This window comes from Streptomyces sp. NPDC059917 (assembly GCF_042730635.1).
Classification (GTDB): domain Bacteria; phylum Actinomycetota; class Actinomycetes; order Streptomycetales; family Streptomycetaceae; genus Streptomyces.
Genome location: NZ_JBHWLC010000009.1, coordinates 91,427 through 148,924, shown reverse-complemented (window position 1 = coordinate 148,924; position 57,498 = coordinate 91,427). Strand labels below are relative to the sequence as shown.

The window sequence follows — 57,498 nt, the reverse complement described above, 5'->3', positions numbered from 1 at the left end:
AGGAGGCCTCGACGAACTCGCGGACGGTGGCGGCGACGCCGGTCGCCACGACGTAGTCGGTCGCCTCGTCCTGCTGGAGCATGCGCCACATCGCGTCGACGTACTCGGGCGCGTAGCCCCAGTCGCGCACGGCGTCCAGGTTGCCCAGGTAGAGGTGTTCCTGGAGGCCGGCCTTGATCCGGGCCACCGCGCGGGTGATCTTGCGGGTCACGAAGGTCTCGCCGCGGCGCGGGGACTCGTGGTTGAAGAGGATGCCGTTCACCGCGAACATGCCGTACGCCTCGCGGTAGTTCACCGTGGTCCAGTACGCGAAGACCTTGGCGGCGCCGTAGGGGCTGCGCGGGTGGAACGGGGTGCCCTCGTTCTGCGGCGGCGGAGTGGCGCCGAACATCTCCGAGGAGGAGGCCTGGTAGATCCGGGTGTCCACGCCGCTGGCCCGGATGGCCTCCAGCAGGCGCAGCGCGCCGAGGCCGGTCACGTCGCCGGTGTAGAGCGGGGCGTCGAAGGAGACGCGGACGTGGGACTGCGCGCCGAGGTTGTAGACCTCGTCGGGCCGTATGTCGCGCAGCAGGTTCACGAGGGCGACGCCGTCCGAGAGGTCGGCGTGGTGCAGGACGAAGGACCGGTTGGCGGTCTGCGGGTCCTGGTAGACGTGGTCGATGCGCTCGGTGTTGAAGCTGGACGACCGCCGCACGAGGCCGTGCACCGTGTAGCCCTTGGAGAGCAGGAGCTCGGCGAGGTACGAGCCGTCCTGTCCGGTGACGCCGGTGATCAGTGCGGTCTTGCCCATGTGGTTCCCCTGGTGGTCGTTGCGGTTCGGTACGGGTGGGCGCGGCCCACCCCACTGCGGCGGGGCGGCGCCCCGGAGTTCGGCCCGGACGGTCGGGCCCCGGGCGCGGCGGCGGGTGCGCCCGCGGGACTGCGGGCGCGGATCCGGGTCCGGCTGCGGCTCCCGGTCCGGCAGGAGCCGCCGGGGAACTGGATGCGTACCGTACACGGCACATCCGGAGCCCCTTGATCCGGATCGCCCCCGGGGCGGCCGGGGCCCTGGGCCGCGGCGCGTGCCCGCGGACTGGCATCATCGCCGGTATGACAAGTTCGCTGCCGCTCCTGCCCCCGCACGCCCGCGTCTTCGTCGCCGGCCACCGCGGCCTCGTCGGGTCCGCGGTCGCCCGACGGCTGACCGCCGACGGCCACGACGTGCTCACCCGGGGCCGTGCGGACCTCGACCTGCGGGACGCCGCCGCGACCGCCGCGTACCTGAGGGACGTCCGCCCGGACGCCGTCGTCCTCGCGGCCGCCAAGGTCGGCGGGATCATGGCCAACAGCACCTACCCGGTGCAGTTCCTGGAGGACAACCTCAAGATCCAGCTCAGCGTGATCGCCGGCGCGCACGACGCGGGAGTGGGCCGGCTGCTGTTCCTCGGCTCCTCCTGCATCTACCCGAAGCTGGCGCCGCAGCCGATCAGCGAGGACGCGCTGCTGACCGGCCCGCTGGAGCCGACCAACGAGGCGTACGCGCTGGCCAAGATCGCGGGCATCGTCCAGGTGCAGTCGTACCGCAAGCAGTACGGGGCCTCGTACATCTCGGCCATGCCGACGAACCTCTACGGCCCGGGCGACAACTTCGACCTGGAGTCCTCGCACGTCCTGCCCGCCCTGATCCGGCGCTTCCACGAGGCGGCCGCGGCGGGCAGGGACGAGGTCGCGCTCTGGGGTTCGGGCACGCCCCGCCGGGAGTTCCTGCACGTCGACGACCTCGCGGCGGCCTGCGCGGTGCTGCTGGAGTCCTACGACGGCGACGAGCCGGTCAACATCGGCTGCGGCGAGGACCTCACCATCAAGGAACTGGCCGAGACGGTCGCCGAGGTGACCGGCTTCCGGGGCCGACTCGCCTGGGACACGTCCAAGCCCGACGGGACCCCCCGCAAGCTGCTGGACGTGAACCGGCTGACGTCGCTGGGCTGGAAGCCCGGCATCGCACTGCGCGAGGGCATCACGTCCACCTACCGGTGGTGGCTGGACTCCCAGATCGGGAACTGAACGCATCCGTGGACCTCAGTACGCTCCGCGACCGTCGACGACGGCGCGGAACGTACGGGCCACGACGTCGACGTCGCTGGTGAAGGACCAGTTGTCGACGTACTGCAGATCCAGCTGAATCGTTTCGTCCCACGACAGGTCGGAGCGTCCGCTGATCTGCCACAGCCCGGTCATACCGGGGCGCACGGTGAGCCGGCGCAGTTCGACCTCGTCGTACCGGGCCACCTCGTCCGGCAGCGGCGGGCGCGGGCCGACCAACGACATGTCGCCCGTCAGCACGTTGAGGAGCTGGGGGAGCTCGTCGAGCGAGGTCCGGCGCAGCAGCCGGCCGACCCGGGTCACCCTCGGGTCGCGGCGCATCTTGAACATCAGGCCGTCGTTCTCGTTGGCCCCGGTGAGCTCCGCCTTCTTCGCGTCGGCGTCGACCACCATCGTGCGGAACTTCCACATCACGAAGGGGACGCCGTCGCGGCCGATCCGGCGCTGGCTGTAGAAGGCCGGGCCGCGGGAGCCGAAACGTATCGCCAGTGCGACCCCGAGGAAGAGCGGGGACAGCACCAGCAGTCCGAGCCCGGCTCCGACCCGGTCCAGTACGGACTTCAGTACGGGCTGGACGCCTCGGCTGACCGGCGGCGCGACCCGCAGCACGGCGAGCCCGCCCGCGGTCAGCGTCTCCAGCCGCTTGGCGGACACCTCCACCAGGCCGGGGAAGACGGCCAGTTCGAGGCCCGCGTCGTGCAGGGTCCAGGCGATCCGGCGCAGCCGCTCCCCCGCCATCCGGGCGCCGGGCGCGACGAGCACCAGGTCGGCGTGGTGGCTGCGGACCGCTTCCAGCACGGCCCCGGCGTCGCCGCCGGGCAGGTCGGGCAGCTCCGCCGCCAGCCGGGCCGCGACCGGAACGCCGCTGCCCAAGGAGCCCTGGCCGACCGGCACGACGCCGACGACCACGTACGGGTGGTCGGTGCGCGCGGCGAGGTGGGCGATGACGTCCTCGGCCGTGCCGGGCTCGCCGATGACGAGCACGCGGCTGACGGCCTGGGCCTCGCGACGGGCGCCGGAGAGATGCCGGTAGGTCAGCTTGTGACAGGCCACGGTGATGAGGAGGGCGGGCAACAGCGCGCCGAGCGCGGCCATCCGGGGGGTGCTCTCGTCCGTCACCACGCGGGCCACGGCCAGGACACCGATGAGAATCAGCCAGTCGTGCACGACGGGCAGGACGCCGCGCGATTCTCCCAGCAGTCGGGAGGCATAACGGCGGCGCAGCGCCTGCACGGCGACCCAGGCGACGGCCGCGCCGAGCGCGCAGAAGAGGGGTCGAGCCTGTTCGGCGGCCTCGAAGACCAGGCCGACGGGCACGGCCGCGCCGACGAGGTCCGCGGTCAGGGCCGCGGGCAGGTACCAGCGGGCTTTGTCACCGAGGCGTCGTGCGGGCGCAGCTGTCCCCTGCGCCGTTCCGGCCACTCTTTGCGCAGGAAAATGGACATGCCTCATGGGCCCCCCTGGCACGTGGACTATGACGATGGCGTATGCCCGTGGCTTCCCCTGGCCCCGAACATGCGTCGCACCGGGAAACACTACGACAAACACCCGTACGGTAAGTGCCGTTTACGTGAACGAGGCGTCTCGTTGCCCGTTCGTTAGCGGCCGGTACGACCGGTTCCGCATTTACGGCCCCTCCGACGCGCACACGTTGGTGAACAGTTCGTATAGCGGACTCGTCTCTTCGGACAACGAACCGTTTCTGGCCAACCTTTTGACGCGCCCCTGACATCCCACTCGGTTGATGGCACTCTTCGATCCGTTCTGCGCACCAGCCTGTTCTGCCCGGAGGCCCACCCAGCCTCCGGAACCCCCTTGCAGAAGGAGTCTGCGTTGAGTCCCACCCCCCACCGGCGTGCCACCGCGGCCGGCGCTCTCGTTGCCGCTGCTGCACTGCTGGCCGTAGGCATCCAGACCGGCACCGCTTCCGCCGACGCCACCGCGTCGCAGGCCCGCACCGCCGCTCAGCCCAACCCGGGCGCGGCCGCTTACAACCTGTCGGCTTCGGAGCGTGCGACGCTCCTGTCAGAGGCCAACTCGACCACCGCGCAGGCTGCCAAGGCCCTCGGCCTCGGCGACCAGGAGAAGCTGATCGTCCGCGACGTCGTCAAGGACGTGGACGGCACCACCCACACCACCTACGAGCGCACCTACGGCGGCCTGCCGGTGCTCGGCGGTGACCTGACCGTCCACGCCAAGGGCGGCGTCACCAAGAGCGTCACCAAGGCCACCAACGCCGAGATCAAGGTCGACACCACCGCGGCGGTCACCCCCGACGCGGCCGACAAGACCGCCTTCTCCGCCGCGTCCGCGGCGGGCGGCAAGGACGTCAAGGCCGCCAAGGGCGCGAAGAAGGTCGTCTGGGCAGCCGAAGGCGCCCCGGTCCTCGCCTACGAGACCGTGGTCGGCGGTGTCCAGCACGACGGCACCCCGAGCGAGCTGCACGTGGTCACCAACGCCAAGACCGGCGCCAAGATCACCGAGTGGCAGAAGATCGAGTCCGGCGTCGGCAACACCATGTACAGCGGCCAGGTCACCCTGGGCACGACGCAGTCGGGCAGCAACTACACGCTGAACGACGCGGGCCGCGGCAACCACAAGACGTACGACCTCAACGGTGGTTCGTCGGGCACCGGCACCCTCTTCTCCAACACCACCGACACCTGGGGCAACGGCGCGGCCTCCAACCGCGCGACCGCCGGTGCGGACGCGGCCTACGGCGCTCAGCTGACGTGGGACTACTACAAGAACGTGCACGGCCGCAACGGCCTGCGCAACGACGGCGTGGCCCCGTACAGCCGGGTCCACTACGGCAACGCGTACGTGAACGCGTTCTGGGACGACTCCTGCTTCTGCATGACGTACGGCGACGGTACGAGCAACACGCACCCGCTCACCTCGATCGACGTCGCGGCGCACGAGATGACCCACGGCCTCACCTCGGTCACCGGCAACATGACCTACAGCGGTGAGCCCGGCGGCCTGAACGAGGCGACCTCCGACATCATGGCGGCGGCCGTCGAGTTCAACGCCAACAACGCCAACGACGTCGGCGACTACCTCGTCGGCGAGAAGATCGACATCAACGGCGACGGCACCCCGCTGCGCTACATGGACAAGCCGAGCAAGGACGGCGGGTCCAAGGACTCGTGGTACTCCGGCCTCGGCAACCTCGACGTGCACTACTCGTCGGGCCCGGCCAACCACGTCTTCTACCTGATGTCCGAGGGCTCCGGCGCCAAGGTCATCAACGGGGTCAGCTACAACTCCCCGACCTCGGACAACCTCCCGGTCACCGCGATAGGCCGCGACGCCGCCGCGAAGATCTGGTTCCGAGCCCTGACGGTCGGCTACTTCAAGTCGAACACCAACTACGCGGCCGCCCGTACGGCGACCCTGCAGGCGGCGGCCGACCTGTACGGCGCCAGCTCGGCCACCTACAACAACGTGGCCAACGCCTGGGCCGGTATCGCCGTCGGAGCCCGCCCGCCGCAGAGCGGCGTCTCCGTCACCGCGATCCCGAACCAGACCACCCAGATCAACACCGCGGTGAACCTGCAGGTCCAGGCCACCAGCACCAACCCGGGCGCGCTGAGCTACGCGGCGACCGGCCTCCCGGCCGGCCTGTCGATCAACGCCTCGACCGGTCTGATCTCGGGCACGCCGACCACCGCCGGCACGTCCAACGTGACCGTCACGGTGACCGACTCCGCCTCGAAGACGGGTACGACGTCCTTCACCTGGACCGTCGGCACCTCGCAGCAGAACGTCTTCGAGAACACGGCCGACTACACGATCAACGACAACTCGACGGTCGAGTCGCCGATCACCGTGTCCCGCTCGGGCAACGCGCCCAGCACCCTCAAGGTCGACGTGAACATCGTCCACACCTACGTCGGTGACCTCAAGGTCGACCTGGTCGCCCCCGACGGCAGCGTGTACAACCTGCGCAACCGCACCGGCGGCAGCGCGGACAACATCGTCCAGCAGTTCACCGTGAACGCCTCCTCCGAGGTCGCCAACGGTGTCTGGAAGCTCCGGGTCGCCGACCTCGCGAGCCAGGACGTCGGCTACATCAACAGCTGGAAGCTCACCTTCTGATCCCTTCGGGGCCAGCAGTGAGCACCAACTGACATGACACGGGGCCGCCCGGGAGGAAACCTCCCCGGGCGGCCCTGTCCCATGTCCGGGGCCACGGCCGAACGGCCGCTCCGCTACGGGACCTGCTCCCCTCAGGTGCGGGACCTTCGGCGCCGGACTGGCGCGCCGGGCCGGTTCACACTGAACGGGAGCGAACCTACGGAACCGTAGGTTCGGGAGACCCGCACCGGCACGGACGGACGCACACATGCCCGCGACAGCACAGCAGCCCCTCGCCGACTCCCCCGAGCGCACCGGGTCCGACGACCACCCGTGGCTGATCCAGGGCGGCATGGGCGTCGGGGTCTCCGGCTGGCGGCTCGCCCGCGCGGTCGCCGTCACCGGTCAGCTGGGCGTCGTCTCCGGCACGGCCCTCGACGTGGTCCTGGCCCGCGTCCTGCAGACCGGCGACCCCGGCGGCCACGCGCGCCGCGCGCTCGCCGCCTTCCCGCTGCCCGAGCTCGCCCAGACCGTGCTCGACTGCTACTTCCGCGCGGAGGGCGACCTCGCGGACGGCGCCCCGATGCGCACCACCCCCCGGCTGCGCGCCACCGGCGGCAGCCAGGCCGAAATCCTCACCGTGCTCGGGAACTTCGTCGAGGTCTGGCTCGCCAAGGAGGGCCACGGCGGCCCCGTCGGCATCAACTACCTGGAGAAGATCCAGCTGGCCACCGCGCCCGCGATGTTCGGGGCGATCCTGGCGGGGGCCGACTACGTCTGCGTGGGCGCCGGGGTCCCCGGGCACATCCCCGCGCTGGCGACCCGCCTCGCCCGCTACGAGCCCGTCGTCTCCCGGATCCACGTCGAGGGCGACGAGGAACCGCTGGACCAGCTCTTCGACCCGCAGGCCCTGCTCGCCGGACACCTGCCGGGGCCGCTGCGCCGCCCGCGGGTGCTCGCCATCGTGTCGCTGCCGGTGCTGGCCACCTACCTCGCCCGGGACGCGGCCACCCGGCCCGACGGGTTCGTCATCGAGACCAGCACGGCCGGCGGCCACAGCGCCCCGCCGCGCGGTCCGATGACCCTGGACGCGTCCGGCGAGCCGGTCTACGGCCCGCGCGACCACCCCGACCTCGCCAAGATGGCCGCGCTCGGGCTGCCGTTCTGGCTGGCCGGCGGCCAGGCCTCGCCGGAGGCGCTGGCGGCCGCGCGGGCCCAGGGCGCGGCCGGGGTGCAGGTCGGCAGCGCCTTCGCCCTGTGCGAGGAGTCCGGCATGGCCCGCCACCTGCGCGAGGAGCTGCTGGAGCGGGCCCGCGGGGGCGAGCTGGTGGTCCGCAACGACCCGGACGCCTCGCCGACCGCCTTCCCCTTCAAGGTGGCGGAGCTGGCGGGCACGGTCTCCGAGCCGGAGGTCGCCGCCGCCCGGCGCCGGGTCTGCGACCTGGGTTTCCTGCGCACGCCGGTGCGCGGCCCGCGCGGGCTGGTGTACCGGTGCGCCGCGGAGCCGGTGGCGGCGTACGTCCGCAAGGGCGGCGAGGCGGCCGCCGCCGAGGGCAAGCAGTGCCTGTGCAACGGGCTGCTGGCCACGATCGGGCTGGCCCAGCGCCGCCCGGGCGGCCGGGTCGAACCGGCGCTGGTGACGATCGGCAAGGACCTCTCGTTCCTGCCGAAGGTGTCCCCGGACGCCTCCCCCTACGCGGCGGCGGACGTGGTGGCGTGGCTGGCGGGCGGCCTGGCGGCCGGGGCGGAGGCGGCGTAGCCGCACAGCCGAAAGGGCCCGGCCCCCCTGGTCATCGCCGGGGGGGGGCCGGGCCCTTCACGTGGTGCCGGGGTCAGCCGGAGTGGCCCAGGAAGCCGTCCTCGAAGAAGCCGAGGCCGTCGTCGTGGATCAGGTGGTCGTCGGAGTCGTCGTCCGCCTTGGCCGCGATCCGGTCGCCGCGGTAGCTCTGCGGGGCCTGCTGGGCGCGCCGCCCCTCGTCCTCACGAGGACCCTGCGCCTGGTCCGGACCCTGGTTCTCGTCCGGGCGCTGGTTCTCGTCCGGGGCCTGGTTCTGCTCCGGGCGCTGGTTCTCGTCCGGGCCCTGGTTCTGGTCCGGGGCCTGGTTCTCGTCCTGGCGCTGGCCCTCGTCCTGGCGCTGGTTCTCGTCCTGGCGCTGGCCCTCGTCCTGCCGCTGGTTCTCGTCCTGGCGCTGACCCTCGTCCTGGCGCTGGTTCAGGTCCGGATCCGTCTCGTCGCCGATGAACACGTCCTCGTCCGGGCCCGCCTGCTCCGGGCCGTCGTCCTCCATGCGGCTCTGCTCGTCGCGGGCGCCCTGCTCGTGCCGACCGTCGGCGTCGCCGTCACGGCGCTGGTGGTGACGGTCGTCATCGTCGTCCCAGCGCCCGTGGCCGCCGTGGTGGTCGTCATCGTCGTCGGCCGGCTTGAAGAGGACCGAGCGGACCTCCACACCGTTCACCGAGTCCCAGGGGTTGAGGACCCGCTCCGCCCGGCCGCCGCAGCTTCGGTCCTCGAACAGCAGCGCCAGCGAGCGCGTCTCGTTCTTCACCCGGGTCGCGGCGTCGTTCCAGTCGGTCCCCGTGAGCCGGTAGCAGGTGTCGTTCTCCGGCGGACGGATCGTCTCCCAGCCGTCCCCCTCGATCTTGTAGTGCAGCTCACCGAGCGAGTGGTGGTACCCGTCGTCGTTGGCGAGCGCCTGGCCCGCCGCCGGAACGACGAGGGCCAGCGCGCCGATGAACGTGGCCGCGGCGGTGGTGCGAAGACGCATGGGGAGTCCGTTTCTCGGGTTCCTCGGATACCGGGTCCGGTGGGCATCCGCGGGCAGCGTAGGAGCGGACGGGGTTGCCGAAACGATTCGCCATGCGCAGCGCGTTCGAAGGTTCACCCGGGCGGGGCCGGGCCGTTGGCCCGGACGCGCTCAAGGTCGTACGGGCGTACGGTCCCCAGCCGACTGTGCGACCACCGGCCCGGCGGCCGCCGGAGCACCGGCCGGGGCCGGGGTCCGCCCGGTGCCGCGCACCAGGGCGAAGACCAGCGCCGCCCCGACCAGGCCCATCGCCCCCGACACCAGGAACGTCTCCCGCAGCCCGCTCGCGAAGGCCGCGTCCACCAGGTGGTCCAGCGCCTGCCGGGCCTCCCCCGCCGGGGCCGCGCCGAGCAGCTGCCCGGCTCCGCCCGAGGCCAGCGCGTCGGCCATCGGGCGCGCGCCCCGCGCATCGCCCAGCCCGGAGACCAGCCCGGCGTGGAAGACCGCGCCGAGGACCGCGATGCCCAGGGCCGTGCCCAGCTGGCGCGCGGTGTTCAGCGCGCCGCCCGCCATGCCCGCCCGGGCCGGGGCCACCGCGCCCATCGCGGCCGCGGCCAGCGCCGGGGTCGCCATGCCCACGCCCACACCGGTCACCGCGAGCCCCGGGACCAGCGCGGACCAGCCGTCACCGGCGTCCAGCATCAGGGCCTGGAGCAGCGCGCCCACGCCGATCAGCAGCAGCCCGCCGCCGATGGTGAGCCGCGGCGAGAGCCCGTGCAGCAGCCGCCCGGCCACCGCGGCGACCAGGAACGCGGCCAGGCTGAGCGGCACCAGCACCAGACCGGCGCCGACGGGGCTCATGCCCTCGGCGCTCTGGAGCCACAGCGAGGTGTACATGAGGTAGGAGAAGGCCGCTCCGGAGAGCAGCAGTCCGGCGGCCATGACCGCGACGAAGACCGGGCTGCGGAAGAGCGAGAGGTCCAGCATCGGGTGGGCGGCGCGCAGTTCGACCACGACGAAGCCGACGAAGGAGAGGACGGCGAGCGCGAAGAGGCCGAGGGTGGTGGCGGAGGTCCAGCCGTTCTCGCCGACCCGGATCAGGGCGTAGGTGACGGCGGCGGCGCCGACGGTGAAGGTGACCATGCCGGGCAGGTCGATGCCCTTGGCGTGCGGGTTGCGGGACTCGACGACGGCCTTGAGGGTGACGAGGACGGCGAGGGCGCAGACCGGCAGGTTGATGAAGAAGATCCAGCGCCAGCCGAAGTGCTCGGTGAGCAGGCCGCCGATGATCGGACCGGCCGCGGCGGCGGCCCCGTTGACCGCGCCCCACACGCCGAAGGCGATCCCGCGGTCACGGCCCTGGTAGGCGGCGCTGAGCAGGGCCATGGTGGTGGCGAACATGGCGGCGCCGCCGATGCCCTGGACGGCGCGGAAGGCGATCAGGGTGCCCGGGCCGTCGGCGAGGCCGCAGGCGAGCGAGGCCGCGGCGAAGACGGCGAGGCCGCCGAGGTAGACCCGGCGGCGGCCGATCCGGTCGGCGAGCGAGCCCGCGCCGAGGAGCAGGGCGGCGAGGGCGAGCGCGTAGACGTCCATCACCCACTGGAGCCCGGCGAATCCGCTGTGCATGTCGGTGGCCATGTCGGGGAGGGCGACGGTCACGATCGTGACGTCGACCAGCAGCATGAACGCGCCGAGGCAGACCGCGGTCAACGGCAGCCACTTACGCATGGGGAGTCTCCTTGGGCAGTTCTGGGATCCGGGTCCGGGGGCTCCGGGTCCTGTCGGGCCGGGGCCGGAGTTCCGGCGGCCGGGGCTCTGGCACCCGGTGACCCCAAGGTTTCAGCCCGCTGCCGGATCACCCATCCAGGACCCCCGTTCTGCCGGATTTCCTTCACCCACCGCTCTGGGATGATGGAAACCATGAAGCCCGCGGAGCTGGACCGGCTCGACCACGCACTCATCCAGGCCCTGATGATCGACGGGCGGGCGCCCTTCAGCCGCCTCGCCGAGGTGCTGGAGGTCTCCGACCAGACGGTCGTCCGCCGCTACCGCCGGATGCGCACCACCGGGCTGGTGCGCGTGGTCGGGCTGCCGCTCGGCAGCCGGGTCGGGCTGCTGGAGTCCTGGCTGCGCGTGCAGTGCGCGCCGGACGCGGCCCTCGCGGTGGCGGGGGCGCTGGCGCGGCGCCCGGACATCGCGTGGGTGCAGCTCGCCTCGGGCGGGACCGAGATCCACTGCATGACCAAGGCCCGGAGCCGGCGGGAACGGGACGGGTTGCTGCTGGACAAGCTGCCGAGCACCCGGCGGGTGACGGGGATCAGCGCCCACACCATCCTGCGGACCTTCGTGGGCGGGCCGCTGGCCTGGTTCGGCATGGACGTGCTCGGTCCCGAGCAGGTGGCCGCGCTCGCGCAGCCGACCGCCGGGCAGCCCGCGTCGCGGGAGCGGTACGTCCTGGACGAGGCGGAGCTGGCGCTGCTGGCGGTGCTGGGCCAGGACGGCCGGGCCGGCTATCCGGAACTGGCCCGCGCCTCGGGCCTGTCCGAGTCGACGGCGCGCCGTCGGCTGGAGCGGCTGCGCGAGCTGGGCACGCTCTACTTCGACGTGGAGACGGTCCCGGGCGTGCTGGGGTACGAGGCGGAGGCCACCTTGCTGATCACGGCGGCGCCGGCCCGGCTGGCGGAGGTGGGCGCCGCGCTCGGCACCCACCCCGAGGTGCCCTTCGCGGCCGCGGTCACGGGGGCGGCGAACCTGCTGGCGGTGGTGGTCTGCCGGGACCGGGACGCGCTCTACACCTACCTGACCGAGCGGATCGGCGCGGTCGAGGGGGTGCGGCAGGTGGAGGTGATCCCGACCCTGCGCAACATCAAGCGGGCCGGGATGCTGGTCGAGGGCGGGCGGCTGGTGGATCCGCCGCCCGCCCCCTGACCCCGGTGCGGCCGGGTCAGCGCAGCACCACCCCGCCGCCCGCGCCGGCCGACGGGTCCACCGGGGCGGCGACCAGGCCGAGTTCGGCGGGGGTGGCCAGCAGCGGGTGGGCCGGCAGGATCCGCACGGTGTAGCCGAAGGGTCCCGTACGGTCCAGGGCGAGCGGGCCCTCGTACAGCCAGCGGCCCTCCAGGTCGGGTCCGGCGGCGGGCTTCAGCGGGAAGGTCCGCGCCCCGCCGATGACGTCCTGGGCGTCCACCCGTCCCGCGACGGCCTGCACCTCGACCTCGTCGGGGCCGAGCGCGTCGAGCGCGACCTGGACCCGCAGGGTGAGGGTCGCGCCCAGTTCGGCGGTGCCCCCCACCGGGCCCGGGCCCGCGGCCAGCGCCTCCACGTGCAACGCGGCGACCCGCGGCCAGGCCGCCCGCACCCGGCCCTTCCAGGCGGCGAGGTCCCGCGCCGCCTCCGGGGTCAGGGTGCGGTGGGCCAGCGCGGCCGGCGTGTACAGCCGCTCCACGTACTCGCGGACCATGCGCCCGGCGAGGACCTTCGGACCGAGCGAGACGAGGGTGCGCCGGACCATCTCGATCCACCGGACGGGCAGCGCGCCCCGCCCGGAGCGGTCGTAGAAGCGCGGGGCGACCCGGTTCTCGATCAGGTCGTAGAGGGCGTTGGCCTCGACGTCGTCGCGCCGGTCCTCGTCGGTGCCGTAGCCGTCGGCGGTGGGGATGGCCCAGCCGAAGTCCGGCTCGAACCACTCGTCCCACCAGCCGTCCAGGACCGAGAGGTTGAGGCAGCCGTTCAGCGCGGCCTTCATCCCACTGGTCCCGCAGGCCTCCAGCGGGCGCAGCGGGTTGTTCAGCCACACGTCGCAGCCGGGGTAGAGCTTTTGCGCCATGGCCATGCCGTAGTCGGGCAGGAACACGATGCGGTGGCGCACCCGCGGGTCGTCGGCGAAGCGCACCAGTTCCTGCACGAGCCGCTTGCCGCCGTCGTCGGCCGGGTGCGCCTTGCCCGCGACGACGATCTGCACGGGCCGCTCGGGGTCCAACAGCAGTCGGCGCAGCCGTTCCGGGTCGCGCAGCATGAGCGTGAGCCGCTTGTAGGAGGGCACCCGGCGCGCGAACCCGATGGTGAGCACGTCGGGGTCGAGGACGGAGTCCACCCAGCCCAGCTCGGCGTCCCCGGCCCCGCGCTGGCGCCACGAGGCGCGCAGCCGGTCGCGGACCTCCTGGACGAGCTGCTCGCGCAGCACCCGGCGCAGGTCCCACACGTCCTGGTCGGCGATGTCGGCGACTGCGTCCCAGCGCTGCGACCCACCGACGGACAGGGCGTCCTCGGTGCGCCCGGCGCCGATCTGGCGGGCGCCGAGGCGGACCACCTCGGGGGCGACCCAGGTCGGTGCGTGCACGCCGTTGGTGACGGAGACGATGGGGACGTCCGCGGGGTCGAATCCCGGCCACAGTCCCGCGAACATGCCGCGGCTGACGGCGCCGTGCAGGGTCGACACCCCGTTGGCGCGCTGGGCGAGCCGCAGCCCCATGACGGCCATGTTGAAGACGCCGGGGTCGCCGCCCGGGTAGCTCTCGGCGCCCAGTTCGAGGATCCGGTCCACGGGTACGCCGACCAGCTCGCCGCCGTCGGCGAAGTGCCGGGCGACCAGCCCGCGCTCGAAGCGGTCGATGCCCGCGGGGACCGGGGTGTGGGTGGTGAACACCGTTCCGGCCCGGACCGCCTCGACGGCCGCGTCGAAGGCCAGTCCCCCGCCCGCCAGTTCCCTTATGCGTTCGAGGCCGAGGAAGCCGGCGTGGCCCTCGTTGGTGTGGAACACCTCGGGCTCCGGGTGGCCGGTGAGCGCGCAGTACGTGCGCACGGCGCGGACGCCGCCGATGCCGAGCAGCATCTCCTGGAGCAGCCGGTGCTCGCTGCCGCCGCCGTAGAGGCGGTCGGTCACCTCGCGCGCGGCGGTGTCGTTGTCCTCGACGTCGGAGTCGAGGAGCAGCAGCGGCACCCGGCCGACCCGGACCTGCCAGACGTGCGCGTGCAGGCTGCGGCCGCCGGGCAGCGAGAGGGTGATCCGGGCGGGGAGGTCGTCGGGGCCGCGCAGGAGGGAGACGGGCAGTTCGTTGGGGTCGAGGACCGGGTAGTGCTCCTGCTGCCAGCCGTCGCGGGAGAGGGACTGGCGGAAGTACCCGTGGCGGTAGAGCAGGCCGACGCCGATGAGCGGGACGCCGAGGTCGCTGGCGGCCTTGAGGTGGTCGCCGGCGAGGATCCCGAGGCCGCCGGAGTACTGCGGCAGCGCGGCGGTGATGCCGAACTCGGGCGAGAAGTAGGCGATGGCGGCGGGCAGCTCGGCGCTGTTCTCCTGCCCCTGGTACCACCGCTCGCCGTGGACGTAGTCGTCGAGGTCGGCGGAGACGGCGTGGAGCCGGCGCAGGAACCTGCGGTCCCGCGCGAGTTCCTCCAGCCGGGCCGCGGCGACGTCCCCCAGCAGCCGGACGGGGTCACCTCCGGCGGCCAGCCAGCCCTCGGGGTCGACGGATTGGAAGAGTTCCCGGGTCTCCCCGTGCCACGACCAGCGCAGGTTGCGCGCGAGATCGGCGAGCGGCAGGAGGGGTTCCGGCAGGACAGGGCGCACGGTGAATCGACGGATAGCCTTCACGTGTCCACCTTCGCAGGGGCTTACGCATCGGAGCGGCCGCACCACGCTGTGCACCCGCGCATCACCCCGGGAAGGCTAGCGGCGCGCCCGCTCCTCGGCCATCCCGCCTCCACCGCGCGACAAGGCCCGGGCGCGGAAACCGATCTGACGGCGCCCCGGCCGCCGCGGCGCCCCGTCGTCCCTTGCGCTCGCCCTTACGTACGAGTAGTTAACCAAGCGCGCGGATTGGGCGGGCCGAGAGTGGGAAGGGCTCCCCGGGTACCGCGCACGGCACACGCCCCGCCCCACCTCCCGCCACCCGAGTGAACGCGGACAGGAGCGGCCATGCCCGCAGCCCAGCCGTCCACTGAGCGGCTAGAAACAGAGCGAACAGAGCGTGCACGACCAGCCGGAACGTCGTCGGCTGTCCCGTTGTCACCGAGCCCTGCGAACTGCCCCCAGGTGATCCCATCATGATCGGTCGCATTCCCGTGCTGGACGTCCGCCCCGCCGTCGACTGCGGCGCCAGACCCGCCAAGGCGGTCGTGGACGAGGTATTCGAAGTCTCCGCCACCGTGTTCCGCGAGGGACACGACGCGGTCGCGGCGCACGTGGTGCTGCGAGATCCGAGCGGGCGCCAGCGCCCACCCGTCCCGCTGTGCGAGCTGGCGCCCGGCACCGACCGGTGGGGCGCCCGGGTGTCCGCCGACGCGGAGGGGAGGTGGAGCTACGTCGTCGAGGCGTGGAGCGATCCGGTCGCGACCTGGCGCGCGCACGCCGCGATCAAGGTGCCGGCCGGGATCGACGCGGACCTGATGCTGCTGGAGGGCGCCGAGCTGTACGAGCGGGCCGCCGCCAAGGTCCCCAAGCGGGACGGGCGCGAGGCGGTGCTGGCCGCCGCCGACGCGATGCGCGACGGGGACCGCCCGGCCGGGGCCCGGTTGGCCGCGGCCCTGGCCCCCGAGGTCGACGCGGCGCTCGCCCGCAAGCCCTTCCGGGAGCTGGTGAGCGCCTCGAAGCCGATGGCCGTGCTGGTCGAGCGCAAGCGGGCCCTCTTCGGCGCCTGGTACGAGCTGTTCCCGCGCTCGGAGGGCGCGGTGCTGGAGCCCGGCGCGGCTCCGGTCAGCGGCACCTTCGCGACCGCGGCGGAGCGGTTGGCGGCCGTCGCCGCCATGGGCTTCGACGTGGTGTACCTGCCGCCGATCCACCCGATCGGGAGCACGTACCGCAAGGGCCCCAACAACACCCTCTCCGCGGGCAGTTGGGATCCGGGCGTGCCCTGGGCCATCGGCTCGACCGAAGGCGGGCACGACGCCGTCCACCCCGAGCTGGGCACGATCGAGGACTTCGACCGGTTCGTGGCCCGGGCCCGCGAGCTGCGCCTGGAGATCGCGCTCGACTTCGCCCTGCAGTGTTCGCCGGACCACCCGTGGGTGGAGAAGCACCCGGAGTGGTTCCGCCACCGCGCGGACGGGACGGTCGCCTACGCCGAGAACCCGCCGAAGAAGTACCAGGACATCTATCCCATCCACTTCGACACCGACATGGGCGGGATCGTCGAGGAGACCCTGCGCATCCTGCGGTACTGGATGGACCACGGAGTACGCATCTTCCGGGTCGACAATCCGCACACCAAGCCGGTCGTCTTCTGGGAAAGGGTGATCGCGGACATCAACAAGAGCGATCCCGACGTGATTTTCCTGGCCGAGGCCTTCACCCGGCCCGCGATGATGCGCACGCTCGCCGCGATCGGTTTCCAGCAGTCCTACACGTACTTCACCTGGCGCAATACGAAGCGGGAACTCACCGAATACGTCACCGAGCTGTCGGGTGATTCGGCTTCCTGCATGCGGCCCAATTTCTTCGTCAATACGCCGGACATCCTGCACGAGTACTTGCAGACCGGCGGCCGCCCCGCCTTCGAGATCAGGGCCGTGCTGGCCGCGACCCTCTCGCCCACCTGGGGGATCTACGCGGGCTACGAGCTGTGCGAGAACACCCCGGTGAAGGAGGGCAGCGAGGAGTACCTCGATTCCGAGAAGTACGAGCTGCGCCCGCGCGACTGGGCCGCCGCCGAACGCGAGGGCCGCACCATCGCCCCGCTGATCACCGCGCTGAACCGGCTGCGCCGACGCAATCCCGCGCTCCAGCAACTGCGCGACGTGCATTTCCATCCGACCGACAACGAGCAAGTGATCGCCTATTCGAAGCACAGCGGATCGCATTGCGTACTGGTGGTCGTCAACCTCGATCCGCACCACACCCAGGAGGCGACGGTCTCGTTGGACATGCCGGTACTCGGCCTCGACTGGCACGGGTCCCTCGCGGTGCGCGACGAGCTCACCGGCGAGACCTATCACTGGGGCAGGGCGAATTACGTGCGTCTGGAACCGGGCCGTACGCCCGCGCACGTGCTGGCCGCTCTGCGACCGTCCCCGCTCACCGGAGGGTCACCCACCTCATGATGATCAACGATCCCGTCCACGACCTCTTCGAGGACACCCCCGCCAAGGACCGCGACCCCGACTGGTTCAAGCGGGCGGTGTTCTACGAGGTCCTCGTCCGCTCCTTCCACGACAGCAACGGCGACGGCGTGGGCGACCTCAAGGGGCTCACCGCCAAGCTGGACTACCTCCAATGGCTCGGCGTCGACTGCCTGTGGCTCCCACCCTTCTTCGCCTCGCCGCTGCGCGACGGCGGCTACGACGTCTCCGACTACACCTCCGTACTGCCGGAGTTCGGCGACCTCGCCGACTTCGTGGAGTTCGTCGACGCGGCGCACCAGCGCGGCATGCGCGTGATCATCGACTTCGTCATGAACCACACGAGCGACCAGCACGAGTGGTTCCAGCAGTCGCGCAAGGATCCCGACGGCCCGTACGGCGACTACTACATGTGGGCCGACAACGACAAGCAGTACCAGGACGCCCGGATCATCTTCGTCGACACCGAGTCCTCGAACTGGACCTACGATCCGGTCCGCAAGCAGTACTACTGGCACCGCTTCTTCTCCCACCAGCCGGACCTCAACTACGAGAACCCGGCCGTCGTGGAGGAGATCGTCTCGGCCCTGCGCTTCTGGCTCGACCTCGGCATCGACGGGTTCCGGCTCGACGCGGTCCCGTACCTCTACGCCGAGGAGGGGACCAACTGCGAGAACCTCCCGCGCACCCACACCCTGCTCAAGCGGGTCCGCGCGGAGATCGACGCGCACTACCCGGACACCGTGCTGCTCGCCGAGGCCAACCAGTGGCCGGAGGACGTCGTCGACTACTTCGGCGACTACAGCAAGGGCGGGGACGAGTGCCACATGGCCTTCCACTTCCCCGTCATGCCGCGCATCTTCATGGCGGTGCGCCGGGAGTCGCGCTACCCGGTCTCCGAGATCCTCGCCAAGACCCCCGAGATCCCGGCGAGCTGCCAGTGGGGCATCTTCCTGCGCAACCACGACGAGCTGACCCTCGAAATGGTGACGGACGAAGAGCGCGACTACATGTACGCCGAGTACGCCAAGGACCCGCGGATGCGGGCCAACATCGGCATCCGGCGGCGGCTCGCCCCGTTGCTCGACAACGACCGGCACCAGATCGAGCTGTTCACCGCCCTGCTGCTGTCCCTGCCCGGCTCGCCGATCCTGTACTACGGCGACGAGATCGGCATGGGCGACAACATCTGGCTGGGCGACCGGGACGGGGTCCGCACCCCGATGCAGTGGACCCCGGACCGCAACGCCGGTTTCTCCTCGTGCGATCCGGGCAGGCTCAACCTGCCGGTCATCATGGACCCGGTCTACGGGTACCAGGTCACCAACGTCGAGGCCGCGATGTCCTCGCCCTCGTCGCTGTTGCACTGGACCCGGCGGTTGATCGAGATCCGCAAGGCGAACCCCGCCTTCGGCCTCGGTTCCTACACCGAACTCCCGTCGTCCAACCCCGCGGTGCTGGCGTTCCTCCGCGAGGCACCCTCCACCGAGGGAGAAGCGGACGACCTGGTGCTGTGCGTGCACAACTTCTCGCGCTTCGCGCAGCCGACGGAGCTGGACCTGCGGTCCTTCAACGGGCGGGTGCCGGTGGAACTGACCGGTGACGTCCGGTTCCCGCCGATCGGCGAGTGGCCGTACCTGCTGACCCTGGCGGGGCACGGTTTCTACTGGTTCCGGCTGCGCGCCGAGCAGTAGCGCACGGCGCCCGCCGCACGGCGGAGGGGACTTCACCACGTGCGGATCCGTGGGCGGCGAATGGGTCAATCGCCGCCCTGTACGGACCATCCTGACCCGACACTCGCACACACCACCGGACAGCAACTGCCGCGATCCGGGACACTCTGCGCATTCTGTGACGGCCCGGGGAAAGGACGCGATGCCATGTCGGAGGCTGCATCCACCCGGAGCGAGGTCGGTCGGCCGGGCCGCCGGGCGGCCGATCACGGGAGCCCCCACCCGGACCGGCTCCGCCCGCTGGAACCACTGCTGCGCGCCTGGCTGCCGAGACAGCGCTGGTTCGCCGGCAAGGGGCGTGCCATCGGCGCCCTGCGCCAGGTCTCGGCGACCGAACTGCTCCCGCCGGGGTCCTCGCCCGGGCTGCTGCACCTCCTGCTCGACGTGGACGGCGACTGCTACCAACTGCTGCTCGGCATCCGCCCCGAGCTGCCGCCCGCGCTCGCGCCCGCGCTGATCGGCCGGGCCGAGGAGGGCCCGTACGCCGGTCAGGCGATCTACGAGGGCCTGGGCGATCCGCGGCTCGCGGCCCTGCTGCTGGAACGATTGCGCGCCCCTGGCCCGCTGGGCCCGCTCCGCTTCGACCGGGACCCGGCGGCGCCGATCCCGGCGACGCTGGCGGCCCGGCCGCTGTCCGGGGAGCAGACCAACTCCTCGCTGATCTACGGGGACGCCTACATCCTCAAGGTGTTCCGGCGGGTCGGCCCCGGGGTCAATCCGGACCTGGAGCTGCCGCGGGCGCTGGCCGCCGCCGGGTGCGCCCGGGTGCCGGCGCCGGTCGCCTGGTACGAGGCCCAGCTGTCCGGGTCCGAGCCGCTGACCCTGGGCGTGCTCCAGCCCTACCTGCGGGGCTCCGACGACGGCTGGCAGCTCGCGCTGCACCGCCTCGGCGCGGGCGCCGACTTCACCGCGGAGGCGCACGCCCTGGGCCGGGCCACCGCCGAGGTGCACAGCGCGCTGGCCGACGCCCTGCCGACCGTCGCGCTGGGCCCGGAGCAGACGGCCCGGCTGGCCGCCGGGATGACCGCGCGACTGGCCGCCACCGCACGCGAGGTGACGTCACTGCGCCCGTACGAGGCGGGGCTGCGCGGTGCCTTCGACGCGCTGGCGTCCTCGCGGGGCGCGGGGGTCCGCGCCCAGCGCATCCACGGCGACCTCCACCTGGGTCAGACCCTGCGCACCCTCGACGGCAGTTGGTCGTTGATCGACTTCGAAGGGGAACCGGCCCGGCCGCTGGCCGACCGGCGCCGTCCCGAACCGGCGGTCCGGGACATCGCCGGGATACTGCGTTCCTTCGACTACGCGGCACGCTCCCACCGGCCGTTCGCCCCCGCCTGGGCGGACGCCTGCCGGGCCGCGTTCTGCGAGGGGTACGCCCGGACCACCGGCCGCGACCCGCGCGAGGACCCCGTCCTGCTGCGGGCCTACGAGACCGACAAGGCGGTCTACGAGGCCCGTTACGAGTCCCGGCACCGCCCCGATTGGCTGCACGTCCCGATGGCCGCCGTCAGGCGGCTCTCCGAACGCGAGCGGCCGGCCCACCGCCTGCCGCTCCCGCCGCCCGCCGCCGATCCCCTCCCGCTCTCCCCCGCCCCCCACCCCCGCGAGCAGCCCCCTAGGAGGCCGCACACGTGAGCGCCGCCCGACAGCCGTCGCCGACGTCCCGCCCGACCACCGCTCCCGCCGCCCCCGCGGAGGCGGCGAAGAAACCGCGCACGCCCCGGGCCCGGCGGACCGCCCCGCCGCACGGCGTCCGGCCCGCTCCGGCGCTGGGCGCGGACGAACGGTCCCGGCTGCTGGAGGGCCGCCACCACGATCCGCACGCGGTGCTGGGCGCCCGGGCCCACCGGGGCGGGGTGGCCTTCCGGGCGCTGCGTCCGCACGCGAAGGCGGTCACGATCGTCGCCAAGGGGCTGCGCGCCGAGCTCCACGACGAGGGCGACGGGTTCTTCTCGGGGCTGCTGCCGCTGACCGGCGTGCCCGACTACCGGCTGCTGGTGACGTACGACAGCGACGAGGTGGAGGTCCACGACCCCTACCGCTTCCTGCCGGCGCTCGGCGAGCTGGACCTGCACCTGATCGGCGAGGGCCGGCACGAGGAGCTGTGGACGGCGCTGGGCGCGGAGCCGATGGAGCACCAGGGCGTGGCCGGCACCCGGTTCACGCTCTGGGCGCCGAACGCCCTGGGGGTGCGGGTCACGGGGGACTTCTCCTACTGGGACGCGGTGGCCCACCCGATGCGCTCGCTCGGCGCGACCGGGGTGTGGGAGCTGTTCCTGCCCGGTGTCGGCGAGGGCGCCCTGTACAAGTACGACGTCACGCGCCCGGACGGCAGCCACACCCTGCGGGCCGACCCGATGGCCCGGCGGGCCGAGGTGCCGCCGGCGAACGCGTCGATCGTGACCGCCTCGCACTACACCTGGCGGGACACCGAGTGGATGGCGTCGCGCGGCCTGCGGCCGGCGCACCAGGCGCCGCTGTCGGTGTACGAGGTGCACCTGGCCTCCTGGCGGCCGGGGCTGAGCTACGCGCAGTTGGCGGAGCAGCTCCCGGCCTACGTGAAGGAGCTGGGGTTCACCCACGTCGAGCTGATGCCGGTCGCCGAGCACCCCTTCGGCGGCTCCTGGGGCTACCAGGTCACCGGTTTCTACGCGCCCACCTCGCGGATGGGCACGCCGGACGAGTTCCGCGGCCTGGTCGACGCCCTGCACCGGGCCGGGATCGGGGTGATCGTCGACTGGGTGCCCGCGCACTTCCCGCGGGACGACTGGGCGCTGGCCGAGTTCGACGGACGGCCGCTGTACGAGCACCACGACCCGCAGCGGGCCGCGCACCCGGACTGGGGGACGCTGGAGTTCGACTACGGGCGCAAGGAGGTCCGCAACTTCCTGGTGGCGAACGCCGTGTACTGGTGCCAGGAGTTCCACGTCGACGGGCTGCGCGTGGACGCGGTGGCCTCGATGCTCTACCTGGACTACTCGCGCGGCGAGGGCGAGTGGACGCCGAACGAGCACGGCGGGCGGGAGAACCTGGACGCGGTGGCGCTGCTCCAGGAGATGAACGCGACGGTCTACCGGCGCTGCCCGGGCGTGATGACGATCGCCGAGGAATCCACCGCCTGGGAGGGCGTGACCCGGCCCACCGACGCGGGCGGGCTCGGCTTCGGGCTGAAGTGGAACATGGGCTGGATGCACGACACGCTGCGGTACGTGGCGAAGGAGCCGGTGCACCGCAAGTACCACCACCACGACATGACCTTCGGGATGGTCTACGCGTACAGCGAGAACTACGTGCTGCCGATCTCGCACGACGAGGTGGTGCACGGCAAGCGGTCGCTGGTGGGGAAGATGCCCGGGGACTGGTGGCAGCAACGGGCCTGCCACCGGGCGTACCTGGGCTTCATGTGGGCCCACCCCGGCAAGCAGCTGCTCTTCATGGGGCAGGAGTTCGCGCAGGGCGCCGAGTGGTCGGAGGCGCACGGGCCGGACTGGTGGCTGCTGGACTCCTCCTACGCCGCGGCCGCCGACCACCGCGGAGTGCGCGCCCTGGTGGGCGAGCTGAACCGGACCTACACGGCGACGCCCGCGCTGTGGGAGCGGGACACCGTGCCGGAGGGGTTCGCCTGGGTGGCGTCGGACGCGGCGGAGGACAACGTCATCGCCTTCCTGCGGTACGCGGTGGACGGCTCGCCGCTGCTGTCCGTCTCGAACTTCTCCCCGGTGGTGCGCCACGGCTACCGGGTCGGCGTGCCGGAGGAGGTGGCCGAGTGGCACGAGGTGCTGAACACGGACGCGGAGCGGTTCGGCGGCAGCGGGGTGCGCCACCTGCGGCCGCTGCGGCCGGAGCCGGTGCCCGCGCAGGGGCGGGCGGCGAGCCTGCGGATGACCCTGCCGCCGCTGTCCACCGTGTGGCTCAGGCCGTGACGGGAGCCGGCTGCTCCAGGACGTCCTCGAGGTCCTGGAGCAGCCGGCGCTTGGCCCGGGCCCCGATGATCGTCTTGACGGGTTCGCCGTCGCGCAGGACCAGCAGGGTGGGCATGGACAGCACGCCGTAGCGGACCATGGTCCGCGGGTTCCTGTCCGCGTCGATCTGCACCACCTTCAGGCGGTGCGCCTCCTCGGCGGCGACGGCGGACAGCACCGGCGCCAGCTGGCGGCAGGGCCCGCACCAGTCGGCGGTGAACTCGACCAGCACGGGGCGCCCGCGCTCGGCGAGCACCTCCGCCTCGAAGGTCTCGTCGGTGACCTCGTCCACTCCGTGGGCACGCAGCATCTTCTTCTCCCTGTCGTTCTCGCGGGTCAGTCCCGTGCGGTGGTCTCGCAGCGCGGGGTGGCCGCCGCTCCGGCGGCCTCCTCGGCGCTCGCCAGCTGGCGCGCGACCTGGTCCCGTACGTCGGCGAGCTTGCCGATCAACGAGTCCAGCTCGGCGAGCTTGCGGCGGTAGACGGCGAGGGAGGCGGGGCAGGCGTCGCCGGCCGGGTGGCCGGCCCGCAGGCAGTCCACGAAGGGCCGGGTCTCCTCCAGCTCGAAGCCGAAGTCCTGGAGCACCCGGATCTCGCGCAGCAGCCGCAGGTCGTCCTCGTCGTACGAGCGGTAGCCGTTGCCGGTCCGCCGTGCGGGCAGCAGACCCCGGTCCTCGTAGTAGCGCAGGGTCCGGGTGGTGGTACCGGCCCGCTCCGCCAGTTCGCCGATTCGCATGGGCCGACCGTAATGCTTGACGTCCACGTCAAGGCAAGGGTCGGGCGGCGCGGGCCGGAGGGGTCCACGGGGGCCCTCGCCACCCCCGTGTACGAGGGCCCCCGCCTGGTTCACGCCTGCGTGGCCGAAGAGGTTCAGGTGACGTGACGGGGTGTGATGGGGTTCACTCGAACGGCAGTCACGGCCTTGGCTTGAAGCGGACCCCTCGCAGTGGATGAAATGGATCTTCGCACTATCCGATTACCGGACGGTCGCGCAAATACCGGACTAAATACCCGAACACCGTAGGAGGTTCCTACGAGTTGTGGCCTTGTTTGAACGGTCTGTAGTCGCCAAACCCATTTCGCTTCTACCGTGTGGCTCGTGCACTCCAGCCCCCCCTTCAATGCCCCCGCCGCCCGCCGCCTGAGGGCGGCCCTGGGCATGGCACCCGGCCACGTCGCCTACGGCCTGCGCGCCCAGTACGGGCTCCTCGTGACCCCCGAGACCGTCATGGCCTGGGAGCGCGGCGAGGTCACGCCGACCTCGGCCGAGCTGACGGCCCTCGCCGGCGTGCTGTGGTGTGCGCCCGGCGAGCTGTTGGCCGAACCGGTCACCTTGCGGGAGCACCGGATCGCGCGCGGCGTGTCACCGGAGGAGCTGGCCCGGCGGGTCGGGCTGGAACCCGCCTCCTACCAGAAGATGGAGGACACCGGGCGCTGGAAGGGCAACGAGCGACAGTCGGCCACCCTCTCCTCGGTGCTGGGGCTGACGCTGGCCCAGTTCGTGACCGCCACCGGCAAGCAGGACGAGCTGGCGGAGCTGCTGCGCAACGCGGTCACCACCCGCTGGCAGGCCTACGTGAAGCCGCTGGCCAAGCTGCTCCCCGTGCCCAAGGCCCAGCTGGAGCGGGTGCTGGAGCTGCTGCACGGGGACTACCAGGCCCGGATGCTGTCCACCTTGAGCTGGGGCGGCTCGGGCGGCCGGGCCGACAGCGGGGACGCGGGGCGCGAGTTCCTGGTGGGCATCGTGGACCGGTTCTGGGAGCTGGCGCAGGTGCCGTAGGGCCGCGCGACCGGCCGGCCTCCGCGCGGATGCGCGAAGGCCCCGACCGGTCCCGGGAGGGGACGAGATCGGGGCCCTTCGGCGCGCGGATCCAGGACGAAGGTCCCGGGCGCGGAGTCGGATGGCGGGGCCTAGAAGACCGATTCGGCCTCGTACATGCGGTCCTCGGGGACGGTCTTCAGCTCGGTGACGGCCTGCGCGAGGGGGGCCATGACGATGTCGGTGCCGCGCAGCGCGGTCATGTTGCCGAAGTCGCCGCGGTGGACGCCCTCGACGGCGTGCCAGCCGAAGCGGGTGGCGAGGACGCGGTCGTACGCGGTCGGGGTGCCGCCGCGCTGGACGTGGCCGAGGATGACCGGGCGGGCTTCCTTGCCCAGGCGCCGCTCCAGCTCGACGGCCAGGCGGTTGCCGATCCCGGCGAAGCGCTCGTGACCGTACTGGTCGATCGCGCCCTTCTCGTACGGCATGGAGCCGTCGGCCGGGTGCGCGCCCTCGGCGACGCAGATGACCGCGAACTTCTTGCCGCGGGCGAATCGTTCCTCCACCATCTTCACCAGGGCGTCGACCTCGAACCGCCGCTCCGGCAGGCAGATGCCGTGGGCGCCGCCCGCCATGCCGGACTCCAGGGCGATCCAGCCCGCGTGGCGCCCCATGACCTCGACGACCATCACGCGCTGGTGCGATTCGGCGGTGGTCTTGAGCCGGTCGATCGCCTCGGTGGCCACCATGACGGCGGTGTCGAAGCCGAAGGTGCGGTCGGTGGAGGAGATGTCGTTGTCGATGGTCTTCGGTACGCCGACCACCGGCATGCCCGCGTCCGACAGCATCCGGGCCGCGGTCAGCGTGCCCTCGCCGCCGATCGGGATGAGGGCGTCGATCTCGTACCGCTGCGCCAGCTCCACCGCGTTCTCGGCGGCCTCGTGCAGCCGGGCGCGCTCCATCCGGGCTGAGCCGAGAATCGTTCCGCCGCGGGCCAGAATGCCACTGACCGCGTTGATGTCGAGGGGGCGGTAGTGACCGTCGAGGAGACCCTTGAAACCGTCCTCGAAGCCGATGACTTCGTCGCCGTGTCCGACCACGGCACGGTGGACGACCGACCGGATGACAGCGTTGAGGCCCGGGCAGTCGCCGCCTGCGGTGAGAACTCCGATACGCATCGTGCTGTGTCTCCTGCTCCTGGTCGTACCGAGCGGCCCGCGTGCGGGCGGACCACCGTACAGATGAAGGCCGTATTGATGAAGCCTGTCCGATTGTTCCACGGGCCACCGGTGGGCCGCGCTTCGAGCGACTGCCCCCCGAGGGCCTTTCGACCCCCCTGGACAGGCCTTTTTCCCGGCGGGCGCCCTATCCATCAGCAGAGGTATTGTCAAGAGGGCAAGCCCATACTAAATGGGTAAATTGACTCGGAAGATCCGCATCCTGCCCCGTCCGGGGCCGGTGGTGACGCCGCCAACCGACACACATGGACGGAGAGCACGCGTGACGCGCAGCGTGTACGTGACCGGCATCGACCGGGGGGACGGCCGGCAGGTCATCGAGCTCGGGCTCATGGAGCTGCTGACCCGCCAGACGGGCCGGGTGGGCGTGTACCGCCCGCTGCTGCACGACGGACCCGACCGCCTCTTCGACCTGCTCAAGGCGCGCTACCGGCTCGACCAGGAGCCCTCCACCGCCTTCGGCATGGAGTACCACGAGGCCTCCGCGCTGCTCGCCGAGAAGGGGGCCGACGAACTGGTCTCGCAGCTCGTCGACGGCTACCACCGGGCGGCCCGCGACTACGAGGTCATGCTGGTCCTCGGCACCGACTACGCCGACACCAACCTCCCGGACGAGCTGGCGCTCAACGCCCGCCTCGCCAACGAGCTGGGCGCGGTCGTCGTCCCGGTGGTCGGCGGCACCAAGCAGACCGCCGAGTCGGTCCGCGCGGAGACCCGCAACGCCTACCGGGCCTACGAGAGCCTGGGCTGCGAGGTCGTGGCCGTGATCGTCAACCGGGTCGTCGCCGAGGACCGCGAGGTGATAGCCGAGCGGCTGGCCGCGCGCCTTCCCGTGCCCTGCTACGTGCTGCCGGACGACAAGACACTCTCCGCGCCGACCGTCGCCCAGATCACCCGGGCGCTGGGCGGCGAGGTGCTGCTCGGCGACGAGGCCGGGCTGGCCCGCGACGCCGTGGACTTCGTCTTCGGCGGCGCCATGCTGCCGAACTTCCTGAACGCGCTGACCCCCGGCTGCCTGGTCGTCACCCCCGGGGACCGCTCCGACCTGGTCATCGGCGCGCTCGCCGCGCACACCTCCGGCACCCCGCCGATCGCCGGCGTGCTGCTGACCCTGAACGAGCGCCCCGGCAAGGACATCCTGACGCTGGCCTCGAAGCTGGCGCCCGGCACCCCGGTCGTCTCCGTCGCGGGCAACAGCTTCCCGACCGCCGCCGAACTCTTCGCGCTGCAGAGCCGACTGAACTCCGCGACCCCGCGCAAGCTGGAGACCGCGCTCGGCCTCTTCGAGCGGCACGTCGACACGGCCGCGCTGCGCGACCGCATCTCGCTCACCCGCTCCACCCGGGTCACGCCGATGATGTTCGAGCACGAGCTGCTGGAGCAGGCCCGCTCCGAGCGGCGCCGGGTGGTCCTGCCCGAGGGCACCGAGGAGCGGGTGCTGCGCGCCGCGGACGTGGTGCTGCGCCGCGGGGTGTGCGACCTGACCCTGCTGGGCGAGGAGCAGGCGATCTTGAAGAAGGCCGCCGACCTCGGCATCGACATCAGCGCGGCGCAGCTGATCGACCCGGGCACCTCGCCGCTGCGGGAACGGTTCGCCGAGTACTACGCCGCGGCCCGCGCCCACAAGGGCATGACGGTCGAGCTGGCCAACGACGTGGTCACGGACGTGAACTACTTCGGCACGCTGATGGTCCAGGAGGGTCTGGCCGACGGCATGGTCTCCGGCGCGGTGCACTCGACCGCCGCCACCATCCGGCCCGCCTTCGAGATCATCAAGACCAAGCCGGAGGCGTCCATCGTCTCCTCGGTCTTCTTCATGTGCCTGGCCGACAAGGTCCTCGCCTACGGCGACTGCGCCGTGAACCCGGACCCCAACGCCGAGCAACTGGCCGACATCGCCATCCAGTCGGCCACCACCGCCGCCGCCTTCGGGCTGGAGCCGCGGATCGCGATGCTCTCGTACTCGACCGGCACCTCCGGTTCGGGCGCGGACGTCGACAAGGTCCGCAAGGCCACCGAGATCGTCCGCGCGCAGCGCCCGGACCTGCTGATCGAGGGCCCGATCCAGTACGACGCCGCCGTCGAGCCGTCCGTGGCGGCGACCAAGCTGCCGGAGTCCGAGGTCGCCGGGCGGGCGACCGTACTGATCTTCCCGGACCTGAACACCGGCAACAACACCTACAAGGCCGTGCAGCGCTCCGCGGGCGCCGTGGCGGTCGGCCCGGTCCTGCAGGGCCTGCGCAAGCCGGTCAACGACCTCTCGCGCGGCGCGCTGGTCCAGGACATCGTCACCACGGTGGCGATCACCGCGATCCAGGCCCAGTCCAAGCCCGCCGCGGGCTGACCCCGCACGACGCACGACCACCCCGCACCCCCCACACGAGAAGGTTCCGCACCCGTGACCGCATCGCGCGTACTCGTCCTCAACTCCGGCTCCTCGTCGGTCAAGTACCAGCTGCTCGACATGGCGGACCGGTCCCGCCTGGCCGTCGGGCTGGTGGAGCGCATCGGCGAGGAGACCTCCCGGCTGGTGCACGAACGGCTCACCGACGCCCCGGGCCCGGAGGCCGGTGAGGCGAAGCGGGAGGTCCTCGGGCCGATCGCCGACCACCGGGCGGCCCTGACGGCCGTCGCGGCCGAGCTGGCCGCCGACGGCATGGGCCTGGACTCCCCCGAACTGGCCGCCATCGGCCACCGGGTGGTGCACGGCGGCACCAAGTTCACCCGGCCGACCGTCATCGACGACGAGGTGCTGGCGGAGATCCGCGCGCTCGTGCCGCTGGCGCCGCTGCACAACCCGGCGAACGTGACCGGCATCGAGGTGGCCCGCGCGCTGCGCGCGGACCTCCCGCAGGTCGCGGTCTTCGACACGGCCTTCCACTCGACGATGCCGGAGTACGTGGCCCGGTACGCGATCGACGCCGCGACCGCCGACAAGTACTCCATCCGGCGGTACGGCTTCCACGGCACCTCGCACGCCTACGTGTCCCGCACGGCCGCCGCGCTGCTGGGCAAGGCGCCCGAGGACGTGAACGTCATCGTGCTGCACCTGGGCAACGGCGCCTCGGCGTCGGCGGTCCGCGGCGGGGTGTGCGTGGAGACCTCCATGGGGCTCACCCCGCTGGAGGGCCTGGTCATGGGAACCCGCTCCGGGGACCTCGATCCGGCCGTCGTCTTCCACCTGGCCCGGGTGGGCGGCCTCTCGGTGGATGAGATCGATTCGCTCCTGAACAAGAAGAGCGGTCTGCTGGGCATGTGCGGGGACAACGACATGCGCGAGGTGCTGCGGCGCGCGGGCGAGGGCGACGAGGCGGCGAGCGTCGCCTTCGCGGCGTACGTCCACCGCCTGAAGAAGTACATCGGTGCCTACTCGGCCGTGCTCGGCCGGGTGGACGCGGTGGTGTTCACGGCCGGGGTCGGCGAGAACGCCCACCAGGTGCGGGAAGCTGCCGTGGACGGTCTCGCCGAGCTGGGGCTCGCCCTGGACCTGGAGGCCAACGCGGTGCGCTCCTCCGAGCCCCGGCTGATCTCGGCCGAGTACGCCCGGGTGGCCGTGGCCGTGGTGCCGACGGAGGAGGAGCTGGAGATCGCCACGCAGGCGTACGAGCTGGTTACCCGTTAGTCACTTTGGACTTTCCACCAGACGGAATATTCCGCTACGAAACAAACCGATAGGATCCGCTCCATGCGCCGTTCCAAAATCGTCTGCACGCTGGGCCCCGCCGTCGACTCGTATGAGCAGCTGAAAGCGCTCATCGAGGCAGGTATGAACGTGGCCCGATTCAACTTCAGCCACGGATCCCAGGCAGAACACCAGGAGCGGTACGACCGCGTCCGGAAGGTCTCCGCGGACACCGGGCGTGCCGTCGGCGTCCTCGCCGACCTCCAGGGTCCCAAGATCCGTCTGGAAACCTTCGCCGAGGGTCCCGTCGAGCTGGTGCGCGGTGACGAGTTCACCATCACCACCGAGGACGTCCCGGGCGACAAGTCCATCTGCGGCACCACCTACAAGGGTCTGCCGGGTGACGTCTCCAAGGGCGACCAGGTCCTGATCAACGACGGCAACGTCGAGCTCCGGGTGACCGAGGTCGACGGCCCGCGGGTCAAGACCATCGTCATCGAGGGCGGTGTCATCTCCGACCACAAGGGCATCAACCTGCCGGGTGCCGCCGTCAACGTCCCGGCCCTGTCCGAGAAGGACGTCGACGACCTCCGCTTCGCCCTGCGGATGGGCTGCGACATGGTCGCCCTGTCCTTCGTCCGTGACGCCAACGACGTCAAGGACGTCCACAAGGTCATGGACGAGGAGGGCCGCCGGGTCCCCGTCATCGCCAAGGTCGAGAAGCCGCAGGCGGTCGCCAACATGGAGGCCGTCGTCGACGCCTTCGACGCGGTCATGGTGGCCCGTGGCGACCTGGCCGTCGAGTACCCGCTCGAAAAGGTCCCGATGGTCCAGAAGCGGCTCATCGAGATGTGCCGCCGCAACGCCAAGCCGGTGATCGTCGCGACCCAGATGATGGAGTCGATGATCACCAACTCGCGGCCGACCCGCGCCGAGGCCTCCGACGTCGCGAACGCCATCCTCGACGGGGCCGACGCGGTCATGCTGTCGGCCGAGTCCTCGGTCGGCGCCTACCCGATCGAGACCGTCAAGACGATGTCGAAGATCGTCGTCGCGGCCGAGGAAGAGCTGCTCTCCAAGGGCCTGCAGCCGCTGGTCCCGGGCAAGAAGCCGCGCACCCAGGGCGGCTCCGTCGCCCGTGCGGCCTGCGAGATCGCCGACTTCCTCGACGGCAAGGCCCTGGTCGCCTTCACCCACTCCGGTGACACGGCCCGCCGCCTGTCGCGCTACCGCGCGGTCCAGCCGATCCTGGCCTTCACGACCAGCGAGAGCACCCGCAACCAGCTGTCGCTGAGCTGGGGCGTCGAGTCGTACGTGGTCCGCCACGTCGACAACACCGACGCGATGGTCGACCTCGTGGACGACGAGCTGCTCAAGCTCGGGCGCTACAACCAGGGCGACACCATGATCATCACGGCCGGTTCGCCCCCCGGCGTCCCGGGCACGACCAACATGGTCCGCGTCCACCACCTGAACGGCGCCACCGGCGCCTGACGCCGCCGTGGCGCGGCGCCCGCGCCGCACGCACACGAGGGCGGCACCCCGATCGATCGGGGTGCCGCCCTCGGTGCGTCACGTGGACCGGCCGCGCCTACTCCGGCGGACCGATGTAGTTGTGCAGACCGGGAACGGTCAGGTTGCCGCCGAACTGGCCCGCCTGGACGACCTTGACGTTCGTGAAGAACGCGAAGGGGACGTTCAGCGGCGGCGGGGTGTTCGGGGTGAACTCGATCGGGATGAGCCCGAACAGGTTCCCCTTGAGGCTCTCGGTGTACATCGTCACCGTGCCGCCGCGGATCGTGGACGTGGAGCCCGGACGGGACTTGAGGTGCGCGACGTTCCCGCTCTTGCCGACCGTCTGGTAGAGGTCCTTGATGTCGAGCGAGTCCGCCGTGAACTTCAGGACCTTCTTGGTGCTGCCGTTCGCCGTCTTCACCTCGACGATGCCCGCGTAGTCCAGGCCGTAGAGGGTCAGCAGCGAGCTGTCGAGGTACCAGGGCTCGTCGGGCAGGACCGGCGCGCTCTGCTCCAGCTTGGCGTTGGCCAGGGCCTGGGCGTCCAGGGTCGGGCAGGGGAAGGGCGTCTTGCCGTCGACCGTCTTGCCGTCGTCGGCCTTGCCGTCCTTGTCCTTGTCCTTCGCGTCCTTGTCCTTGGCGTCCTTCTCGTCCTTGTCCGCGTCCGATGCGCCGGTCTCGTCCTTCGCCGCCTTCGCGGTGTCCTTGACGTCCTGCGACAGCTCCGAGACCGAGACGCCGGCGTTCTTCGCCGCCTCGCGGATCGAGTCCGCGGCCGGGTCGGGCTTCGGCTTCGCGCTCGGGGTGGTGGCGGGCGCGGGCGTGGCCGCACCCTTGGCACCCTTGAGGGGCTTGCCGAGCTCGTCGAAGAAGTCCTTGACCGTGTCGCCCAGACCCAGCGGGTCCAGCGGGTTCGGGGTCTTGGTCGCCGACGGGGAGGCGCTCGCGGACGGCGAGGCGGCCGGAACCCCCGGCTTCGCCGGTTGCGAGGCGCCGCCGCCCTGCTTGGTCGCGGGCTTGGCCGCCGACGCGGAGGCCGAGGGGGCCGGGACCACCGGGACTCCCGCCGAGGGGGTCGCGCTGGGCGACGTACTCGGAGAGGGGCTCTTGGAGGTCGATGCCGACGGGGAGGGCGATTCCGTGGGCTCGTCGGACCGCGTGACGCACGGTCCGGGCGCGAACGGGATCTCCTTGTCGTCGGCCAGCGCCATCTTCGGCGCCATGCCCATCCCGACGAAGACCGCGGTCGGCATCGCCGCCAGCGCCATCGTCTTGCCGACGGGTATCTGGAGCTTGGTCAGCAGCGACTTCCTGGGCGCCGCGTGGCGCGGGCCCCTTCTCTCACGGGACTCTTCGCCCGGGGACTGGCCCCTTTGCGTTTCGTCACCCCGCACTGTTCCTCCCGCCATCGGCGTGGGCAGTCGTCTGGGAAGCGTGGTCCGTTTCCGCCTCACGGGGAGCGGGCAGGTCGACCTCGGGCTCGACGGGCCTGCCGGGCGCCCACGCCAGGGCGAGGCAGCCGCCGATCAGCGCGGCCAGGAAGCCCAGCATGAAGCCACCGATGTTGGACACCGGCAGGGACACCAGTCCGAGCAGGATCGTGGCGACACCGGCGAAGATCCTGATGCTCTGCTGGAACCAGAGGGCGAAGCCGAGCGTGACCAGCAGGACACCGATGATCAGTGAGCCCGCGCCGGCCGTCGTCGCCATGGCGATCGTGATGTTGCCCAACCGGACGTCCGCGTACGGGAAGTACGCGATCGGGATGCCACCGAGCAGCGTGAAGACTCCCGCCCAGAACGGCCGGGCACCGCGCCAGGCGCGGAACCGGTACCGCAGCGCCGTGAACCAGTGATCATCTGCCGGGGTTACGGGGGCCTCGGGGTACATGGACAACAGCTCCCTGAAAACGGTCGTACGGAGAACTACGTGGAGCGCCCGGACGGGCGGACGGGGCGGCGGATCCGCCACCGCGCCCACCCGGCCGGTTCAAGCGACCGGACGGACTACTTGGCGTCCTGGTAGCACGGCTGGTCACCGCTGAGCAGACGCAGCTTGAGGTCCGGCAGCGTGAAGGTGCCCGCCGTCGTCGCCCATGCCTTCTGCCGCACGTTGGTCAGCGTGGCCTTCTTCGCGCGCTGCGAGAAGAGACCACCGTCGGACACCGTGCCCGCCACCGGCTTGGTGGTGTGGCTCGGGTCGCCGACCGCGACACCGATGTCGAGCTGCTCGAACTTGGCGTCCGCGTCCAGCTCGGCGACATCGAGGTAGATGTTCTCCGCGACGGCGGGACGGCCCTTGTTGCCGGTCCGCAGCTGCAGGGTGATGTTGCCGAGGCCGGGCACCGGGGTGACCAGCGACTGGCACATGTTGGTGATCTCGGCGTGACTGAACCCGGAGATGGTGACCGGGTGGTACGCGTCCTTGTTGGCGTCGCCGAGGGTCTTGCCCTTGGCCACGCTGCCGTACTGGATCAGGTTGTCACCGACGAGCTCGTCGGCCGACACCTTGAAGTCCTGGCCCGAGACGCTGAAGGACGCCGCGAGGGCACCCTGCGCCAGACCCACGCCCACCGCGGCGGTGGCCGCGATGCTCGGCACCATGACGAGAGCGAAGCGCTTCCATCTGGTCCCACCACGAACCTGGGAATTCATGTTGTTCCTCCTCATCGGACGTACATCTCCGGTCCGGGCCCTGCCCGTCCTGGGATGGGAGAAGTGCTACGTCCTCGGGAAGGAGCGCAGGCGGCCGAGTCACGGCTGTGCCGCGTCAGGAACACCGGCGATCACCCCCGAGCGACAACCACTGGGCCACGCGTTCGCGCAACCTGATGAGGACAGGCACCACCGGGTGGTGGCGACCCCCCTGTCCCACGGCCGGTGCCACTGCCACCGGCCGGCTCGGTGGGGACCCATCCTCGCGGTTCCGGGTGACCGGCGCTGCGGGATGGACCGAGCGTGGCCGATCGTTGTCCATTACCGGCCGGGGCACAAGGGGGTTCGTTACTGGCGGGTAACGGCTGGATAACCCCCGTGCGACACGTCGCCGTCGAGCAGCAACACAGGGTGTCACCCATGGCCACGACAGATGGGCGCAAGAGCGAACCAACCGGACAGTTCACGGGGTTCGGCTTACTACGAGTAACAGCGGCCGCGATTGCCAAGTTTTGGCAAAGCGCGGCCGCTGTTTATCTCCGTGTCAATAAATCGTCGACGGTCCACCGACCCGCGAGCGAGCTGCGGGAGCGGCCCCGGGGCGGCCCTAGAAGAGCACCCGGGCCAGCGCCGTGCGCGCCGCCGGGACCCGCGGGTCGTCCGCGCCGATGACCTCGAACAGCTCCAGCAGCCGGACCCGCACCGCGTCCCGGTCGTCACCCGCCGTGACGCGCACCGCGTCCACCAGTCGCCCGAAGGCGTCCTGGACGTGACCACCGGCCATGTCCAGGTCGGCCGCGGCGATCTGCGCCGCCGGATCGGTCGGGTTGGCGGCCGCCGCGGCGCGCACTTCCTGCGGGTCCATGTGCTGCACCCGCGCGAGGAGTTCGGCCTGGGCCAGACCCAGCTTGGCCTCGCTGTTGGCCGGATCGTCGGCCAGTACGTTCTTGTACGCCTGGACGGCTCCGCCCAGGTCGCCCCCGTCCAACGCGACGACGGCCGCTTCGAGCAGCGCGTCGTACGGGCCCTGCGGCTCCTCGTCCGCACCGGCGGCGCCCGCGGCGCCCCCACCGGAGGGGTCGACCACGATGCCGGTGAGGCCGTAGCGCTCCTCGGCGACCTGGATGAGCTGGCCGAGGGTCTCGCGGATCTGCTGCTCGGGCACCGCGCCCTGGAACAGCGGCAGCGCCTGACCGGCGACGACCGCGAACACGGCGGGAATGCCCTGGACGCCGAACTGCTGCATCAGCATCTGGTTGGCGTCGACGTCAATCTTGGCCAGAACCAGTCGGCCGTTGGCTCCGGTGATCAGGCGTTCCAGCACCGGGCTGAGCTGCTTGCACGGCTCGCACCACTCGGCCCAGAAGTCGATGACGACCGGTACCTGGTGGGAGAGTTCGAGCACGTCGAGTTCGAAACCGGCCTCGTCGACATCGATGACGAGCGCCGACGGCGCCACGGCACCGGGGACGCCGGCGTCGGAGCCGCCGCCCTGCCGGGCCGCGGCCGCACGCGCCTGCTCCGCCTTCGCCTTGGCCTCGCCGGCCGCCTTCACCGCGGCGAGGTCGACGACGCCGCTCATGGACATGTTTCTGGGCTGCATGCGTACATCCTCCCCCGTGTGCGCGCGCCGACGAAAAGACCTCGTGAAAGACGTCGTAAAACTGCACTGCTCCACGGCCGGACCCCGTCCGAACTGCCGTGCACCTGAACCGCTGTGGCGCCGGGTCCCCACCTGGCGCCGTAGCTTCGCGTGGTTGTCGCTCTTACGCTACGAGCCGTAGCGTAACTCCCCGCGGCCCCTCGCGCCCCGTGATCTGAACCACACCGTCCGGGGTCGTCCCGGTTGCGCTACTGGCGGGTATGGTCACCGTCCATGCGCAACCCCGTCTCCGGTTCCGGCCGCACCGGCCGCCCCCGCAGCGCCGCCGCGGACGCCGCGATCCTCGCCGCCACACGGGACGCGCTGGTGGAACTCGGCTGGTCCAAGCTGACCATGGGCGACGTGTCGACCCGCGCCGGGGTCGCCAAGACCACGCTCTACCGGCGCTGGGCGGGCAAGAACGAGCTCGTCGTGGACGCCGTCGCCGAGCTCTTCGACTCCCTGGAGCTCCCCGACCGGGGCTCGCTCCAGGGCGACATCGAGTACGTCGTCCTGCGCTTCGCGGAGCTGCTGCGGCGCCCGGAGGCCCGTACGGCGCTCATGGCGGTGGTCTCCGAGTCCACCCACGACGAGGCGCTGCGCGACCGGATCCGGTCGGCCATCGTGGACCGGCAGAAACGTCTCGTCGTACTGGGCCGCGAACGCGCCCAGGCCCGCGGCGAGCTGCCCTACGAGGCCGACCCGCACGTCGCCGGGGACACCACGGACCTGATCTTCGACGTCATCGCGGGCACGGTCGTGCACCGCGCCCTGGTCAGCGCGGAGCCGGTGGACGAGGCCTGGGTCGCCACCTTCACCGCCCTGCTGATGCACGGACTGCTGGGCGCGGCCCGGGCCGGTACGGCCTGAGACGCGCCCAGCGGGCGGTGCGGGGAGCGGGAGGTCCCGGGGATCAGAAGCCGGGCGGCTCCGTGTAGGTGCCCCATTCGTCGCGGAGCACGTTGCAGATCTCGCCGAGCGTCGCCTCGGCCCGTACGGCGTCCAGCATGGCCGGGATCATGTTCGAGCCGTCGCGCGCGGCGGCCAGCATCGCGTCCAGGGCGGCCCGCACCTTCGCGTCGTCCCGGCGGGCCTTGCGCTCCGCCAGTTCGCGGACCTGGACCACCTCGACCTCGTGGCTGACCCGGAGGATCTCCAGGTCGCCGGTGACGGAGCCGTGGTGCACGTTGACGCCGACGACCCGCTTGTCGCCCTTCTCCAGCGAACGCTGGTACTGGAAGGCCGACTCGGCGATCTCGCCGGTGAACCAACCGTCCTCGATGCCGCGCAGGATGCCCGAGGTGATCGGCCCGATCGGGTGCTGCCCGTTCGGGTGGGCGCGCAGTCCGCGCTCCTTGATCTGGTCGAAGATCTTCTCGGCGTCCGCCTCGATCCGGTCGGTAAGCTGCTCGACGTACCAGGCACCGCCGAGCGGGTCGGCCACATTGGCCACCCCGGTCTCCTCCATCAGCACCTGCTGCGTGCGCAGCGCGATCTCGGCGGCCTGCTCGCTCGGCAGCGCGAGGGTCTCGTCGAGGGCGTTGGTGTGCAGGGAGTTGGTGCCGCCGAGGACCGCGGCGAGGGCCTCGACGGCCGTGCGGACGACGTTGTTGTACGGCTGCTGGGCGGTGAGGGAGACGCCGGCCGTCTGGGTGTGGAAGCGCAGCCACATCGACTTGTCGGACTGCGCCCCGTAGACCTCCTTCATCCAGCGCGCCCAGATCCGGCGGGCGGCGCGGAACTTGGCGATCTCCTCGAAGAAGTCGAGGTGCGCGTCGAAGAAGAAGGACAGGCCGGGGGCGAAGACGTCCACGTCCATGCCGCGCGAGAGACCGAGTTCGACGTAGCCGAAGCCGTCCGCGAGGGTGTACGCCAGCTCCTGGGCGGCCGTCGCCCCGGCCTCGCGGATGTGGTAACCGGAGACGGAGAGCGGCTTGTAGGCGGGGATGCCCCGGGCGCAGTACTCCATCAGGTCGCCGATGAGGCGCAGGTGCGGCTCGGGTTCGAAGAGCCACTCCTTCTGGGCGATGTACTCCTTGAAGATGTCGGTCTGCAGCGTGCCGTTGAGGACGGCGGGGTCGACGCCCTGGCGCTCGGCGGCGACGAGGTACATGCAGAAGGCGGGCACGGCGGGCCCGCTGATCGTCATCGAGGTGGTGACGTCGCCGAGCGGGATGTCCTTGAACAGGACCTCCATGTCGGCGGCGGAGTCGATGGCGACGCCGCAGTGCCCGACCTCGCCGAGGGCGCGCGGGTCGTCGGAGTCGCGGCCCATCAGGGTCGGCATGTCGAAGGCGACCGAGAGGCCGCCGCCGCCCGCCGCCAGGATCATCTTGTAGCGCTCGTTGGTCTGCTCGGCGTTGCCGAAGCCGGCGAACTGCCGGATGGTCCAGGTCCGCCCGCGGTAGCCGGTGGCGTGCAGGCCGCGGGTGTACGGGTACTCCCCCGGCCAGCCGATGCGCTCGAAGCCCTCGTAGGTGTCTCCGGGTCGGGGGCCGTACACCGGTTCGACCTCGTCGCCGGAGAGCGTGGTGAAGTCGGCCTCGCGGGTGCGGGCCCTGTCGTAACGGGCCTGCCAGCGAAGGCGGCCTTGCTCGATGGCGTCAGCGTCCATGCTTCGAATTTACTAGGACGTCCTAGTAAATGTCGATGGCCCACCCCGGGAAGTCGTCCCGGGGTGGAGGAAATCGAGTGCCGCTCCAGTGCGGAGCGGCCGGCCTCAGGCCTTGGCGGTCGCGGGCACGGGGGCGCCGCTCACCAGGGGCTCGACCTCGGCGCGCACCTTGCGCTCGACGAAGAACGCGGCGAGCGGGATCGTGCCGGAGACCATGACCCACAGCATCTTGCCGAAGGACCACTTGGCCTTGGAGCTGAGGTCGAAGGCGAAGACCAGGTAGATCATGAAGAGCACGCCGTGGGCCTGGGACACCACGAAGGTCAGGTCGGCGCCCTTGTCGAAGCCGTACTTGAAAATCATGCAGGTGCACAGCACCAGCAGCATGATGGCGGTGGCGAAGGCCATCACCCGGTAGCGGGTCAGCACGCTTTTCTTCATGGCCCTGAGCCTAGCCGTCCGTTTTGCGCGATCTTGACGGGGGCCCGGACCGGCTCCGGCGGCCTACTTCTCGTCGAAGTCGTCCGCGGCCACCCGCAGCGGCCGCAGCAGCGCGAAGATCTCGCCGCACTCCTCCGCGTCGTAGGCGCCCAGCCCGAACTCCATCGCCATCAGGTCCCGGGTCGCCGCCTCCACGACCTCGCGCCCCTTGTCCGTGATCGAGGCGAGCGTGCCGCGGCCGTCGTTCGGGTTGGGGCGCTTGGCGACCAGGCCGGAGCGGACCAGGCGGTCGACGGTGTTGGTCACCGAGGTCGGGTGCACCATCAGCCGCTCGCCGATCTTCGACATCGTCAGCTCGCCGGCCTTGGAGAAGGTCAGCAGGACGAGCGCCTCGTAGCGCGCGAAGGTGAGTCCGTACGGCTTCACCACCGCGTCGACCTCGCCGAGCAGGATCTGGTGCGCCCGCATGATCGAGGTGATCGCGGCCATCGAGGGCACCGGCCCCCAGCGCCGCTGCCAGAGTTCGTCGGCGCGGGCGATGGGGTCAAAGGGGAGACTGAGCGGCTTGGGCACGCACCCGACCCTACCCGCCGGTCATTTGAGGGCGGGGGCCGTCTCACACTTCGACCCGGACGGGGTGCTCGCCCGCAGTTCGGCCAGCAGGAACAGCACGCAGCCGGTGCCGAGCACCCCGGACCCCACCACTACCGCGTGCACGGGCCAGAACTCCGCCGCGAGCCCCGCCAGCGCCATGCCCACGCCCTGGAGGGTCATCAACCCGGTGCTCAGCAGGGTCATGGCCCGCCCGCGCAGCGCGTCGGGGACCGCGTCCACGTACCACTGGTCGAGGCCGAGGGTGTAGGCGTGCGCCAGGCCGGCGGCCAGCAGGAGGGCCGCCAGCGGCCACACCCCCGGGCGGACGGCGTACCCGAGCAGCGGGAGCAGGCCCACGGTCGCCAGCGGGGCCACGATCCGGGAGCGGGCGGCGGCCCCGAGCGCGGAGCCCGCCCAGAGTTCGCCGGTGATGGTGCCGACGGGCATCGCGCACATCAGCAGGCCGAGCGCGACCGTACCGGCGCCGAGCTCCTCGGCGTACGGCGCCATCAGCGCCTCCGGTACGACGAGGAAGAGCGGCGGCAGCCAGAACATCAGGGTGACCGCGCGGAGCCGGCGGTCCCCGAAGACGGCCCCGACCGCGGCGAAGGGCGAGGTCCGACCGGCGCCGGTGGCCCGGGCCGGACGGGCGCGGGTCCCGAACCGCAGCAGCAGGGCGGAGCAGACGAAGGTCGCGGCGGTGATCGCGATCGCCCCGCGCGGCGGGACCGCGGTGAGCAGGATCCCGCCGATGCCGAAGCCGACGAGCTGGGCGCTCTGGGCCACCATCCGCAGCAGCGAGCGGCCGAGGACGAAGGCGTCGCCGTCGCCGAGGATGTCGGCGAGCGAGGCGCTGCGGGTGCCCTGGAAGAGCGGCGCGACGAAGGCCATGGCGCAGCGCAGGACGAAGAGCAGGGCGACGGGGGTCCCCGGCGCCACCATCGCGGCGGCGCACAGCGCGCAGATCAGGTCGCAGGTGACGAGCACCCGGCGGGCGGGAAGGCGGTCGGCGATCCCGGCGAGGAGCGTGCCGCCGAGGGCGTAGGGGAGGAAGCCGAGGGCGAAGGTGAGGGCGCTCAGGAGCGGGGAGCCGGTCGCCCGGAAGACCAGGACGGTGAGCGAGATCTCCGCGACGACGAGGCCGAGGACGGACATGAGGTGGGCGGCGAAGACGGAGCGGAACTCGCGGACGCGGAAGGCCGCGCCGTAGCCGGGAGGTGCGGATGCCATGCTCCGCAGCCTGCCGCCGCCGTACGGCCCGCCCCAGTGATTCGGGCCGAGCCGAATCTCCCGCGGGTGCCCGGCCCCCACCGGCGGCCGGGGTCCCCTGTACGGCCCAACGGGGCGGGCCGGGAACGAGAATCGCCCGCTCGGCCGCATCCCGTTCGACACGCCCAGGATTGTCCCTTTTCGTAGGCGTATCGATTCTGGATCGAGCACTGGAGGGACCGTGCGGCCGCAAGGCTTCGACTACGAGACCCACAGCCGTCTCGCCGGTCCGCTCACGGAGCCGGAACCGGGTCCGACCGGTGTCTACCGGGTCCAGTACCGCTCCCTCCTGTCGCGCGAGCCGCATCGAATACGCGCCGTCGCGCTCATGACCCTGGCGCCGGTGCTCTCCGCCGTGCTCTTCCTCTACCTCGTCTGGCCGAGCCACTGGACGGTCCGCGAGGGCGCCGCCCGCTGGCTGGTCCACTGCGACACCGCGATGCTCGTGGCCATCGCGCTGATCATGCTCTTCATGCTGGTCAACGTGGTGTCCATCGCCCACGCCACCATGGTGGCCCGCGATCCGGTCCCGGTCCCCGCCGAGCCCGGCACCCGGGTCGCGTTCCTGACGACGTACGTGCCCGGCAAGGAACCGCTCGCCATGGTGCGGACCACCCTCCGGGGCGCCGTGGGCATCCGCCACCACGGACCGCTCGACGTCTGGCTGCTCGACGAGGGCGACGACCCGGCCGCCCGGGAGCTGTGCGCGGAGCTCGGCGTCCGGCACTTCACCCGCAAGGGCATACCCGAGTGGAACACCCGCAAGGGCGCCCACCGCGCGAAGACCAAGCACGGCAACTACAACTCCTGGCTGGCCGGGCACGGGGAGGACTACGACTTCTTCGCCTCGGTCGACACCGACCACGTGCCGACCCCCGACTTCCTGGAGCGGATGCTCGGCTACTTCCGCGACCCGGACACCGCCTTCGTCGTCGGTCCGCAGGTCTACGGGAACTACACCGCCTCCGTCACCAAGGCCGCCGAGTCCCAGCAGTACCTCTTCCACGCGCTGATCCAGCGCGCGGGCAACCGCTACGGCGCCCCGATGTTCGTCGGCACCAACAACGCCGTGCGGATCAGCGCACTGCGCCAGGTCGGCGGGCTGTACGACTCGATCACCGAGGACATGGCCACCGGTTTCGAGCTGCACCTGCGCCGCAACCCCGCCACCGGCCGGTTCTGGCGCTCCGTCTACACCCCGGACGTGCTCGCCGTCGGCGAGGGCCCGGCCTCCTGGACCGACTTCTTCACCCAGCAGCTGCGCTGGTCGCGCGGGACCTACGAGACCCTCTTCCGGCAGTACTGGAAGAGTTTCTTCCGGATGCCGCCCGGCCGCTGGCTCAACTACACGCTGATGCTCGTGTACTACCCGATGACCGCGGTGAACTGGCTCCTCGGCATCCTCAGCTGCGTGCTGTTCCTCTGGCTCGGCGCCTCCGGCACCCAGGTCTCCTCCGAGGTCTGGCTGATGCTGTACACCGACGCGGCCGCCCTCCAGGTGGGCCTCTACCTGTGGAACCGCCGCCACAACGTCTCGCCCCACGAGCCCGAGGGGTCCGGCGGACTGGCCGGCATGGCGATGTCCGCGATCTGCGCCCCCGTGTACCTGAAGTCGCTCGGCTCCGCGGTGCTGCGCACCCGGGGCTCCTTCGTCGTCACCCCCAAGGGCGGCGGCACCAGCCCGGACCGGCTGGCGACCTTCCGGATCCACCTCTTCTGGGCCCTCGTACTGATCGCCTCCCTGGCCGCCTCGGTGCGCTACGACCACACCCACGTGGCCATGCGCGTCTGGGCGGTCCTCGCGCTCTGCATCGCCTTGGCCCCCCTCGCCGTCTGGACCGCGACCCGCCTGCGCGCGCGCCGCGCCGGCGGCCGGTCCGGGACCCGGCGCGGCCGGGGCGCCGCGGGCGGCGGCCACGAGCCCGGGGAGGAACCGGAACCGGCCCTCGCGACATCAGGAGGGAAGTGACCCATGGCCTACCGGCCCTCGAAGCGGTTCAAGAAGACGGCCCTGGGCGCGAGCGCGGCCCTCGTGCTGGTGGCGCTCAACGCCCCGGCCACGCTCTCCTTCGCCGGGGACAAGTACCACGCGTACAAGATCGGGCAGTCCAGCTACAAGATCCAGTACGGCTCGTGGAACCTGATCGACCTCCCCGACCGGTACAAGGTCAACGCCATGCACGCGGCCCTGCTCCACACCGGCAAGGTGCTGCTGATCGCGGGCTCCGGCAACAACCAGCGCAACTTCGACAAGGGCACCTTCGACACCATCCTGTGGGACCCCTCGAACGACACCTTCAAGAAGATCCCGACCCCCGAGGACTTCTTCTGCTCCGGGCACGCCCAGCTGCCCGACGGGCGGCTGCTGGTGGCGGGCGGCACCGCCCGCTACGAGGTGCTCGACGGCAAGGTGACCCGGGCCGGCGGCGGCATGCGGGTCAAGAACGAGAGCCCCGACAAGGCCGTCACCCTGAAGAAGGGGACGCTCTTCCGCTCGCCGACCGGGGTCGAGTACGTCTCCCGCTTCGACGTCACCGTGCCCAGGGCCACGCGCGAGTTCGAGATCACCTACGGGCGGGGCGGCCAGATGCAGCCCTGGCGCACCAAGGTGACCGCCGCCGAGGCGCGGGTCTTCGTCGAGGCCGTGCGGGAGGGCCGCCAGGGGCTGACCACCGAGGCGGCGCAGTACGAGGTCCTCGGGCTGCGGGGCAAGGACGCCGACAACGTCTACGGTCTGGCCGAGCGGCTGAGCACCGTCAAGCAGGACTTCCAGGGCATCAAGTCGGCGTACGAGTTCGATCCGCTGGCGGAGAAGTACGTGCCCGTCGACCCCATGAAGGACGCCCGCTGGTACCCGACGCTCGTCGGCCTCCAGGACGGCCGGGTGCTCGCCGTCTCCGGCCTCAACGACGTCGGCGACGTGGTCCCGGGCGACAACGAGATCTACGACCCGCAGACCAAGAAGTGGACCAAGGGGCCCTTCCACTACTTCCCCACCTACCCCGCCCTCTTCCTCACCCAGGGCGGCAACCTGCTCTACACCGGCTCCAACGCGGGCTACGGGCCCAAGGACAAGGGCCGCGCGCCGGGCGTGTGGAACCCGGCGACGAACGAGTTCAAGAAGGTCGGCGGGCTCACCGACACCGACCAGTTGGAGACCTCCTCCTCCGTCCTGCTGCCGCCCGCCCAGGACCAGAAGGTGATGGTGCTCGGCGGCGGCGGGGTCGGCGAGTCCAAGCTCTCCACCCGCCGCACCGCCGTGATCGACCTCAAGGCGGACGCCCCCGTCTTCCGCACCACCGCCCCGCTGCCGCAGGGCACCCGGTACCTGAGCAGCGTGCTGCTCCCCGACGACTCGGTCTTCACCACCGGGGGCTCCACCGACTACCGCGGCCGGGGCGCCTCCGACATCCACAAGGCGCAGTTCTACTACCCGCGCAGCGACTCCTTCGTGGCCGCGGCCGACCCCACGGTGGGCCGCGACTACCACTCCGAGGCGCTCCTGCTGCCCGACGGACGGGTGGCCACCTTCGGCTCCGACCCGCTCTTCGCGGACAAGGACAACACCAAGCTGGGCAAGTTCGAGCACCGGCTGGAGGTGTACACCCCGCCCTACCTCTACCGGGACCCGGCGCGGCGGCCCGTCCTCGGCGCGGGGCCCGACGCGGTGGAACCGGGCGGCCGGGTCGGCTTCCCGAGCCCGCACCCGGAGCGGATCGAGCGGGCCCGGCTGATGCGGCCCAGCGCGGTCACGCACTCCACGGACGTCGAGCAGCGCTCCGTCGAGCTGGGGCTGACCCGGACGAAGGACGGCGTCACGCTGGAGGTTCCGGGCGACCCCACGCTCGTACCGCCCGGCTGGTACATGCTCTTCGTCGCCGATGCGGACGGGACGCCGTCGGCGGCCCGGTGGATCCGGGTCAAGGCGCCGCAGAAGGCGCCGCCGTCCTCGGACGTGGGGTGGATGCCGCCCGAGTGAGCGCCCGGCCGCGGCCCCTCGGCACCGCCCCCGCGGGTCAGTCCCTGGCGCGCCGGGCGAGGCCCAGCGCGTAGTCCGGCCACCAGCGCCCGGCGGCCGGGCCGCCCCGGCAGGGGCCGTCCGACTCCCCCGGTCGCTTGATCCACAGGTACGCGTCGACCAGGGGATCGCCGGTCCGGTCGGTGGGCCGCACGCCCAGCGCCCGGCCCGGCGGATTGCACCAGGCCTGCTGCCGGCCGCCGGGCAGCGGGCCCTCGCCGTTGCGACTGGTGTCGATGACGAAGTGCTTGCCGTTGGTGCCCTTGGAGAGGACCGCGCCGTACGCCCGCCCGGCCGCGTCCGGCTGGAAGTTGGACACGTTGAGCGAGAAGCCGTCGGCGCGGTCGATGCCCGCCTTGAAGAGCGGTCCGACCAGCTTCATGGGGTCCGGGATCCACGCCGGGTTGCCCGCGTCCAGGTAGACCTTGGTGTTCTGGTTCCGCTTCAACCGGTCGACGGCCTCGGACAGCAGCCGGGAGCGCTCCTCGTGGTGGTCGACCTGGGTGCAGCCGTCCACCATGTGCGGGACGGCGTCCGGCTCCAGGACGACGATCGCCTTCGCGTCGCCGATGTTGTCGGCGAAGGCGCCGATCCAGCTGCGGTAGGCGGTGGCGTCCGGGGCCCCGCCCGCCGAGTGCTGGCCGCAGTCGCGGTAGGGGATGTTGTAGGCGGCGAGCACCACCGTCCGCCCCGCCGCGCGGGCCCCTTCCACGGCCCGGCGGATCTCCGGCCCCGGATCGTCGCCCGGCCCCCACAGGGCCATCGGCTGGTCCGCGATCCGGCGCAGCACCTGGGCGTCGCTGTTGCGGCCCTGCGCCTCCCAGGTCGCGACCTGCCGGGCCGCGTCGCTCTGCGGGTCCACCCAGTACGGCGACCCGGTGGCCGCCGGGTCGGCGGGCGCGGCCGCCTGCGTCCGCGCGGCGGGCGCGGCGCCCTGCCCGGACGGGCTACAGGCGGCGGTGACCGACAGCGACAGGAGGGTCAGGCTGGTCACGATGGTGATGCGGCGGCGGCCTGGCATCCGGCTTCCTCGGGACGGCGGGACGGGCTGCGGACCGGGACATCGTGACATGACGGACAGTAGCCGCGCGGTCGCGACACCGCGGGCGGCGCCGCTCACGACTCGGCCGGGGGCACCCCCGTGGCCAGCGCGATCCCGAGCGGGGTGCGCTCGTAGAACACCTGGTGGCGCTGGCGGCGCGGCTCCAGGAGGCCCGCGCCGCGCAGGGCCTGGAGGTGCGCCGAGACGGAGGAGGGCGCGAGGCCGAGGCGGTGGGCCAGCGCCGTCGTCGAGGCCGGTTCGCGCAGCGCGCACAGGACGTCGGCCCGCGCGCGGCCCAGCAGTCGGGCGAGGGCCGCCGGGGTCTCCTCGGCGGCCTGCGACCACAGCGCGCCGATCCCGCGGGCCGGATAGACGACGGTGGGCTGCCAGGGCGGGTCGTAGACGCCGATCACCTTCGGCCAGACGAAGGCGCTCGGCATCAGGAGCAGGCCCTGGCCGTCGAGCGTGCAATCGTGCCGGGTGCGGCGCTCGATCGTCAGCGTCCCGTCGGCCCAGCGGAGGTCGGGGTGGAGCCCCTCGAAGAGCCCGGCCAGCCCGGAGGCGGCGAAGCGGCGCGAGTGGAAGAGGACGTCGGCCTCCAGAATGGCCCGCAGCCGGGGCCAGTGCGGGGCGACCAGCGCGCGCCAGGCCCGCTCGATGAGGTCGGCCAGGTCCCGCACGGCCCGCTCGGGATCGGCGAGCAGCGCCCGGCCGGTCCCGCTCTCCAGGGCGCCGGGGGTACAGGAGAGGGAGAGCCGGATCTCCGCGTGCGCGGCGCCCGGATCCACGGCGCGCACCCGGGCCAGCTCCTCCTCGAAGGTGACGTCGGGGCCGAGCGGGGGCGGGCACAGGAAGTCGGGATTGTGCCCGCGGTGCGGCATGAGCAGCCACAGGGGCCGCAGGTCGAGCCCGGCGGCGGCGCCGCGGATGCCGTCCAGCCAGGGCAGGTGGTACCCGTGCCGCTCGGGCAGCTTCAAGGTCCGCACCGCCTCGACCGTCTCCCAACAGGGCGAGACGGCGAACCGGCACCGCAGGAGATCGGCCGGCCCGAACCGGTAGTGCAACGCCATGCCGTTCCTCTCGTCCCGCGGGACGCGCTACCCCAGGTAGGGCGCGGGGCGTCGATCGCGGAAGTGCTCCAGGCGCAGCCTCTGAGTGTGGTGCATGGCGAGCGAGGCGAGCGCGTCCGGCTCGACGAACCTCAGCTCCACGCTCTCGTCGGAGATGGCGAGCGCGCCACCGACGACGCGCGCGGTGAAGCAGACGTTGAACTGCCGCCGCACCTCCCCGTCGTCGTACGCGATGACGTGGCGGGGGTCGGTGTAGGTGCCGACGAGTCCGGTGATCGTCCCTCCCTCGGCAGCCCCACCCCGACGGCGCGATTGGCTCGGCGTCATACGCGTCATACACTCGAGTGGTGGCCAAGAGCAGGATCACCATCAGCCTCGACGAAGACCAGGCCGACCGCATCAGGCGGCACGCCGAGCGGGCCGGTCTGGACGTCTCCGCCTACCTCGTGCACGCGGCGACGCGGCAGATGGCCGAGACCGAGGCCATAGAGGATCAGTTCGCGGGCGTGGACGCGACCATCGCGGCGGCCGAGGCAGAGGCCGCGGGGATCCTTCCGGAGGCCGCCGCCCCTCTCGACGAGCTGACCGAGCACGAGCGGCGCGAGGTCGCCGCCGCCCTCGATCTCGTCTACGGGCCCGATCGACCCGGTGCCCGCTCCGGTGAAGCCGCGTGAGCGTACGGGTCCCCGTCTACGACACCGGCATGCTGATCGCCCTGGCCGACCGCAAGGCCAAGGCCGCCCACCTGCACGAAGCCCTCAGGGCCACCCCGCACCGGGCGCTGGTCCTCGGCCCGGTGCTGGCCCAGGCGTGGCGCCCGAATCCGGCGCTCGTGCACGCGCTGGGCACCACCCTCAAGGACTGCACGGTGCCGCAGGCCCGTACCTCGGCCCCGCCGATGCGCGAGACCAGGGCGGGCCGGCCCGAGTGCATCGCCTGTGCGACGGGCTTCGACCTGGCCGACTGGCGCCGGATCGGCACCGTCCTGGGCCGGGCCCGGCTCCCGCCGAAGAAGCGGCCCGACGCGGTGGACGCCTGCGTGGCCCTGGCCGCCGCGAAGCACGGCAGCGCGGTGATCTTCACCAGCGACCCGGAGGACATGGCCGCGTACCTGGCCGTGCTCGATCCCCCGGACGTGCACGTCCACGCCGTGTGAGGGCGTTGCGGGGGTACGGGCGGGAGGTGCGGGTGTCACCCCTCGGCGAGGTGGCGTTCGACCGTTTCGATCTTCGAGGTCATGCCGTCGCTGACGCCGGGGCGGATGTCGGCCTTGAGGATGAAGGAGACGCGGGGCGCGCGCGCCTCCACGGCGGCCACCGCGCGCTTCACCACGTCCATCACCTCGTCCCACTCGCCCTCCACCGTGGTGAACATGGCGTCGGTGCGGTTGGGGAGGCCGGACTCGCGCACGACGCGGACCGCGTCGGCGACGTACTCGCCGACCTCTTCGCCGACCCCCAGCGGGGTCACGGAGAACGCGATGATCATGCGCGGGCCGCCTCGCGGGCCCGTGCGGCCAGCACGCTGTCGGCCTCGTCGCGCTTGAGGATCCGGTCGCCGAAGAGGCCGCCGAAGGGCAGCAGGGCGAACAGGAAGAACAGGGCGACCTTCTTGAGCGGCCACTTCGCCTTGAGCCACACGTCGAGCAGGAAGACCGCGTAGATCACGAACAGGATGCCGTGCAGGACGCCCAGCGGCATCATCAGGTAGTCGATGTCCGAGATCCGGCTGAGCAGCGAGCCGAAGATCAGCAGCGCCGGGAACGACAGCGCCTCCGGTACGGAGATGAGGCGCAGCCGGTGCAGGGCGGAGGCGGTCTTGATGTCCACGGGGAACCTTCGGGGTGGAGGCCGGGGGTCGCCTCCAGTGTCTCAGCAGCCTCCGATGATCTTCCGGCGGGTCCGGCTATGACGGATATCGGCCAGCGGGCTCTGTTCGCACCGCCCCGCTGCCGATAACGTCTTCCCGTGGCTCAGTTCCGACTCCAAGGCAGCAAGGTGCTCGCCGTCGACCTGACCGGAGATGCCGTCAAAGCGAAGAACGGCTCCATGGTCGCGTACGACGGTCAGATGGCCTTCAAGAAGATGACCGGCGGTGGCGAAGGCCTCCGCGGAATGGTCACGCGCCGGCTCACCGGTGAGCAGATGACCGTGATGGAGGTGCAGGGGCACGGCACCTGCTTCTTCGCCGACCGCGCGAGCGAGATCAATCTGGTCGATCTCCGGGGCGAGAAGCTCTACGTCGAGTCCAGCAACCTCCTGTGCACCGACGCCGGCCTGCGCACCGGCACCACCTTCACCGGCCTGCGCGGCGGGGCGACGGGCAACGGCCTGTTCACCACGACCGTCGAGGGTTCGGGGCAGGCGGCGATCATGTCCGACGGTCCGGCCGTGGTGCTGCGGGTCAGCGGTCAGTACCCGCTCTCCGTGGACCCGGGCGCGTACATCGCGCACACCGGCAACCTCCAACAGCACTTCCAGTCCGGGGTGAACTTCCGCACCCTGATGGGCGAGGGCTCGGGCGAGTCCTTCCAGATCCGCTTCGAGGGCGAGGGCCTGGTCTACGTGCAGCCCAGCGAGCGCAACACCATCGGGGGCGACCTCTGATGCCGTTCCGCGAGATCAACTCGAAGATGATCGAGGCCCAGGTCGTGCCCGGGCAGAAGCTCTACAGCCAGCGCGGGGCGATGCTCGCCTACCGCGGCGAGGTCTCCTTCACCCCGAACCTCACGGGCGGCCAGGGCGGCGTCATGGGCATGATCGGGCGCCGGGTGGCGAACGAACAGACCCCGCTGATGACGGTCGAGGGCAGCGGCACGGTGATGTTCGGCCACGGCGGCCACCACGTCCAGGTCATCAACCTCACCGGCGAGACCCTCTACGTCGAGGCCGACCGCCTGCTCGCCTTCGACGGCACCCTCCAGCAGGGCACGATGTTCATGGGCTCGCAGGGCGGGGTCATGGGCATGGTGCGCGGCCAGGTCACCGGCCAGGGCCTGTTCACCACGACCCTCAAGGGGCACGGCGCGGTCGCCGTGATGGCGCACGGCGGGGTCATCGAACTGCCGATCACCCCGCAGCGCCCGATCCACGTGGACCCGCAGGCCTACGTCGCCCACCACGGCGAGGTGCGCAACAAGCTCTCCACCGCGCTCGGGTGGCGTGACATGGTGGGGCGCGGTTCGGGCGAGGCGTTCCAGCTGGAGCTGTCCGGCCAGGGCGCGGTGTACGTACAGGCCTCGGAGGACAAGCTGTGAACTACGGACCGGTGCCGGGCGGCCCCGGCGGGCCGACGGTCTTCGACCCGCACACGTTGCCGTCCGACGACAACGTCAACTCGTACACCTTCTGCGTGGAACTCAAAGGGAGTCAGTGGTTCCTGCAGAAGGGCAAGATGATCGCCTATTACGGGCGCATCGAGTTCAACGGGATCGGCCACGGCCGCTTCGACCGGCTGCTGCGCACGAGCTTCCACTCGCCGCTGCACGCGAGCGACTGGGTGGTGGCCGAGGGGCAGGGCAAGATGCTCCTCGCCGACCGGGCCTTCGACGTGAACTCGTACGACCTGGAGGACGGGAACCTGACGATCCGGTCGGGGAACCTGCTCGCCTACCAGCCCACCCTGGCCCTGAAGCAGTCGATCGTCCCCGGCTTCCTGACCTTGATCGGAACCGGAAAGTTCGTGGCCGCGTCCAACGGACCGGTGGTGTTCATGGAACCGCCGCTGCGGGTGGATCCGCAGGCACTGGTGGGCTGGGCGGACTGCCCCTCGCCGTGTCACCACTACGACCACGGGTACATGTCCGGCGTACTGGGCGGGCTGCGCTCGCTCACCGGCATCGGCGGCACCTCGGGCGAGGAGCACCAGTTCGAGTTCGTGGGGGCGGGCACGGTGCTGCTCCAGTCCACCGAACTGCTGATGGCGGAGCAGGCGGTCGGGGCCGTGGGAGCGGGCGCCGGCGAGCCGGGCGTGCCGGGGGCCGGGGTCGGGGCGCAGGGGCCGCTGTCCCAGCTGGGCGTGCCGCGGATGCCGGGGCAGCTCGGGGACCTCCAGCGGCGCTTCGGCCTGTGATGCCGGTTTGACATGCAATTTTGTACGTAATTCAACTTCTTAGGTAGAGTTCATTCATGGAGACCATGGAGACCGACACGGCCACTCGTTGGCTCACCGACGCCGAGCAGTGCGTATGGCGCACGCACCTGGACGTCAGCAGGCTGCTGATGCACCAGCTGGAAAAGGATCTCCAGCCCTTCGGGCTCACCAACAACGACTACGAGATCCTGGTCAACCTCTCCGAATCCGAGGGTCTGCGGATGCGGATGAGCGACCTCGCCACCTCGACCCTCCAGTCCAAGAGCCGCCTCTCGCACCAGATCACGCGCATGGAGGCGGCGGGGCTGGTGATCCGGGTCAACTGCGAGTCCGACCGGCGCGGCCTGTACGCCGTGCTGACCGAGGCCGGCATGGAGCTCATGCGCAAGGTCGCCCCGCACCACGTGGCGTCGGTGCGCAAGCACTTCATCGACCTGCTGACCCCGGAGGGCCTGGCGGACCTGCGGGCCTCGCTGGGACCGGTCGCCGACCACCTGCGGGACCAGCGCGGCAAGGCCTGACGCGCGCGCGGCCGGCCCGCCCGCGGGCCCGCCGCGCCGATCCTCCCGGCACCCCCCAGCATGGTGAGGGGGTCGTTTCTGGCAGGGAGGTCACTCATGAAGCGCAACGTGTTCGTCTCGTCCGCCGCGGCCGTCGTCCTGGTCGCCGGCGGCCCGGTCGCAGCAGCCGCCGCATCGACGGCGGGCGACGCGGCGCGGGCCCCGACGGCGGTGACCGCCGTACCGGCCGACGTATCGGCCGAGACGGCGGCGGGCGCGGCGCTGAAGAAGTTCCCCGGCGTCGTCGAGTCGCTGGACCTGGACGGCTCCGTCTGGCACGTCGACGTGATCGGCAAGGGCGGCAAGCACGCGGAGCTGGAGGTCGACGCGAGCAGCGGGGCCGTCACCCAGCGCAACAGCGACGACAACGACGACGACAACGGCAACGAGTACGCGCCCCTGATCGCCGCCAAGGTCACCGCCGTCCAGGCCCTCAAGGCCGCCGTCGCCGCCCACCCCGGCCAGGTCCGGTCGGTCAGCTGGGACGACGACGACAATGACAACGGAAAGACGTCCCGCTACTGGAACGTCGAGGTCAAGACCTCGGGCGGGCAGACGCGGAACGTCCACGTCGACCCCGCCTCGGGCAAGGCCACCCTGTCGCACGACTCCGACGACAACGATTCCGACAGCAGCAACGACAGCAACAGCGACGGTGGCGGCAACTGACGCACGGGCCGCCGACACGAGAGCCGCGCCCCCGGCTTCCGGGGGCGCGGCTCTCCGCACGCGGGTCGGGCGGTCAGGTCAGGCGTTGGGACGCTTGCCGTGATTCGCCTTCTTCTTCCTGCGGGCTCGCTTCTTGTTGCCGCGCTTCGCCATGACGCACTCCCTGGGTCGGGGCATTCCGGGCGTTCGCCAGTTTAGGCGGGCCCGGCGGAGCGCGCATCAGAACGCCGGATCAGGCCTCCGTGAGCGTCGCCAGCAGGGTGTCGGAGGCGGCGTACGGGTCCAACTCGCCCGCCGCCACCCGGGCGGCCAGCGCGTCGAGGCGGGCGTCCCCGTGCAGGTCGGCCAGCCGGGCCCGCAGCTCGGTGATCGCGATCGTCTCGACCTCGCGCGCCGCACGCGCCCGGCGGCGCTCCTCCAGCACCCCGCGCTCGTCCATCCACGCCCGGTGCTTCTCCAGGGCCTCCACAACCTCGTCGATGCCCTCCCCGCGGGCCGCCACCGTCTTGATGATGGGCGGCCGCCAGCCGCCCGGCCCCCGGGACTCCCCCAGGCCCAGCATGTGGTTCAGCTCGCGGGCGGTGGCGTCGGCCCCGTCCCGGTCCGCCTTGTTCACCACGTACACGTCGCCGATCTCCAGGATGCCGGCCTTGGCGGCCTGGATCCCGTCGCCCATGCCCGGGGCCAGCAGGACGACGGAGGTGTCCGCCTGCGAGGCGATCTCCACCTCCGACTGCCCCACGCCCACGGTCTCCACGAGGACCACGTCGCAGCCCGCCGCGTCCAGCACCCGGATCGCCTGCGGGGCGGACCAGGCGAGGCCGCCCAGGTGCCCGCGGGTGGCCATCGAGCGGATGTAGACCCCGGGGTCCGAGGCGTGGTCCGACATCCGCACCCGGTCGCCGAGGAGCGCCCCGCCGGAGAACGGCGAGGAGGGGTCCACGGCGAGCACCCCGACGCGCTTGCCCGCGCGCCGGTACGCCGACACGAGCGCCGAGGTCGACGTGGACTTGCCCACGCCGGGCGAGCCCGTGAGGCCCACCACGTACGCCCCGCCGGTCAGCGGGGCCAGGGCCGCCATCACCTCGCGCAGCTGCGGGGACGCCCCCTCGACCAACGAGATCAGCCGGGCCACGGCCCGTGGCCTGCCCTCCCGGGCCTGGGCCACGAGCGAGGGAACGTCCACCGTCGTCATGCGATCAGCCCTTACGCCTTCGAGTCGGAACCGGGAGCCGGCACGCGCACGATCAGCGCGTCGCCCTGACCGCCGCCGCCGCACAGGGCGGCCGCGCCGACCCCGCCGCCGCGCCGCTGCAGCTCCAGCGCCAGGTGGAGCACCACGCGGGCGCCGGACATGCCGATCGGGTGGCCCAGGGCGATCGCACCGCCGTTGACGTTCACCCTTTCCGGGTCGACGCCGAGGTCCTTCATTGACTGGACCGCGACGGCCGCGAAAGCCTCGTTGATCTCGATCAGGTCCAGGTCCGCGACCTCCAGCCCGTCCTTCTTCAGGGCGTGCAGGATCGCGTTCGAGGGCTGCGACTGGAGCGAGTTGTCCGGACCCGCCACATTGCCGTGGGCGCCGATCTCGGCGATCCACTCCAGGCCCAGCTCCTCGGCCTTGGCCTTGCTCATCACGACCACGGCGGCCGCGCCGTCGCTGATCTGGGACGAGGTACCGGCGGTGATCGTGCCGTCCTTCGCGAAGGCGGGACGCAGCCGGCCCAGGGACTCGACCGTGGTCTCGGCGCGGATGCCCTCGTCCTCGGCGAAGACGACCGGGTCGCCCTTGCGCTGCGGGATCTCCACCGGGGTGATCTCGGCGGCGAAGACGCCGTTCTTCTGCGCGGCGGCGGCGCGCTGGTGGGAGGTGGCCGCGAAGGCGTCCTGCGGGGCGCGCTCGATGCCCAGACGGGTGTTGTGCTTCTCCGTGGACTCGCCCATGGCGATGTTCTCGAAGGCGTCGGTGAGGCCGTCGTAGGCCATCGCGTCGAGCATCTCGATGGCGCCGTACTTGTAGCCCTCGCGCGACTTGGGCAGCAGGTGCGGGGCGTTGGTCATCGACTCCTGGCCGCCCGCGACCACGATGTCGAACTCTCCGGCGCGGATGAGCTGGTCCGCGAGCGCGATGGCGTCCAGACCTGACAGACACACCTTGTTGATGGTGAGCGCGGGAACGTTCATGGGGATGCCGCCCTTGACCGCCGCCTGGCGCGCGGGGATCTGGCCGGCGCCCGCCTGGAGCACCTGACCCATGATCACGTACTGCACCTGGTCACCGGTGATCCCGGCCCGGTCCAGCGCGGACTTGATGGCGAAACCGCCGAGATCGGCACCCGAGAAGGACTTCAGCGAGCCGAGCAGTCGCCCCATGGGCGTGCGGGCCCCGGCGACGATCACTGAAGTGGTGTTGTTCGTTCCGGACATGAGGCACAGCCCCTTGGATGAGAGGAGTGAACGAGGGTTTACCCGAATGTACTGAGCGGTACCCGCGCCGTCACCGGGGTGTAGGTGTGATCGCTGGCACGTTGCGTGACCGCCCTCCTCCAGAGTGCACTGGTCCCATGCTGACAAGAATCGACCACATCGGGATCGCCTGCTTCGACCTGGACAAGACCGTCGAGTTCTACCGTGCCACGTACGGCTTCGAGGTGTTCCACTCCGAGGTCAACGAGGAGCAGGGCGTCCGCGAGGCCATGCTGAAGATCAACGGGACCTCCGACGGCGGCGCCTCCTACATCCAGCTCCTGGAACCCACCCGCGAGGACTCCGCGGTCGGCAAGTGGCTGGCCAAGAACGGCGAGGGGGTGCACCACATCGCCTTCGGCACCGAGGACGTCGACGGCGACTCCGAGGCCATCCGCGGCAAGGGCGTCCGCGTCCTGTACGACGAGCCGCGCAGGGGCTCGATGGACTCCCGGATCACCTTCCTGCACCCCAAGGACTGCCACGGCGTCCTCACGGAACTGGTCACCGCCAACCCTGAGCACTGACCGCCCGATTCCCCGGCCGGTAGAGTGAGGGTGGCTCGGCCGGGGTTCGGTGCGCAGAGGGGTCGGGGCCTGTGGGTCCCGGCCCGCCATCTGACACCATTCCCCCGGGGGCGTCGTTCAGCGGGCGGACGATGCTCATTTGGGAGTGAGCTTGCGACCAGGGGACGGATGGGACCGCGCTGTGCGGGGCTACGAAAGCCAGGAGAGCCATCAGGCCGAGGCCGACCATCTCTCGCGGTTCGAGGCCGAGATGGAGCGGCTGAAGAAGGAACGCGGGAAGGCCGTCCAGCACGCCGAGGACCTGGGATACCAGGTCGAGGTGCTGCGCGCCAAGCTCCATGAGGTGCGCCGCAGTCTCGCGTCCCGCCCCGCCTACGACGGTGCGGACATGGGCTACCAGGCGGAGCAGCTGCTCCGCAATGCCCAGATCCAGGCCGATCAGATGCGGTCGGACGCCGAGCGCGAACTGCGCGATGCCCGGGCCCAGACCCAGCGCATCCTCCAGGAGCACGCCGAGCACCAGGCGCGCCTGCAGGCCGAACTCCACGGCGAGGCCGTCAACCGGCGCCAGCGCCTGGACCAGGAACTGAACGAGCGTCGGCAGACCGTCGAGGCCCACGTCAACGAGAACGTGGCCTGGGCCGAGCAGCTGCGCGCCCGTACGGAGGCCCAGGCCCGCCGGCTCATGGAGGAGTCCCGCGCCGAGGCCGAGCAGTCGCTGAACGCGGCCCGGACCGAGGCCGCCCGGCTCGCCGAGGAGGCCCGCCGCCGGCTCACCGCCGACGCGGAGGCCTCCCGCACCGAGGCCGAGTCGACCCTGCTGCGGGCCCGCAAGGAGGCCGAGCGGCTGCTGACCGCCGCTTCCGCGCAGGCCCAGGAGGCGACCGAGCACGCCGAGCGGCTGCGCACCAGCACGTCCGCCGAGGCCGAGCAGACCCGGCAGCAGACCCTGGACCTCGGCCGGGTGGCCGAGCAGCGGGTCCAGGAGGCCGACGGCGCGCTGCGCGAGGCCCGCTCCGAGGCGGAGCGGGTGCTGAGCGACGCCAAGGAGAGCGCCTCCCGCCAGCTGGCGTCGGTGGAGTCCGTCAACGAACAGCGCACCCGCACCGCCAAGGAGCAGGTCGCCCGACTCGTCGGCGAGGCCACCAAGGAGGCCGAGGTCCTCAAGGCCGAGGCCGAGCAGCTGCTCGCCGACGCCCGCGGCGAGGTCGACCGGGTGACCGCCGAGGCCGGCGACAAGGCCCGTACCGCGGCCGCCGAGGACACCGCGGCCCAGCTCGCGAAGGCGGCGCGCGCCGCCGAGGACGTGCTCAACAAGGCGTCCGAGGACGCCCGCGCGACCACCCGGGCCGCCTCCGAGGAGGCGGAACGGATCCGTGGCGAGGCCGAGGCGGAGGCCGAGCGGCTGCGCGCCCAGGCCGCGGCCACGGCCGACGAGCTCAAGGGCGCGGCGAAGGACGACACCGAGGAGTACCGCGCCCGCACGGTCGAGCTCCAGGCGGACGCCCGGCGGCTGCGCGGCGAGGCCGAGCAGCTGCGCGCCGAGGCCGTCGCCGAAGGCGAGCGGATCCGCGGCGAGGCCCGCCGCGAGGCCGTCCAGCAGATCGAGGAGGCGGCCCGGACCGCCGAGGAGCTGCTCGGCAAGTCCAAGGCGGACGCGGACGAGCTGCGCGGCGGGGCCACCGCCGAGAGCGAGCGGGTGCGCGCCGAGGCCGTCGAGCGCGCCACCACCCTGCGGCGACAGGCCGAGGAGACCCTGGAGCGCACCCGCGCCGAGGCCGACCGGCTGCGCGCCGAGGCCCAGGAGCAGGCCGAGGCGCTGCACGCCGAGGCGGAGGCGGCCGTGGCCGCGCGCCGCGAGGAGACCGACCGGGCCCTGGCGGCGCAGCGCACCGAGGCGGACGCCGAGTTGGTGCGCCTCCAGCAGGAGGCCGAGAGCCGCCTCGCGGGCGCCGAGCAGACCTTGAAGGACGCCCGCGCGGCGGCCGAGGGCATCCGCCGGGAGACCACCGAGGAGAGCGACCGGCTGCGCGCCGAGGCGGCGGAGCGGATCCGCACCCTCCAGGCGCAGGCGGAGGCGGAGGCCACCGGCCTGCGCACGGACGCCGCCGAGGAGGCCGGGCAGACCCGGGCCGAGGCCGAGCAGACCGGCATCCGGCTGCGCACCGAGGCGCAGACCGAGGCCGAGCGGCTGCGCACCGAGGCCCAGGAGACCGCGAACCGGCTGCGCGCCGAGGCGAAGGCGGCGGCCGAGCGGGTCGCCGCGGAGGCCGCGGAGGCGCTGGCCGCCGCGCAGGAGGAGGCCGCCCGGCGTCGCCGGGAGGCCGAGGAGACCCTGACCTCGGCCCGTACCGACGCGGAGAGCGAGCGGGCGCAGGCCCGCGAGCAGAGCGAGGAACTGCTGGCGCAGGCCCGCAAGCGCTCCGAGGAGGCCACCGCCGAGGCGGTCTGGCTGACCGAGGAGGCCGAGCGGCGCGCGTCCGAGGTGGTGTCGGCCGCCGAGGCGACCGCCCAGCAGATCCGCGACGCCGTCGCCGGACTGCACGAGCAGGCTGAGGAGGAGGTCGCCGGGCTGCGCAGCGCGGCGGACCACGCCGCGGAGCGTACGAAGACCGAGGCGCAGGAGGAGGCGGACCGGGTCCGCGGCGACGCGTACGCCGAGCGGGAGCGGGCCACCGAGGACGCGAACCGGATCCGCAGCGAGGCCCGGCTGGAGACCGACGCGGCGAAGGCACTGGCCGAGCGGACCGTCGGGGACGCGATCGCCGAGGCCGAGCAGCTGCGCACGGACACCGCCGACTACGCGCAGCGCGTGCGCACCGAGGCCACGGACGCGCTGGCCGCGTCCGAGCGGGACGCCTCGCGGACCCGCGCCGACGCCCGTGAGGACGCCAACCGCATCCGCGGCGAGGCGGCGGAGTCCCTGGAGGCCTCTCGCACCGAGGGCGTCCGGATCGTCGCCGAGGCGACGGAGCGGGCCGAGGCCCACACGGAGCGGACCCTGGCCGCGAACGCCCTCACGGTGGGCGAGGCGGCGGCCGAGGCCGAGCGGCTC

47 protein-coding genes and 1 pseudogene (1 of these 48 running past the window's edge) are annotated in these 57,498 nt (G+C 71.9%); 24 read left to right on the top strand and 24 right to left on the bottom strand.

From position 1 onward, the window contains the following. On the bottom strand, window positions 1–790 hold the 5' portion of the coding sequence (gene gmd, locus ACFWAR_RS08350; protein WP_385774385.1) for a GDP-mannose 4,6-dehydratase. Its footprint begins 224 nt before the window's first position; only the first 790 of its 1,014 coding nucleotides appear in the window; its start codon is at window positions 788–790; its stop codon lies off the left edge, out of view. A 299-nt stretch (window positions 791–1,089) separates the two neighbouring features. Between gmd and ACFWAR_RS08345 the strand changes: the two genes are divergently transcribed. Then, window positions 1,090–2,043 carry a GDP-L-fucose synthase family protein gene (locus ACFWAR_RS08345; protein WP_385774382.1) on the top strand — a complete coding sequence of 318 codons (954 nt, stop codon included), beginning with the start codon at window positions 1,090–1,092 and terminating at the stop codon, window positions 2,041–2,043. 15 nt (window positions 2,044–2,058) lie between these two features. Here ACFWAR_RS08345 and ACFWAR_RS08340 read toward each other — a convergent pair whose 3' ends face one another. Continuing rightward, complete coding sequence (locus ACFWAR_RS08340; protein WP_385774380.1) at window positions 2,059–3,534, bottom strand: sugar transferase; 1,476 nt, start codon at window positions 3,532–3,534, stop codon at window positions 2,059–2,061. Between the two features lie 381 nt (window positions 3,535–3,915). Here ACFWAR_RS08340 and ACFWAR_RS08335 point away from each other — a divergent pair, with 381 nt between their 5' ends. Together ACFWAR_RS08335 and ACFWAR_RS08330 are read left to right on the top strand one after the other, a co-directional pair. Further along, window positions 3,916–6,183, top strand: a complete 2,268-nt coding sequence (locus tag ACFWAR_RS08335) for a M4 family metallopeptidase (protein WP_385774378.1) — start codon at window positions 3,916–3,918, stop codon at window positions 6,181–6,183. Window positions 6,184–6,430: 247 nt separating this feature from the next. Next, a complete protein-coding gene (locus ACFWAR_RS08330) occupies window positions 6,431–7,921 on the top strand; it encodes a nitronate monooxygenase (protein ID WP_385774376.1) in 1,491 nt (496 codons plus the stop codon). A gap of 73 nt (window positions 7,922–7,994) precedes the next feature. Here ACFWAR_RS08330 and ACFWAR_RS08325 read toward each other — a convergent pair whose 3' ends face one another. Next, window positions 7,995–8,927, bottom strand: coding sequence for a hypothetical protein (locus ACFWAR_RS08325; RefSeq protein WP_385774374.1), 933 nt, complete (start codon window positions 8,925–8,927; stop codon window positions 7,995–7,997). 150 nt (window positions 8,928–9,077) lie between these two features. After that, on the bottom strand, window positions 9,078–10,634 hold the full coding sequence (locus ACFWAR_RS08320; RefSeq protein WP_385774372.1) for an MFS transporter: 1,557 nt from the start codon (window positions 10,632–10,634) through the stop codon (window positions 9,078–9,080). A 192-nt stretch (window positions 10,635–10,826) separates the two neighbouring features. On the opposite strand from ACFWAR_RS08320, the gene ACFWAR_RS08315 reads away from it, so the two are divergent. Further along, window positions 10,827–11,834, top strand: a complete 1,008-nt coding sequence (locus ACFWAR_RS08315) for an Lrp/AsnC family transcriptional regulator (protein ID WP_385774370.1) — start codon at window positions 10,827–10,829, stop codon at window positions 11,832–11,834. 16 nt (window positions 11,835–11,850) lie between these two features. Here the strand turns inward: ACFWAR_RS08315 and glgP are convergent, their stop codons facing one another. Beyond that, a complete protein-coding gene (gene glgP / locus ACFWAR_RS08310; protein WP_385774368.1) occupies window positions 11,851–14,496 on the bottom strand; it encodes an alpha-glucan family phosphorylase in 2,646 nt (881 codons plus the stop codon). 452 nt (window positions 14,497–14,948) lie between these two features. Here glgP and ACFWAR_RS08305 point away from each other — a divergent pair, with 452 nt between their 5' ends. The 4 genes from ACFWAR_RS08305 (at window position 14,949) to glgB (ending at window position 22,614) form a co-directional block, all read left to right on the top strand. Further along, the gene (locus ACFWAR_RS08305; RefSeq protein ID WP_385774366.1) at window positions 14,949–16,940 is read left to right on the top strand and encodes a maltotransferase domain-containing protein; all 1,992 of its coding nucleotides are present in this window, start codon (window positions 14,949–14,951) and stop codon (window positions 16,938–16,940) included. Then, complete coding sequence (treS, locus tag ACFWAR_RS08300; RefSeq protein WP_330332717.1) at window positions 16,937–18,652, top strand: maltose alpha-D-glucosyltransferase; 1,716 nt, start codon at window positions 16,937–16,939, stop codon at window positions 18,650–18,652. The genes ACFWAR_RS08305 and treS overlap by 4 nt, the downstream gene beginning before the upstream one ends. Before the next feature lie 186 nt (window positions 18,653–18,838). Then, the gene (locus ACFWAR_RS08295; RefSeq protein WP_385774363.1) at window positions 18,839–20,326 is read left to right on the top strand and encodes a maltokinase; all 1,488 of its coding nucleotides are present in this window, start codon (window positions 18,839–18,841) and stop codon (window positions 20,324–20,326) included. Continuing rightward, window positions 20,323–22,614 (top strand): 1,4-alpha-glucan branching enzyme, encoded by a 2,292-nt coding sequence (gene glgB, locus ACFWAR_RS08290; protein WP_385774361.1) that lies wholly within the window; start codon window positions 20,323–20,325, stop codon window positions 22,612–22,614. Before ACFWAR_RS08295 ends, glgB begins: the two co-directional genes overlap by 4 nt. On the opposite strand, the gene ACFWAR_RS08285 is transcribed toward glgB, so the two are convergent. Both ACFWAR_RS08285 and ACFWAR_RS08280 read right to left on the bottom strand, forming a co-directional pair. Then, window positions 22,604–22,993 (bottom strand): thioredoxin family protein, encoded by a 390-nt coding sequence (locus ACFWAR_RS08285; protein WP_385774435.1) that lies wholly within the window; start codon window positions 22,991–22,993, stop codon window positions 22,604–22,606. The genes glgB and ACFWAR_RS08285 overlap by 11 nt on opposite strands. Further along, window positions 22,990–23,388 carry a MerR family transcriptional regulator gene (locus tag ACFWAR_RS08280; RefSeq protein WP_385774359.1) on the bottom strand — a complete coding sequence of 133 codons (399 nt, stop codon included), beginning with the start codon at window positions 23,386–23,388 and terminating at the stop codon, window positions 22,990–22,992. The genes ACFWAR_RS08285 and ACFWAR_RS08280 overlap by 4 nt, the downstream gene beginning before the upstream one ends. Before the next feature lie 423 nt (window positions 23,389–23,811). Here ACFWAR_RS08280 and ACFWAR_RS08275 point away from each other — a divergent pair, with 423 nt between their 5' ends. Continuing rightward, on the top strand, window positions 23,812–24,432 hold the full coding sequence (locus ACFWAR_RS08275; protein WP_385774433.1) for a helix-turn-helix domain-containing protein: 621 nt from the start codon (window positions 23,812–23,814) through the stop codon (window positions 24,430–24,432). Window positions 24,433–24,563: 131 nt separating this feature from the next. Here the strand turns inward: ACFWAR_RS08275 and ACFWAR_RS08270 are convergent, their stop codons facing one another. Continuing rightward, window positions 24,564–25,589, bottom strand: a complete 1,026-nt coding sequence (locus tag ACFWAR_RS08270; protein ID WP_385774357.1) for an ATP-dependent 6-phosphofructokinase — start codon at window positions 25,587–25,589, stop codon at window positions 24,564–24,566. 322 nt (window positions 25,590–25,911) lie between these two features. Between ACFWAR_RS08270 and pta the strand changes: the two genes are divergently transcribed. The 3 genes from pta (at window position 25,912) to pyk (ending at window position 30,765) form a co-directional block, all read left to right on the top strand. Next, window positions 25,912–27,993 (top strand): phosphate acetyltransferase, encoded by a 2,082-nt coding sequence (pta, locus tag ACFWAR_RS08265; protein WP_385774355.1) that lies wholly within the window; start codon window positions 25,912–25,914, stop codon window positions 27,991–27,993. Between the two features lie 54 nt (window positions 27,994–28,047). After that, the gene (locus tag ACFWAR_RS08260; protein ID WP_385774353.1) at window positions 28,048–29,271 is read left to right on the top strand and encodes an acetate kinase; all 1,224 of its coding nucleotides are present in this window, start codon (window positions 28,048–28,050) and stop codon (window positions 29,269–29,271) included. A 63-nt stretch (window positions 29,272–29,334) separates the two neighbouring features. Next, window positions 29,335–30,765 carry a pyruvate kinase gene (gene pyk / locus ACFWAR_RS08255; RefSeq protein ID WP_385774351.1) on the top strand — a complete coding sequence of 477 codons (1,431 nt, stop codon included), beginning with the start codon at window positions 29,335–29,337 and terminating at the stop codon, window positions 30,763–30,765. Window positions 30,766–30,862: 97 nt separating this feature from the next. On the opposite strand, the gene ACFWAR_RS08250 is transcribed toward pyk, so the two are convergent. The 4 genes from ACFWAR_RS08250 to ACFWAR_RS08235 form a co-directional block, all read right to left on the bottom strand. Next, window positions 30,863–32,179 carry a hypothetical protein gene (locus ACFWAR_RS08250; protein ID WP_385774349.1) on the bottom strand — a complete coding sequence of 439 codons (1,317 nt, stop codon included), beginning with the start codon at window positions 32,177–32,179 and terminating at the stop codon, window positions 30,863–30,865. Then, the gene (locus ACFWAR_RS08245) at window positions 32,169–32,675 is read right to left on the bottom strand and encodes a DUF6114 domain-containing protein (RefSeq protein ID WP_385774347.1); all 507 of its coding nucleotides are present in this window, start codon (window positions 32,673–32,675) and stop codon (window positions 32,169–32,171) included. The genes ACFWAR_RS08250 and ACFWAR_RS08245 overlap by 11 nt, the downstream gene beginning before the upstream one ends. Before the next feature lie 116 nt (window positions 32,676–32,791). Then, on the bottom strand, window positions 32,792–33,439 hold the full coding sequence (locus tag ACFWAR_RS08240) for a DUF6230 family protein (RefSeq protein ID WP_385774345.1): 648 nt from the start codon (window positions 33,437–33,439) through the stop codon (window positions 32,792–32,794). A gap of 607 nt (window positions 33,440–34,046) precedes the next feature. Next, window positions 34,047–35,042 carry a tetratricopeptide repeat protein gene (locus tag ACFWAR_RS08235; RefSeq protein ID WP_385774343.1) on the bottom strand — a complete coding sequence of 332 codons (996 nt, stop codon included), beginning with the start codon at window positions 35,040–35,042 and terminating at the stop codon, window positions 34,047–34,049. Window positions 35,043–35,315: 273 nt separating this feature from the next. Between ACFWAR_RS08235 and ACFWAR_RS08230 the strand changes: the two genes are divergently transcribed. Then, window positions 35,316–35,951 carry a TetR/AcrR family transcriptional regulator gene (locus tag ACFWAR_RS08230; protein WP_385774341.1) on the top strand — a complete coding sequence of 212 codons (636 nt, stop codon included), beginning with the start codon at window positions 35,316–35,318 and terminating at the stop codon, window positions 35,949–35,951. A 43-nt stretch (window positions 35,952–35,994) separates the two neighbouring features. Here ACFWAR_RS08230 and ACFWAR_RS08225 read toward each other — a convergent pair whose 3' ends face one another. The 4 genes from ACFWAR_RS08225 to ACFWAR_RS08210 all read right to left on the bottom strand — a co-directional run bounded on the left by ACFWAR_RS08225 (window position 35,995) and on the right by ACFWAR_RS08210 (window position 39,960). After that, a complete protein-coding gene (locus ACFWAR_RS08225) occupies window positions 35,995–37,695 on the bottom strand; it encodes a methylmalonyl-CoA mutase (RefSeq protein WP_385774339.1) in 1,701 nt (566 codons plus the stop codon). A 105-nt stretch (window positions 37,696–37,800) separates the two neighbouring features. Then, window positions 37,801–38,136 (bottom strand): DUF3817 domain-containing protein, encoded by a 336-nt coding sequence (locus tag ACFWAR_RS08220; protein WP_385774337.1) that lies wholly within the window; start codon window positions 38,134–38,136, stop codon window positions 37,801–37,803. A gap of 63 nt (window positions 38,137–38,199) precedes the next feature. Next, window positions 38,200–38,709: a MarR family winged helix-turn-helix transcriptional regulator gene (locus tag ACFWAR_RS08215; protein WP_385774335.1), complete on the bottom strand. Its 510-nt coding sequence runs from the start codon at window positions 38,707–38,709 to the stop codon at window positions 38,200–38,202. Window positions 38,710–38,730: 21 nt separating this feature from the next. Continuing rightward, the gene (locus ACFWAR_RS08210) at window positions 38,731–39,960 is read right to left on the bottom strand and encodes an MFS transporter (RefSeq protein ID WP_385774333.1); all 1,230 of its coding nucleotides are present in this window, start codon (window positions 39,958–39,960) and stop codon (window positions 38,731–38,733) included. Between the two features lie 220 nt (window positions 39,961–40,180). Here ACFWAR_RS08210 and ACFWAR_RS08205 point away from each other — a divergent pair, with 220 nt between their 5' ends. Next, window positions 40,181–41,968: a glycosyltransferase family 2 protein gene (locus ACFWAR_RS08205; protein ID WP_385774331.1), complete on the top strand. Its 1,788-nt coding sequence runs from the start codon at window positions 40,181–40,183 to the stop codon at window positions 41,966–41,968. Window positions 41,969–41,971: 3 nt separating this feature from the next. Further along, window positions 41,972–43,978: a galactose oxidase-like domain-containing protein gene (locus tag ACFWAR_RS08200; RefSeq protein WP_385774329.1), complete on the top strand. Its 2,007-nt coding sequence runs from the start codon at window positions 41,972–41,974 to the stop codon at window positions 43,976–43,978. Between the two features lie 37 nt (window positions 43,979–44,015). Here ACFWAR_RS08200 and ACFWAR_RS08195 read toward each other — a convergent pair whose 3' ends face one another. The 3 genes and pseudogenes from ACFWAR_RS08195 to ACFWAR_RS08185 form a co-directional block, all read right to left on the bottom strand. Next, window positions 44,016–45,038 (bottom strand): glycoside hydrolase family 6 protein, encoded by a 1,023-nt coding sequence (locus ACFWAR_RS08195; protein WP_385774327.1) that lies wholly within the window; start codon window positions 45,036–45,038, stop codon window positions 44,016–44,018. 95 nt (window positions 45,039–45,133) lie between these two features. After that, window positions 45,134–46,129, bottom strand: coding sequence for a DUF5937 family protein (locus ACFWAR_RS08190; RefSeq protein ID WP_385774325.1), 996 nt, complete (start codon window positions 46,127–46,129; stop codon window positions 45,134–45,136). A gap of 27 nt (window positions 46,130–46,156) precedes the next feature. Beyond that, window positions 46,157–46,405: pseudogene (locus tag ACFWAR_RS08185) on the bottom strand (DNA mismatch repair protein MutT); the annotation flags it as partial. 71 nt (window positions 46,406–46,476) lie between these two features. Here ACFWAR_RS08185 and ACFWAR_RS08180 point away from each other — a divergent pair. Next, window positions 46,477–46,803, top strand: a complete 327-nt coding sequence (locus tag ACFWAR_RS08180; protein ID WP_385774323.1) for a plasmid mobilization protein — start codon at window positions 46,477–46,479, stop codon at window positions 46,801–46,803. After that, on the top strand, window positions 46,800–47,285 hold the full coding sequence (locus ACFWAR_RS08175) for a hypothetical protein (RefSeq protein WP_385774321.1): 486 nt from the start codon (window positions 46,800–46,802) through the stop codon (window positions 47,283–47,285). The genes ACFWAR_RS08180 and ACFWAR_RS08175 overlap by 4 nt, the downstream gene beginning before the upstream one ends. Before the next feature lie 35 nt (window positions 47,286–47,320). Here ACFWAR_RS08175 and ACFWAR_RS08170 read toward each other — a convergent pair whose 3' ends face one another. After that, complete coding sequence (locus tag ACFWAR_RS08170) at window positions 47,321–47,617, bottom strand: MTH1187 family thiamine-binding protein (RefSeq protein WP_365618316.1); 297 nt, start codon at window positions 47,615–47,617, stop codon at window positions 47,321–47,323. Then, window positions 47,614–47,958, bottom strand: a complete 345-nt coding sequence (locus ACFWAR_RS08165; protein ID WP_385774319.1) for a DUF3817 domain-containing protein — start codon at window positions 47,956–47,958, stop codon at window positions 47,614–47,616. The genes ACFWAR_RS08170 and ACFWAR_RS08165 overlap by 4 nt, the downstream gene beginning before the upstream one ends. A gap of 138 nt (window positions 47,959–48,096) precedes the next feature. Between ACFWAR_RS08165 and ACFWAR_RS08160 the strand changes: the two genes are divergently transcribed. The 5 genes from ACFWAR_RS08160 to ACFWAR_RS08140 all read left to right on the top strand — a co-directional run bounded on the left by ACFWAR_RS08160 (window position 48,097) and on the right by ACFWAR_RS08140 (window position 51,450). Then, the gene (locus ACFWAR_RS08160; protein WP_330332690.1) at window positions 48,097–48,735 is read left to right on the top strand and encodes an AIM24 family protein; all 639 of its coding nucleotides are present in this window, start codon (window positions 48,097–48,099) and stop codon (window positions 48,733–48,735) included. Next, complete coding sequence (locus tag ACFWAR_RS08155; protein WP_354379920.1) at window positions 48,735–49,385, top strand: AIM24 family protein; 651 nt, start codon at window positions 48,735–48,737, stop codon at window positions 49,383–49,385. The genes ACFWAR_RS08160 and ACFWAR_RS08155 overlap by 1 nt, the downstream gene beginning before the upstream one ends. 11 nt (window positions 49,386–49,396) lie before the next feature. Beyond that, window positions 49,397–50,200 (top strand): AIM24 family protein, encoded by an 804-nt coding sequence (locus ACFWAR_RS08150; protein ID WP_385774431.1) that lies wholly within the window; start codon window positions 49,397–49,399, stop codon window positions 50,198–50,200. 65 nt (window positions 50,201–50,265) lie between these two features. Next, window positions 50,266–50,742 (top strand): MarR family transcriptional regulator, encoded by a 477-nt coding sequence (locus ACFWAR_RS08145; protein ID WP_354380107.1) that lies wholly within the window; start codon window positions 50,266–50,268, stop codon window positions 50,740–50,742. A gap of 96 nt (window positions 50,743–50,838) precedes the next feature. Beyond that, window positions 50,839–51,450, top strand: a complete 612-nt coding sequence (locus ACFWAR_RS08140) for a PepSY domain-containing protein (RefSeq protein ID WP_385774316.1) — start codon at window positions 50,839–50,841, stop codon at window positions 51,448–51,450. Between the two features lie 78 nt (window positions 51,451–51,528). Here ACFWAR_RS08140 and ACFWAR_RS08135 read toward each other — a convergent pair whose 3' ends face one another. From ACFWAR_RS08135 to ACFWAR_RS08125, 3 genes are all read right to left on the bottom strand, one after another. Then, window positions 51,529–51,603, bottom strand: a complete 75-nt coding sequence (locus ACFWAR_RS08135; RefSeq protein ID WP_107089157.1) for a 50S ribosomal protein bL37 — start codon at window positions 51,601–51,603, stop codon at window positions 51,529–51,531. 79 nt (window positions 51,604–51,682) lie between these two features. Continuing rightward, entirely contained in the window at window positions 51,683–52,645 is a 963-nt protein-coding gene (gene meaB, locus ACFWAR_RS08130) for a methylmalonyl Co-A mutase-associated GTPase MeaB (protein WP_385774314.1), read from the bottom strand. Between the two features lie 11 nt (window positions 52,646–52,656). Further along, complete coding sequence (locus ACFWAR_RS08125) at window positions 52,657–53,877, bottom strand: acetyl-CoA C-acetyltransferase (RefSeq protein WP_385774312.1); 1,221 nt, start codon at window positions 53,875–53,877, stop codon at window positions 52,657–52,659. A 137-nt stretch (window positions 53,878–54,014) separates the two neighbouring features. Here ACFWAR_RS08125 and mce point away from each other — a divergent pair, with 137 nt between their 5' ends. Further along, window positions 54,015–54,443 (top strand): methylmalonyl-CoA epimerase, encoded by a 429-nt coding sequence (gene mce, locus ACFWAR_RS08120; RefSeq protein ID WP_354379916.1) that lies wholly within the window; start codon window positions 54,015–54,017, stop codon window positions 54,441–54,443. 181 nt (window positions 54,444–54,624) lie between these two features. Continuing rightward, on the top strand, window positions 54,625–57,498 hold a 2,874-nt coding region (gene scy, locus ACFWAR_RS08115), incomplete at its 3' end, for a polarized growth protein Scy (protein ID WP_385774309.1).

Excerpts from the sequence above, each read along its gene's own strand:
- ACFWAR_RS08345 (WP_385774382.1), top strand. The coding sequence starts at position 1,090 with ATGACAAGTTCGCTGCCGCTCCTGCCCCCGCACGCCCGCGTCTTCGTC.
- ACFWAR_RS08340 (WP_385774380.1), bottom strand. The coding sequence starts at position 3,534 with ATGAGGCATGTCCATTTTCCTGCGCAAAGAGTGGCCGGAACGGCGCAG.
- ACFWAR_RS08330 (WP_385774376.1), top strand. The coding sequence starts at position 6,431 with ATGCCCGCGACAGCACAGCAGCCCCTCGCCGACTCCCCCGAGCGCACC.
- ACFWAR_RS08325 (WP_385774374.1), bottom strand. The coding sequence starts at position 8,927 with ATGCGTCTTCGCACCACCGCCGCGGCCACGTTCATCGGCGCGCTGGCC.
- ACFWAR_RS08320 (WP_385774372.1), bottom strand. The coding sequence starts at position 10,634 with ATGCGTAAGTGGCTGCCGTTGACCGCGGTCTGCCTCGGCGCGTTCATG.
- ACFWAR_RS08315 (WP_385774370.1), top strand. The coding sequence starts at position 10,827 with ATGAAGCCCGCGGAGCTGGACCGGCTCGACCACGCACTCATCCAGGCC.
- ACFWAR_RS08305 (WP_385774366.1), top strand. The coding sequence starts at position 14,949 with ATGATCGGTCGCATTCCCGTGCTGGACGTCCGCCCCGCCGTCGACTGC.
- treS (WP_330332717.1), top strand. The coding sequence starts at position 16,937 with ATGATGATCAACGATCCCGTCCACGACCTCTTCGAGGACACCCCCGCC.
- ACFWAR_RS08295 (WP_385774363.1), top strand. The coding sequence starts at position 18,839 with ATGTCGGAGGCTGCATCCACCCGGAGCGAGGTCGGTCGGCCGGGCCGC.
- ACFWAR_RS08280 (WP_385774359.1), bottom strand. The coding sequence starts at position 23,388 with ATGCGAATCGGCGAACTGGCGGAGCGGGCCGGTACCACCACCCGGACC.
- ACFWAR_RS08275 (WP_385774433.1), top strand. The coding sequence starts at position 23,812 with ATGGCACCCGGCCACGTCGCCTACGGCCTGCGCGCCCAGTACGGGCTC.
- ACFWAR_RS08270 (WP_385774357.1), bottom strand. The coding sequence starts at position 25,589 with ATGCGTATCGGAGTTCTCACCGCAGGCGGCGACTGCCCGGGCCTCAAC.
- pyk (WP_385774351.1), top strand. The coding sequence starts at position 29,335 with ATGCGCCGTTCCAAAATCGTCTGCACGCTGGGCCCCGCCGTCGACTCG.
- ACFWAR_RS08245 (WP_385774347.1), bottom strand. The coding sequence starts at position 32,675 with ATGTACCCCGAGGCCCCCGTAACCCCGGCAGATGATCACTGGTTCACG.
- ACFWAR_RS08240 (WP_385774345.1), bottom strand. The coding sequence starts at position 33,439 with ATGAATTCCCAGGTTCGTGGTGGGACCAGATGGAAGCGCTTCGCTCTC.
- ACFWAR_RS08235 (WP_385774343.1), bottom strand. The coding sequence starts at position 35,042 with ATGCAGCCCAGAAACATGTCCATGAGCGGCGTCGTCGACCTCGCCGCG.
- ACFWAR_RS08230 (WP_385774341.1), top strand. The coding sequence starts at position 35,316 with ATGCGCAACCCCGTCTCCGGTTCCGGCCGCACCGGCCGCCCCCGCAGC.
- ACFWAR_RS08225 (WP_385774339.1), bottom strand. The coding sequence starts at position 37,695 with ATGGACGCTGACGCCATCGAGCAAGGCCGCCTTCGCTGGCAGGCCCGT.
- ACFWAR_RS08220 (WP_385774337.1), bottom strand. The coding sequence starts at position 38,136 with ATGAAGAAAAGCGTGCTGACCCGCTACCGGGTGATGGCCTTCGCCACC.
- ACFWAR_RS08210 (WP_385774333.1), bottom strand. The coding sequence starts at position 39,960 with ATGGCATCCGCACCTCCCGGCTACGGCGCGGCCTTCCGCGTCCGCGAG.
- ACFWAR_RS08200 (WP_385774329.1), top strand. The coding sequence starts at position 41,972 with ATGGCCTACCGGCCCTCGAAGCGGTTCAAGAAGACGGCCCTGGGCGCG.
- ACFWAR_RS08195 (WP_385774327.1), bottom strand. The coding sequence starts at position 45,038 with ATGCCAGGCCGCCGCCGCATCACCATCGTGACCAGCCTGACCCTCCTG.
- ACFWAR_RS08190 (WP_385774325.1), bottom strand. The coding sequence starts at position 46,129 with ATGGCGTTGCACTACCGGTTCGGGCCGGCCGATCTCCTGCGGTGCCGG.
- ACFWAR_RS08170 (WP_365618316.1), bottom strand. The coding sequence starts at position 47,617 with ATGATCATCGCGTTCTCCGTGACCCCGCTGGGGGTCGGCGAAGAGGTC.
- ACFWAR_RS08155 (WP_354379920.1), top strand. The coding sequence starts at position 48,735 with ATGCCGTTCCGCGAGATCAACTCGAAGATGATCGAGGCCCAGGTCGTG.
- ACFWAR_RS08145 (WP_354380107.1), top strand. The coding sequence starts at position 50,266 with ATGGAGACCGACACGGCCACTCGTTGGCTCACCGACGCCGAGCAGTGC.
- ACFWAR_RS08140 (WP_385774316.1), top strand. The coding sequence starts at position 50,839 with ATGAAGCGCAACGTGTTCGTCTCGTCCGCCGCGGCCGTCGTCCTGGTC.
- meaB (WP_385774314.1), bottom strand. The coding sequence starts at position 52,645 with ATGACGACGGTGGACGTTCCCTCGCTCGTGGCCCAGGCCCGGGAGGGC.
- ACFWAR_RS08125 (WP_385774312.1), bottom strand. The coding sequence starts at position 53,877 with ATGTCCGGAACGAACAACACCACTTCAGTGATCGTCGCCGGGGCCCGC.
- mce (WP_354379916.1), top strand. The coding sequence starts at position 54,015 with ATGCTGACAAGAATCGACCACATCGGGATCGCCTGCTTCGACCTGGAC.